This window comes from Streptomyces sp. NPDC024632, from assembly GCF_055559175.1.
Window position 1 is genome coordinate 260,232 of the sequence record NZ_JBVHLD010000012.1, and the last position, 50,503, is coordinate 310,734.

Here is a 50,503-nt window from a genome sequence, read left to right on the forward strand (position 1 = left end):
GGACCGGCGCCGCCGACCAGCCCGCCCCCTTTCCCCCCCCCCCCCCCCCCCTCCCCCCCCCCCCCCCCACGGCCCGGCCCCGCCCTCCCCCGGTTGTTCGGGGGTCGACGGGGCCGGGTTCTGTCGCGGCCGGGCCGCGATGGGCGAGCCCTCTTGCGGCCGGGCCCTGTTGGGCGCGGTCGCCGGGTGGGCGGCTCAGCCCACGGCGGTGACCGTGCCCGCGCCGACCGTGCGCCCGCCCTCGCGGATCGCGAAGCCGAGACCCGGCTCCAGCGGGAGCGGGCGGCCCAGCTCGACGCTGATGTCGGCGGTGTCGCCGGGCAGCGCCATGCCGCCCGGCCCGCCGAAGTCGACGTCGCCGACCACGTCCGCGGTGCGGATGTAGAACTGCGGCCGGTAGCCGGTGGAGACCGGCGTGTGCCGGCCGCCCTCGGCCGCGGGCACCATGAAGACCGTCGCCGTGAACCGCGTGTGGGTGGCCACGCTGTCCGGCGCCGCGACGATGTCGCCGCGCCGCACCTGGGCGCGCTGCACACCGCGCAGCAGCAGCGCCACGTTGTCACCCGCCTGCGCGGACTCCATCGGCTTGCCGAAGGTCTCCAGACCGGTCACCACACTCACCAGCGGCCCGTCGCCGTGCCCCTCGCCGTACACCTCGACGCGGTCGCCCGGCCGTACGGTCCCTCGCTCGACCGCGCCCGTCACGACGGTGCCGCGCCCGGTGATGGTGAGCACGTTCTCCACCGACAGCAGGAACGGCGCCTCGGTGTAGCGCACCGGGACCGGCACGTGCGTGTCGACCGCGTCGAGCAGCGCCTCGATCGCGGCGGTCCACCGCGGGTCGCCGTCGAGCGCGCGCAGCCCGGAGACGCGCACGACGGGCAGCGTGTCGCCCGGGTACCCGTGGGCGGTGAGCAGTTCGCGCACCTCCAGTTCGACCAGGTCGGCCAGCTCCGGGTCCCCCGCGTCCGCCTTGTTCAGCGCGACGACGATGTGCCGGACACCGACCTGCTTGGCGAGCAGGACGTGCTCCGCGGTCTGCGGCATCACGCCGTCGAGCGCGGAGACGACCAGGATCGCGCCGTCGAGCTGCGCGGCGCCGGTGATCATGTTCTTCACGTAGTCGGCGTGCCCCGGCATGTCCACGTGCGCGTAGTGCCGGGTGTCGGTCTCGTACTCGACGTGCGCGATGGTGATGGTGATCCCGCGGGCCGCCTCCTCCGGGGCCCGGTCGATCCGGTCGAACGGCACGAAGGTGCCGGTCCCGCGGTCGGCCAGGACCTTGGTGATGGCGGCGGTGAGGGTGGTCTTGCCGTGGTCGACGTGACCCATGGTGCCGATGTTGAGGTGGGGCTTGGTGCGCACGTAGCTCTGCTTGGACATGACGGACGTCGTCTCTTCTCTTCCTCTGACGGAGTTGTCTGACGCGGCCGGACCCCATGAGCCGGACCGACCCTCCCCCTGCGGGGTCCGCCGGATGACTGTCCGGGGAGGGTCAGCGTCGTGCGCCGTCGAAGAAGGTGTCCCGTGCGCTCCGGGCAGCCTTCGTCGGCGCGACCGCTGCTGCGGTGGCGTCTGCGAGGAAGGTGAGCCGGAACATGCGGTGATCATCCCTGCCGGGTCGGTGGTACGTCCAAAGGTTTTCCGTCGCCTTCCGGGGAGGCGTGGCGTGATGGTCGACACGACTTCACCCGGTGGTGACGTATGCGAAGCAACCGCGTGCGAGAATTTGTTCCGCGAAGGAACTTAGAAGGTGGCGGGCACCGCCGCGAGCCCGAGCGCGGCACTCACGATGTCCGCCCGCACGAACCCGGCTTGCACGAACCCGGCGTGCACGAACCCTCCCCGTACGAACCCGGCGCCTTCGGGCCCCGAACCCCGAAGCCCGAACACTTCAGAAGGATGCTGCTCCATGCCCCTGGCCATACTCGCTCTGGCGGTGAGCGCCTTCGGCATCGGCACGACCGAATTCGTGATGATGGGCCTGCTGCCCAACGTCGCTGACGACCTGGGCACATCGGTGCCCACCGCGGGCTATCTCGTCTCCGCCTACGCCCTCGGCGTCGTGCTCGGCGCGCCCCTGCTCACCGCGCTCGGCTCCCGCGTCCCGCGCAAGCGGATGCTCCTGCTGCTGATGGCGCTCTTCACGCTCGGCAACGCGGCCTCCGCCGTGGCCCCCGACTACAGCACCCTGCTCGTGGGCCGCTTCCTGGCGGGCCTGCCGCACGGTGCCTTCTTCGGTGTCGGCGCCGTCGTCGCGGCCCGGATGGTGAGCGAGGACCGCAGGGCGCGGGCGGTGGCCGCGATGTTCCTCGGCCTGACGATCGCCAACATCGTCGGCGTGCCGGCCGCGACCGCGCTCGGCCAGAGTCTCGGCTGGCGCGCGACCTTCCTCGTGGTGTCCGTGATCGGCCTGATCGCGCTGGGCTCGCTCGCGCTGCTGATCCCGCGTCTGCCCACCGACGAACACGTGGGAGTAGCCCAGGAGTTCCGCGCCCTGCGCGAGCCGCAGGTGCTGCTCGGCCTGCTCACCGCCGTGTTCGGCTTCGCCGGGATCTTCGCCGTCTACAGCTATCTCGCGTCGATGATGACCGAGGTCACCGGCTACGCCGACTCCTCCGTCACGTGGCTGCTCGCCCTCTTCGGCGTCGGCATGACGCTGGGCACGCTCGCCGCGGGCCCCCTCACCGACCGGGCCCTGCGGCCGACGCTGTACTTCTCGCTCGGCGCCCTGGCCGTCGTCCTCTTCGGCTTCCACTACGCCGCCGAGTCCAAGGTCGCCGCCCCGATCGGGGTGGTCGTGCTCGGCGCCGTCGGCTTCCTCACCACCACGCCGATCCAGATGCTGGTCATGAACAAGGCCCACCAGGCCCCGACCCTGGCCTCCGCCTCCAACCACTCCGCGTTCAACCTCGCCAACGCCGGCGGCGCCTGGCTCGGCGGCGTCGCCATCTCGGTCGGCTGGGGCTGGACCTCCCCCGCCCTGGTCGGCGCGGTCCTCGCCGCCGCCGGACTCGGCATCGCCGTGACCGCCGGCGTCCTCGACCGCCGCACGCCCCACGCCGCCTCCCCTGTCGTCACCGGCAGCGGCCCGCAGCTTCAGAAGGCGGAGGGCGACGGGGAGTTGACGGTGGCGGACACGGTGTGACGCGGGGGCCGCGCGGAGTTCGACGGTCTTCCGCCGGACTCCGCCCTCGGCCCGTACGGCGTGCGCCACGCACCCGTTCCCGGCCCGTACGGCGTGCGCCACGCACCCGTCCCCGGCCGTAGACGTGTCGCGGCGCCCCGCCCCCGCCGTGCGGCAACCCGACAGGCGCCATCTGCCGCCCGTCTCGATTACGCTGCCTGAATGCTCGACCGCTTCCCGCGAGTCCCGGTCTCCGCTCCGTACGGGGCGGCCGTCCGTCTTTCGCGCGTACTGCTCTCCCCGTGGGCGCGGTTCGCGCTGCTGATCCTGCTGTTGGCGGGCGCGGGGGCCGCCGTACTGGCGTGGCAGCCGCAGCATCTGCTGACGCACGGCCTGCCGCGTACGTCGGGCACGATGGCGGTCGTCCTCTTCGCGCTCGCGTACGGCGTGTGCACCGTCGCGTTCGTCCCGCGACCGCTGCTCAACGCCGCCGCCGGGGCCCTGTACGGCATCCACGCCGGGCTGCCCGCCGCCATAGCAGGGACGGTGCTGGGCGCGGGTCTCGCGTTTCTGCTCGGGCGGCTGCTCGGCCGTGACGCCGTACGGCCCTTCCTGCGCGGGCGGATCGCGCTCTCGCTCGACCGGCAGCTCAGCAGGCACGGCTTCCGCAGCACACTCGCGCTGCGGCTCTTCCCCGGTGTGCCCTTCGCCGCCGCCAACTACGCGGCGGCCGTCTCCCGTATCCGGCTGCTGCCCTTCCTCACCGCCACGGCGGCGGGCAGCGCGGCGAACACCGCCGCCTACGTGGTCGCGGGCAGCCGCGCCGCCTCACCGACCTCGCCGGTCTTCCTGCTGGCCCTCGGTTTCCTGGGCGTCACGGGTGTGGCGGCGGCCATGGTGGCCCGCCGCACCCGCTCGGCGCGCGCGGCCGACCCGGATTCCGCCGAGCCCTCGGACTCCTCCGAGACGGTCGCCGAAGCGGTCACATCCCCGGACCGGACCAGTCCGCCAGCGGAATCCGCTTGATCTCCAGGATCTCGCCGAGCGTCCCCCACTCGTCCTTGCCCAGCCGTGACAGCGGGCGCAGTTTCCGTACGTCCGGGTGCCCGTCGTCCATCACCGCCTCCGAGACGGCCGCGTGCACGACCCGCCCGAACACCACCGTCGAGTCCCCCAGCCGGACCGTGCTGTGCAGCTCGCACTCCAGCGCCACCGGCGAGGCCGCCACCCGCGGCGGCTTCACCCTCAGGCTCGGCTCCCGCGCGATCCCCACCGCGTCGAACTCACTCGTCCCCCGCGGGAAGTCCGTCGCCGTCGCGTTGATCTGCTCGAACAGATGCTCCGGCGCCAGGCTCACCACGAACTGCCCGGTCTCCTCGATGTTCCGCACCGAGTCCTTCCGCCCCACCGACGTGAACTGCACCACCGGCGGACTCACACACGCCACCGTGAAGAAGCTGTGCGGTGCCAGATTGTCCGTGCCCGCCGCCGACGTCGTCGACACCCAGGCGATCGGCCGAGGTACAACGACCGAGGTCAGAAGCTTGTAGAAGACGTTCCGTTCAACCTGGCCGGGATCAATGTCGATGCGCATGGTCCTCAGTATCCATGCGCCCCCCACCGATCCCCACGCCGGATCGCGGCTTCTTCTCAGATGGGAGGCCGATGACATCATCCACGTAGTTCTGAGCGTCACTGCAACCCGACAGCTTCTTCCTGGCCGAGCTCGATACCGGTGACGCCCCGTTCCTCGGATGCTGTTCCCGGTGATGCAAGCCGACATTCCAGTAGCCCGGCCCTGAGCGTCAAGGCCCGGCCTGATGGTGCCCTCTACCGAACAGATCGCCGACCCCGATCACCCGAATCTGCGACCGGTCTCCGACCGCAACGGTATTCGCGCCGTTCCGCGCGACCTCGGCCAGGGGCTCACCATCGCGACCTGTCCACGACAAAGAGGGCCAACACCGGCCAGACTTGCGCCGGGTGCCTGCAACACCTTGCCGACGTTGCAGACTTCCCGGCCGGGAGGCGAGCAGTCGCTCAACTGTCTCCCATCGCCGGAATCGAGTGACGTCCCCGTCGCACTCCTGCGCGAACCTTGTTGTTCCAGCCAGCCCGGGGAAGGGTCCCGACGTCAGAATGTTCATAATAAAATAGGTTCACTGAGGTGCGCTCGGTATTGATCCCAGACGGTGCCGAGGAAAATCGTGGCGATGACACTGGTCGATCATCTGGGAGGCGGGTTGACCTTTACTGGTCACTTTCGCCGCCGCCTAAGCGGCTTTCAACACGCGACCAACTTTCAACAGGCGGGTCACAAAAAAGCTGGTCGATTTCCTCGGTCCAGTGCCACCATCATCGTGTAAGGCTTCCCGGTGGACCGGCCGCCACTACTGAGAACAGAGCAGGCCGCAGGCTGGTGGCCGTGGGGTACCGGACGATTGCGAAAGGTCGTCCGTCGGCGTTCTCGGTTGCGCTGATCCGGGATTACCTCGCTGCCCGACAGCACGTCCGGTACTGCCACCCCGAGGGAGACACAACATGTCCCGCTCTGCCGTGACTTCTCAATGTTTTCGTACCGAGCCTGCCGTCCTGTTCCGCTACCGTCAGGTCTGCGCCGCGCACCTGCAAACGTGGCGGCTCTACACCATCTGGTATCCCGGACTGGTCGGGCTGTCCGGAGCCTGCTTAACCGGAGATGCCGCTCCTGCCGGCCTGGTGTGTGCCTGGCTGGGACCGACCGCCGCCTGGATCGCCGCTCACTACCTAGGCGATTTCCTCGACCGTGAACTGGACGCCCACGCCAAGCCAGGCCGCCCCATCCCATCCGGGCGCATCGCTGAGCAGGCCGCGCTCGCCAGCGCAGGACTGGGGCTATTGGCCTTCAGTGGCACCGCCGTGGTGCTGGGTGCGCGCGAACTCCTGCCCGCTGGTGCGATCGGTGCGGGGATTTTTCTGTACAGCGGTGCGTTGAAAGCGCGAGGGCTGGCCGGAAACCTGGTCCGCGGCTGCCTGACTGCGGCGGCATTCGTCTTTGGAGCGCTCGCCCCGCCAGGCCACCCGGACTGGCGGCTCGTCATCCCACTCGCTCTCGCGTTCCTGTCTCATGACACCGCCTCGAACCTGGTTGGCACTCTGCGCGACATTGACGGCGATCGGTCCGGCGGCTATCGCACCTTTCCCGTGCGCTATGGCGCTGGGCCCGCTCTCACTGTGGCCGCAGCCAGCTACTCGGTGGCGCCCTCCATCGGGTGGGCAGTGGAACTGCTTGCCAGGCCCAGGCACCACCTGCTGTTCGGCAGTCTCGTAGCTGCCGCGACCGTCATGGGCGCGCTCGGATTTTGGCGCTTGCACCGCCGCCGCGGAGCTCTGGACCAGGCGACTGCTCTGCGTGGCCATGAGGTGCTGGTACTGGAACGCCTGGTGCTCACTAGCGCCGTACTCGCCATCGGCATCGGCTGGTGGTGCCTGCCAGCGCTCGCGCTGCTGCTCACTCTGAGCGGGCTCACCCAGCAACGCATGCGCGCGGCCTACGAACAACCCCAGTCGGCTCGTCCGACGCAGGGACAGCACACCAGCCCGTAGGAGTGAACCGTGTTCGCAATCCTGGTCGTCGCCGCCGGAATCGGCTGGACCGCGACCTACGTCCAGATCATCCAGCACGGCGTCCGCGACCGCGTCTACGGCATGCCACTGGCAGCGCTGTGCGCGAACATCTCCTGGGAGTTCATCTTCGCGTTCGTCCACCCCTACCCGCACCTACTGCGCCCCGTCACCGTCGTCTGGTTCTGCGTCGACCTGATTCTGGTGTACCAGGCCCTCAAGTTCGGGCCTGGGCAGTTCCCCTCCCTGAAACGCGGAATCTTCTACGCCATATTCGCCCTGACCATGGCGTCCACCTATCTGAGTGTTCTGCTGCTGAGCAGCGAACTCGGCGACCGTTGGGGGGCCTACGCCGCCTTCGGCCAGAACCTGGCCATGTCCGTACTGTTCCTGACCATGCTCCACCACCGCGGCACCCTGGCCGGCCAGTCCCTGGGAATCGCGGTGACCAAACTGCTCGGTACGGTCCCCGCCTCGCTGGCGTTCTCCCTCTACCGGCGCCCCTACAGCGACTCCTCGCTGATCCACTTCCTGTGTGCCGCCATCTTCGTGTTCGACCTGCTCTACGTTCTCGCCGTGCGCGATGCCGTCCGCTCCCGCAGGACAGCGGGCGCCGGCGTACCAACGGCCCGTGCCGGTGCCGAGGCGCTACCCGGTCAGGAGGCCACCAGGTGGCTGTGATCCGCGACATCGTCCACCACATGCTCAGGGAATGGGGGATGACGACCATCTTCGGCAACCCCGGCTCCACCGAACTCGGATTCCTGCAGGACTTCCCCAGCGACCTCAACTACGTCCTGACCCTGCACGAAGCCGTCGCCGTCCATGCCGCCCACGGCCATGCCCTGGCCACCGGTCGGCCGGCACTGGTGAACCTCCACAGCGGCCCTGGCCTCGGCAACGCGATGGGTGCCATCCTCGCAGCCAAGGCTGGCCGAGCGCCCCTGGTCATCACCGCCGGCCAGCAGACCCGACGCCTCGTCACCATGGAAGCGCTGCTCACCAACGCCGATGCCACCACGCTGCCCCGGCCGGCGGTCAAGTGGGCCTTCGAACCGCCCCGCCCGCAGGACGTCCCGGCCGCCCTGGCCCGCGCCCGGCACCTGGCGATGCAACCTCCCCAAGGGCCGGTGTTCTTGTCCCTGCCCGCGGACGACTGGGACGTCGAGGGCGAAGACCCGGCCCCGCTCACCGGCCGCCGTACCAGTGCCCGGTCCGTTCCCGCCCCTGGCACCCTCGCCGCCCTGGCCGACCGCCTCGACCGGGCCAGACGACCCGTGCTCGTTCTGGGCTCCGGCCTGGACTCCGAGGCGGGGCGCGCCAGCGCCGTCCATCTTGCCGAACGCACCCGAACACCGGTGTGGACTGCGCCTTCCCAAGGGCGCAGTCCGTTCCCCGAAGACCACCCCCACTATCAGGGCGTCCTCCGCCCCGCCACGCCGCTCCTGTGCCAGGCACTCGCCGAACACGACCTGATCCTGGTCGTCGGAGCCCCGGTTTTCCGCCATTACTTGGACCTGCCCGGCCCCCTCATCCCCCCGGGCAGTGAACTGGTCCTGCTCACCGACGATCCAGACGAGGCCGCCCGCGCCCCGGTAGGTGACGCCGTACTGGCCGATCCGGCCCTCGCCCTCGCCGCCCTGGCCGATCTGGCCGCCCCGGGCGGCCACCGGCCCCTGGTCCCGAGACGCCCCGCCGCAGTTCCACCCACCGACCGGGCCGACCAGATCCTTGACTGCCTGGCCCACCTGTCCCCCGACACCGTCATCGTCAACGAGTCCCCCTCCACCCTGGACACCTTCTGGAACCGTGTCACCATCCGCCGCGCTGGCGGCTACTACACCAGCCCCGACGGCGGCCTCGGCTTCGGCCTCGCCGCAGCTGTCGGCATCCAACTCGCCGACCCCACCCGCCCGGTGGTCGCCGTGATCGGCGACGGATCGGCCCAGTACTCCATCACCGCCCTATGGACCGCCGCCGCTCTTCGGCTCCCGCTGACCGTCCTTGTGCTACGCAACGATCGCTACGCCGTCCTGGACTGGTACGCCCAGCTCACCGGCCGAAAAATGGTCCCTGGGCTGACCATCCCGGGCTTGGACCACCTGTCCTTGGCCCGTGGCTACGGAGCCACCGCGCATCAGGTCGTCGACCTCGCGGCCCTGCCCGCCCTACTGCACCATCCAGTGTCCGAAAAGCGTCCGAAGGTTCTCGTCGCCGACCTGTGACGACCCGGTCCTCCTCCAGCCGAGCGACCCCACCCCGCGAACGGCGGTGGGGAGGAGAGCCGTGGACGTTCAACGCCGCGGAACATTCAACGCCTCCGGTTCGGGCGACGCATGGCGCTCCCGTCCGAGGCTGTGCATTGATGGTCTTCTGAATCCTGGCTCCGAAGACCGCCGCGGCAGAAATAGAGCGCCGGGAGGGAGCTTCACGCGATACGACCGGCATCCCGAACTCCTTGGAGAGAGGATGGTTGAGCTGTGTTGTCGGACTCACCAGGGACAACGTCAGCAGAAGGCAGCACGACCGACAGCCCGGACGGACGTACCGACACGGAGGCCGGGCCTCTCGAACGCACCTCCTGGGATTCTCGGCTGACCTGCAATGTCGTCGATCCCTCCGTGCCGCTGCGGATGCACGGCTACGGCGTCTTCGGCGACCTCGCGCGGCACTATCGCTTCTCCGAACTGGCATTCCTCGCCTGGCGCGGAGAACTGCCTGCCGAGTCGGAGGCCGTCGCGATGGAGACCGCGTGGACGTTGCTGATGCCTGTCCCGCTGACCGACGCGGGCGCGCATGCGGCACTGCTGGCGCGCATTACGACGTGCCCACCGGCTCAGGTGCTGTCGGTCGCGGCGATCACGCTAGCCGAATCGGCCCAAGGGGTGCTCGACGAGCACACGGCGTGGCTGGAGTGGCTGAGGGGTCCCGAGGACACGCCGCCCGCGGCCTACGCCGCCAGCACACCGGACGACCAAGCCGCTTGGGAGGCCGTGCCCGCCGACGCGAAGACCCTCCTTCCCGGCCCGAGATCCTTCGTTCCGACCGTCACGGCGGGCGCGCTGGCCCTGCTGTTCTGCTGCGGACTGCGGGATCCGCAGGAATTGATCACCTCGATCGTCATGGCTCAACTGCCCGCGGTCACCGCTGAGGTACTACGCCACTCGGCGACCGAAATGCTGCGCTACCCCATCAACCTGCCACCCTTCCGCTATGTCCCGGAGTCCAAAGGCAATGGCTGAGACCTTTGATGAAGCCAGGAACGTTGATGAGATCAGAACAGCGATCGGGAGGTTCGGCTGGGGTGACAACCACTTGGCCGGTTACGCGGTCGCCGGTGACCTCGCCGGTTCCACGTCCGTCTGGAGTCTGATGTCGCTGGTGTTCGGGCACCGCAAGCTGACGGACGCGGAGAGCTCGATGCTCGACGACCTCGCCGCGTCGTCCGCTCTCGCGGATCCGCGGATCTGGCCGCTCAAGGCGGGCCGCATCGCGGCGTCCTGGGGCAATCCGACGGCAGGGTTCGCCGCGTCCGTCCTTGCCGCCACAGGTGTGGCCGGCCCGGGCACCTCCCGGCTCTGCGCACAGATGCTGCTCGATCTGCGCAGCCGGCTGAGTGGCGCGGAGGGAGTGAGCCTGCCCACCGCAGTGGGTGAACTGCTGGAGCGCAACCCCCGGCTGCCGGGTTTCGGAGTGCCGCTGCGACCCGCGGACGAACGTGTGCTGGCATTCCAGCAGTGCGTCCGAGTCCGCCAATGGCCGGTCGGCACCTACCAGTTGCTGGTCTACGACGTCGAGGCCGAGCTGTCCCGGAGGAGGAAGACGGCAGTGAACATCGGCGGCCTCGGCATCGCCGTCCTGCTCGACCTCGGCTTCGCGGCCGACACCGCTGCCGTGATGATGATGCTGATCATTCAGCCGTCCTTCATCGGCAACGCCGTCGAGGGCGCCGCACAGCAGGCCCCTGTCCTGCGTTCTCTGCCGCACTCCGCCCTGCGCTACCGGGGAGTCGCCCCCCGGACGAGTCCACGCCACCGCGACGCCGAACGCGACGATAGGACCTTCCGTGGCTGACGTGTCCGACCAGGCAGAAGCCTCCGCCCCCGCACGGCCGGCCGACGTTCGCCCAGCCTCCCCGGACGGCGCCGCCTCCACACTCGCGCAGGGCGTGGTGATGATGCTCCGGGCACTGGGTGTCAAAGAGACGTTCGGTGTCTCCGGAGGAGGCATCGTCTACATGTGGGATGCCCTCTCCGCCTCCGGCGTCCCCACCTATCACTGCCGACACGAGACAGGCGCCCTCTTCGCGGCATGTGAGGCGAGCATCGCCGCCGACCGTCCGGTCGCTGTGTTCGTCACCACGGGACCAGGTCTGACCAACAGTCTCACCGGCTTGATGGCGGCGCGTTACGAGGGCGCGAAGGTGCTGCTGATCAGCGGCTACACCGATCCTGCCTATGTCGGCCGATTCCCCATCCAGGAAACGAGCCCTCTGTCCCTGCCACCGCAGACGCTGCACACGCCCAACCAGACGGTCCAGGGAGTCACCATCCTCGACAGCCCGCAATCTCTGGCCGGCGTATGGGAGGCGTGCGCGGCAGGCTTCGCCCGGTCCACCGGCTATGTGCACCATCTCGCCCTGACCGTTCCGGCCCAGCGCGGTCACCTTCCCGTGCCGCTGTCCGCTCCTCCGCGTGCCACCGCTGCGGACACACCGGCTCTTGACCGGGCGCTCCTCTCCCGGCTGGCCGCCGGTCGGTGCGCGCTGTGGGTCGGCTGGGGCGCGCGCCGGGCAGCAGCGGCCGTCGCCGAACTCTCCGAACGTCTCGACGCGCCGGTGATGTCCACTCCGCGCGGCAAGGGCATCTTCCCCGAGGCAGGTCCCCGATACCTGGGCGTGACCGGACTGGGGGGCGATCCCGAGGTCGCCGACGCACTGCGGCGCCACGACCCGGATTTCGTGATCGCGCTGGGCAGCAGGCTTGGTGACGGGGCCTCCTGCTACGACGAGGCGTATCTCGCCCGAGCCCAGCTCATCCAGGTCGACCTCGCTCCCGACGACCTGCCTCACGTCTACCCGGCCGACCGGCTCATCCGTGTAGAGGCTGACGTCGCCGCCTTCGCGTACGCGCTCGTGGAAGCGGCGCCCGCCATGTGCGCGCCGCCCACCAATACGCATCACACCGGCGGCCCCGCACCGGGGCACACTCCCTCAGCCCCACCGCCGCGAACACAGCGCCTCGTGCACCCACGCCGACTCCTGCACGAGATCCAGAGCCGGTTCGTCGACCGGGGCGACCTCGTGATGGGGGACAACGGCAACGCGTTCGCCTGGGGGAACCGCTACCTGCGCTTCTCCCGCCCGGGGCAGTGGCGTGTGAGCAACCTCTACCTGGGCTCCATGGGGCACTTCGCCTGCGGAGCGGTCGGCGCGGCCCTTGCCACCGGCAGACGCGCCGTCGCCCTGGTGGGAGACGGGGCCATGCTGATGCAGAACGAGGTCAGCACCGCGGTCCAGTACAACGCGTCCGTCGTGTGGATCGTCCTCAACGACGCCAGTTACGGTATGTGCAGACAGGGAACGAGAGCTCTCGGCCTGCCTTACGCCGACTCCTCGCTCCCCATGACCGACTTCGCCCAGTACGCCGAAGCCCTCGGCGCCCGCGGCCTCCGCGTCACCGCCCCGGAGGCTCTGCACGACGCCCTGCGGGAAGCCGCAACGGTCCAGGGCCCGTGCGTTGTCGACGTATTGATCGACCCCGAAGCACTCGCTCCCACTCAGCGACGCTTCGCCGGGCTCAAACACGTCCCCTCCGCCAGCGTTCGTCACTGACTCTAGCGGCGCGCCCTCCGGGGCCCCTGGATCCGTTCGCCCGCCCCTTCCTGCCCTGCCGGCGTTCTCGGCCGGTGGGTCGGCGAGAACGGCCCGCCCGTATCGGCCGCACTGCCGGTGTGCGGATCCGACCCGCGTTTCCGGGAACCGGGCAGTGGCCGCAGGGCCATTCCGGCGAGCCGCCGACCGCGAAGTAGACCTGGGAGCGCCAGCTCCACATCGGACCCGTCCTCGCCGGATCCGCGATCTCCTCGCCGCCCTCAGCGCTTTCGCGCTCCCGCTGGACGTGGCCTTCCCGTTCCGGACGACCTGCTCGGCATTACGGTGAACCGGCCGGCGGGGCGCCGCTGGCAAACGCCGATGAGTGGCTCCGGTTGAGGACTTCTCGCGCTACGGGCTGCTGCCTGAAGGGCCGCAGTCGTGACCGCATCTCAGCCAGCGCGGAGGCGATCCGACCTGACCGCAAGTGGGCCTGGTCATCAAGGAAAAGGTGCCAGGCCGCGCATGCCTGTTCGAGGTGCCCTTGGTCGAGTTGCAGCCCGCCGAGCCGCGCATTGATCAGGGCACGTGCTCGGCGTTCGTCCGCAGGCCGTTGCCTCAGCGAGGAGGTAAGTTCCCGGATGGCCCGGGCGGGCTCGCCCGCGTAGGCGAATGTCTCCGCGCTCTGGTGTGCGAAGGCGGCGGCGTGGAAGTCATCGATCGTTCCCGTGCTCAATGGGCCTCGGGCAAAGATCTGTTCAGCCCGGCGCAGTTCCGCGAAGGCCTTGCGGCGCTGGCCGCTCGCCGCCAGGGTGAGTGCCCACTGGGAGGTAAGCAGTACGGCTTGCCCCGGCGGGAGGTCTGTGTTGTGCCGAGCTGCGGCCTCAGCGATGTCCAGGGCCAGAGACCGATGGCCCAAATGCAGAGCCTGGATGCTCATCGCCCGCAGGACGGTCGTATAAGTGCGCAGGTCCGCTGACGCGGCCGCCATGCGGACGGCAGTCTGGTAATACGACTGCCCAATTCCGTTCATGTGGTCGTCGAAGTGCATGTACCCGGCGAGATAGGTGAGTCGGGAGGCGGTGCGCAGAAAACGGTCGCGGCGTCCCGGAGGCATCTTCAGGACTAACCGCGGCGTGATGTCGACGGCCAAGTAGGAGGATAGGGCTTGGCGGGCCGCTCCCCCGCCGAAAGCCGTGTCGATCCGGGCGAAGACGGGAAGCATCAACTCCGTGGCTGACACCGAGGTGGGCTCGGCCTCCCGGGCGTGCGGTACCGATGGCGCCAGTGGTATGGCGAAGTTTCCCTCGGCCGCGTCCAGTTCAAGGAGGGTCGTGTAGACGCTGGAATCCGCGAGTTCTTTCGTGGGCGGGCGAGCCAGCCGCACCAAGGACAGGCCGAGGTCGTCCGACTGGCGGGTGGCGACCGGAGCGTTACCGTTCAGAAGGCCGGTGTCCGCAGCAGTGACCTGCCGTCCCAGCGCGCGAGAGAGGACCTCGGCCACCAGGGAAGGCACCGGTTCCGGAGGACGAGTTCCGGAAAGCCAGTGCGAGACGGACGTACGGTCGTAATGCAGGGCCAAGTCGACTTCACCGCCTGCCTGGTTGACGGCCCTGGACAAATGTCCGGCTGTCATGTTCGCCTCGCGTAAGAGAGCTCGCAGCCGCATGTTGGGCAATCGACCCACAGAGATGCATCCCCTCTCTTTTCCGACTTTAGGGGGAACAGAACACATACCCGCCAGAACCTCCGTCAGCACCTCGGGATGTCCCGGTCCGCCCCGGCTACACCACGTGATGAACACATTGCGCGGGCAGCCGCACGCCCCACCCATGCGGTACACACCGGCACGCCGGGGCCCAGAGGGCCAGCTGACGGTCAGCCGCTCTCCGTGTCGCCCCGGTCCACGAGGGTGGTCGTAACCTGTCGGGTCACGGCCGACGGCCCCAGACCCGTCAATGCCCGCAACGTGTCGGCCATGAGAGCGGGGCTGGCTCCAGGGGCCGCGACGATGCCGACCGCGGCGGCTCCCGCCAGCCACGCGGGCCTCACCTCTGCACTGCGAGCTGCCCCGTACGCCCGCACACCGGAATTCCTCAGGCTGGCCAGAGTGGGGGAGTTTTGGCGTCCCAGGACCAGGACGGCATCGCTGGATGCGGCCAGTCTGAGCAGGGCGTGCTCCCGATCGCTGGCGGCGTGGCAGTACGTGGTCGGGTCCTGGGGCAGCACATGACCCAGTGCGCCCCGCACCGCCTCGGCGACCATCCGGTTCCGCTCGCCTGGGGTCCCCGGCGCGGTCACCACCGCCACACGGCCGGGGGCCTCCACCCGGATGTCTCCTGCTTCGGCGACATCGTGCACCGTCCGGACCGCGTCGGGAGCCTGCCCGACCATGCCGGGCAGCACGGCACTGTCCCGAGGTCCGATGAGAAGGACGCTTTCGCCGTGCGCGGCGAATCTGCCGACCTCGGCCTGGGCGGCCGTCACCAGCGGACAGGTCGCATCAACAACACGCAGCCCCTGGCGGACCAGGGAGGCTCGCACAGTTGGGGCCACGCCAGCCGGCCCGATCACTACACGGGTGCCCGCCGCCACTCGGTCGAGTTCGTCCGTCGACAACGCGGAGTGGCCTTCATCACCGGCACCGGCTGAATAGTGCGGCATCGTGCCGGCCAGAATTCGCACCTGGCCGCCACCGGCCGACAAGGCCCCGTCCAGCAGAGCCTGGGCGCGCACGGCACCCCAGCACAAAGGATCACCTTCCGCGACCACGAACTGGCGAGTCCGCATCACAGCCCGCCAGGAAGCCAGCGCCCTCTGCAACGCGATCGAGGCCCCACCAGAAGGAGCCGCCCCTGCCAACCCTGCCGCCTGCCGGTCACGTTGCAAGTAGGACAGCACCTGGACTCCTGCCGCAGCATGACCGGCCCCGTCCGGGAAGCTCGAGAGAAGCGGAGGAGATTCGTCCTCATAACGCACAGACCAGCCTTCCCGCTGGAGAGCCCCTCCCAGGAACTCCGCCGCCCGACAATGGACGAGCCCCCGGACGGGGTGACGGACCGTCGCGAAGACGGTGATCTCCTCCCGACTTTCCAGGCCAGCCGCTACCTGCCAGTGCTCCGTCCTGCACGACCTCTGCATGTCTCGGCAGCCCTTTCCATCGGCACACTCCCGTCGCACCGGACCACGCCTCCGCCGGGAACCACACAACGGCGACAAACATAACGAACGGCGCGTTTCCTACTGCGTACTCGTGCCCTGCCCGAGGCACAAATATTGCCCGCCTCCGCATATGCCAATTGGATTCACCCATTCGTGTCACGCCCGACCCGCCGCCTCCTCAGCTGCGATCTCTGAGCCCGCCCCGGACAGCGGCGACGCCCAGCCGGGGAACGGCTCCAGCGGCTCCAACGCCACGAAGAAGGTCACCGCCGCAAGCGGCACTTCATGGTGGACACGCTCGGGCTGCTGCTGACCGTGATGGTCACGGCGGCATCGGTCACCGACCGCGAGGCCGGGCGCGCAGGCCGCTGGCTCGGACGTTCGCGGGCCTGATGCGCTCGCGCTGCCTGGCCCGAGACTACGAACGGCGCACCGACAACGCCCAGGCGATGACCACGGTCATGCCGCCGCCTCGGGCTGGCAGGGACACTGAACGTCTCCGGCCTGTCCTCGGCCAGCCAACCATATGCGGCCAGACGCACGGCGTTCGAACGCAAGCCCTCGACCTTCACCGGAACCGGTTCAAGCCTGCGGCGGGACTGCGCCCCAACCTACGACCACGACATCTACAGCGACCAGGTCAGCGCACGTGGCATCGTGCCCGCGATCGCCCGCCGCGGCACCCTGCACGGCACCGGACTGGGCGCCTACCGCTGGGTGGTCGAGCGGAGTTTTGCGTGGCTGCACGGCTTCCGACGTCTGCGCATCCGAGGGGAACGGCGAGCCGACATCCGCGAAGCGTTCCTCAAACTCGCCTACTGCCTCATCACCCACCGATAACTCGGCTCGTTGTGTTAGCCGTTGTTAGCCGATGTAAGTGACGCCCCATACAGGACGTCGCCCGTCTCGCCGATAGATGTGCGCCATACTCGACCTGCAGAGCCGCGAAGAGGTCATCACGCAAGTGCATTCTGGATACATCTTGATCCATTGGTGCAGCCAGCCCGACAACCGATGATCATTGAGTTCCGTTCACATGCAGCACACCCAGAGGAGGGACGTCCGAAACCGAACCACAGGTCGGAAACGTTGAATCACCCACACCGTTAATGAATTGACTCGACCTCGACTGCCTTCATAGATTTCTCACAACAAAGACAAAGAGAAATCACGGAGGCCCCATGAAGCTGACCATGCGCACAACGACAAAAATCGCCGCCGCATTGGGCGCACTTATCATTTCCGGAGGTGTATCCACCGCCGCGCAAGCGGCGCCGGTCCAGCCAGCAGTGCTCAGCCCGACCGCGTGCAACGGCCAGACAGCGGGGCACATCGTTAAGTGGTACGCGCCTCACGTGCCGTACGCACTTGTACCGCTTCGGTGTGGAAGCAGCACCTGGGGTTTCAACCACATTCATTCCAAGCACTGGTCCGCCCACGTCGACGAGGATATTGCCAACACGTTGACATACTTCACCTCTACTGTCCCGCAAGGGGGGAATTCCATAGCGTTCATCCTCCGTGACCTGGCCCCCTGCGAAGGTCAGTTCCGGGTTGTGGTCCAGTTCAACAGCTACGGGTCCACCGGCATCAAGGGGATCATCACCGCCTACCACGAGAACTCGATAACGCTCCATCGCGGTGAAGTCCAGCCGGCGTGCTGACAACTCGGCATCTGCGGAAAACTGCCGGACCGCAGTTCGAAGAAGGTACAGTGGCGGCATGGTAGGCGAAGAATTCCCACCCGCCGAGACAACGCGGCTCGTCGCGGAGAAGATGAAAGGTCTAACCGGCCATTCCCCACAGGCAGGCGCCCTCCGCATCATCGACGCGCAGGGTACGGGGACGAGGTGGCCGATCCGCGTCCGGGGGACGGTCGAATCAGACCAATGGCAGTCGGCCCGGACCTGGGAGACGGAGTTCGTCCCGGAGGACACGCTCGCCGGGGAGTCTGCGGAGGGGAACGCCTCCGCCCTCGCGGACTGTTTCCTCATCCTCGTCATCGAAGACCTGGCAGTGGGACCTGTTCCCGGCATCCAGGAGATCCTTCAGCCCTGATCCGCAACCCTCCGCCACAGGCGCGTGGAGGGGACGGCCCACGCGCCAAGTCCGCGGCTGCGAGTTCCTGCTCCCCCGATTCGTTCGGTGTGGACGACCTGGGTGACCGCCTGCACCGTGCATGGCCCGATTTCAGGCAGTGATGTTGCGGTCGGAGACGATGCCTGCGATGGCTCGATAGGTGTCGGAGAGGCGGTCACGGCGATGGGTCCAGCTATGGAGCTGCTTCCAGCGTTTGTGATCGGCGAGGGCGCGTCCGACGGTGATTCGGTCGGACGCGTGGCCGTGGCGGTCTCGTTCCCACTGTTCCACTCTGCCGGGTAGTGCCCCCGGGCGGGGTTTTCTCGGAGGGGTGATCGCTTGCCCACGGTGGTCGCGGCTCAGGCCCAGGCAAACTGCTTCTTCTTGCCCGAGACGAACGCGCGCCGTCCGCCGCAGCCGGCCGGTGGCCGGCGGACCTGAACCTCGGTGGCGTCCAAACGCAGCTCGACGCCTTCGGCCCGGGCGTAGGCAAACACATCCGTCAGCGTCCGAAGCCGCAGGCCGGGGCGGTCGGGAACTGCGCACCCCCGCTCCGCCAGGAGCGTGCGCATCTCTCCGATCGCCCGGGTAACGGTGGACCGGTCGACGCCGAACAGCAGCCCCAGCGCCGAGTGCTGCAGGTTGTGCCGCGGATGGATCAGCGTCGCCACCAGCCGGCCGTGTTCATGCCCGAGGAATCCCCGTACGAGTGATCACGTTCGGAGCGTCGTTCGGCGTCGGTAAGAGGAGTGACCACCCGGCCGGTCAGGAGAAGGAAGACCAGCGGATGTCAGGCGGCTCCGTTCCAAAGCCTGCCGCTCAGCCGAGTTGGTAGTCGAACCAGATACGGTGCGTGCCGTCAGCCTCCACAGCCATCCCGCCAGCGCCAGCGATCCCCGCCAACTCGCCGGTGCCGCTTGAGGGCACGATGGTGAAGAACTCCGCAGTGCGGTCGTTGCCAGACGTTGTCGCCGAGTGCGCGAAGTTGAAGGAACCCTGCCGACCGTGCAGCGATCCGTCGAACGACTCCATGGCAATGTACGTGCCCACGCCGGTCGTCTGGTCGAACGCGGAAGTGAACAAGGTCGCCGAGCGGCCGGTTGCCTCCCCCTCGTAGTGCTTCTCCATGGTCGCGACACCGACCGGCAGCGCCGTGGATACGGCTGGCCCGGGCTTCAGCTCGGTAGGGACGAACGCTTTGACGGTGAAGGTTGCCGTAGCTCTCATGCGTCGACCGTACCGAGGGGGTCTGACAATCAAGCAGCACCTGAGGCAACCCCAGCCCCCAAGGAGACTTTAAAGAACAAGCTAAATGCCTGTTTCGGAACCTCAATCATCAAGGGGAGGCCATGGCAGTTCATCGGCTACCGATACTCGAAGGTGGCTTGACCCTGTCGGTTACTGGCCCGGGTGGCTGTCGCATGCCTGCCTGTCCCTTTACTGTGTCCGTGCCGTAAGTCCCCGAGACAAGGAGACAACCCCATGGTCGCGTCAGCGTTACGTCAGCAGTTCGAACCGACCCTGCGCAAGGACCGTCGTCCCCGGCGGTTGGCGCGGCGTGCCATCCTCGGAAGCTCTCTCACCGCCGTATTCACGGCGGTAATGCTCACCGTCACCCAGTCCGCCGCCTATGCCGGCGGCCCCTACCTCTGGGCGAACGACGGCAACATAGGTCAGCGCATGACCGTGTGCGCTCAGACCCTCGATGTCCGTAGCTCCTACGGCGGCACGCCGTTCAACCATCTCACTTACGGACAAACGTTCACCGTGCACCAGAACTATGCGGAGTTCGGCAGCGAGTACGTGCGGGGCTTCGCCTGGGGCAACGTGAACGCGGAGGGTTTCGTGCAGAACGGCTGGTTCTGCTTTTAGAGGTGAGCCCTCGGTTCCTCCGAATCAGGCAAGACCCTGGGCCAAGGTGCCCCTGGAGAACATGAGAACGATCAAGGTCCCGAGCGTTTTCGGTGGGTCCGGGGCGGAGAGGCTGATCAGCGTCGCGGCTCCGCTCCCTCCCATCACACCAGCCTCAGAGGTTCCGTTCGGGGAACGGCCGCCGTGACCGTTCCCCGCGGGGGCCCGCACCCAGGTGGCATGTCGACCAACCTGTGGGTGCGGGCCCGTATCAGTTCAAGACGTTGGCGGCCATCGGGCGTGTCCGTCAGTGCCAAGCCGAGCATTTCTGACCGGATGCGGGACCATTCTCCGTGCATGCCCTGATCCACACGGGATGGCTGTAGTGGAATTCGCCGGTGACGAAGTGCACCGATGTCCCCGCGCCCTTGCGAGCACAGTAGTTGTAGGCCGAGTTGGAGGCCTTGATGATCTCTCCGCAGCCGCTGTGCCTGTCGGCCTTGGTGTCGTAGACCTGGCCAGCCACCTTGGCCGTACTCCCGCTCCAGCAGATGGATGCAGCGATCTTCGCCCCGGTGGTCGAGGCGGTGGCGTCACGACACTTCCAGGACTGCGGGGCCGACTGTGCCGGCGCCGCCAGACCTAAGCCGACCAACCCCGCAAGCGCGACGGTGGCCGTGATCGTGGTGATGTGCCTGCGTACCTTCACGTAACCCGTTCCTCTCAAAACGTGGGGCTCAACGTCCGCCCGTAGCCCCTTCAAACACCGTTGCCCAACCCGAAGAGAAGGAGCGAGAAGAATCCCGGCCAACCTGGGTGCAATGGGATGTGGGATGTTCACGGCGCGAGGGAGGGGCGGTCATGCAGTAACGCAGTTGGCCTGAGACATAGCACCGTCAAGATCACATCGGCGGTGTGGCTGGCCCACGCCTGCCATGCCCATGGGCTCGGTGTCTGCCTCGCCGCTGTCCGCCCGGGCGGCGCGGTTCCCCGCTCTGGCTTGGTCATCGTGAAAGGGATGAGACCACAGCCCCCATGTGGTCATGTGCGTTGTCGAGACGCTGTTGATCATGCAAGGCCGCGGGGGTGAGTCTGCTGAACGGTGCTGTCCGCGTCGAGTCCCTGACCATGTTGTCGCGGTTCCGGGCCGACTTCTACGATCGCTTGACCGCCCGTGCGGACGCGCTGTTCGAGCTGGCCGACGCCGTGCTCTGCACGGACGGACCGGTGTGGTCGCTGGTCGACCTGGCGCTGGCGCCCGAGCATCGCCGTGGGCACGGTTCCCTGTACGCCGGCCTGAACCGCGGCGGGTTGAACAAGCCGGTCTGGCTGTGGTGGTCACGCACCGGCGCCACCGACGCCGACGTCGCACGCCCGCCCGGGTCCCGCGCGGGTTCCGGCACCTCCGCACGACGACTGGTCCTCCAGCCGGTGTACCGAAACCCACCACGCCCGGCCCCGGCCGCCCACCCGGCTCAAAGAACCGCCTCGCCGTTCTCGTCCGGGCCACCGCTGCCGCCCGCGCATGGTCGGTCTGTTGTTGACAGCGCCGACTTTTTAACAGTCCCGATCTGGCAGACCCCGTATTCGGCAAGGTCGCCGCACCAAGCTGGGAGGAGTCCGCAGCACGTACCGGCCGGGACGCGCCGGTACGGTCCGAGCCGGCATCGTCACTTTCCTTGACGGGCCCGCGGAGCTGCCGAGCCTGCGGATTCCGTCCCTGGCAGCCGTCATCGGATCAGCACGGATCCCAGCCAGGAGACCGCAGCCATCTGTCAGGACACAACGCCAAGGACGTGAGTGTGACGAGTGCGCAGAAACCGGCCGATGCCACCATGGCAGCTGAACCGGCCCTCACCGTACCGACGGCTTTCGAGCGGCAGGCGCGGGTGGCGCCGGACGCTGTCGCGGTGGCCGGGGACGACGGCGAGCTAACCTACGCACAACTGGACGCGCGCGCCGACCGCCTCGCCGCGCTACTTGCCGCGCACGGCGTCCGGGCCGGCGACATCGTCGCCTTCGCCCTCCCACGCTCGGCCGACTACGCCGTCACCGTGCTGGCGATCCTCAAGGCCGGAGCTGCGTACCTCCCGCTCGACGCAGCCTATCCGGAGGACCGGATCGCCCTGATGCTCAACGACGCGAAACCCGCCGCGCTGGTCACCCGACGGGGGATCGCCGCTCGCCTCGGTACCGACACGACGGCCGGCCGGCCCGCATGGATCATCCTGGACGACCCGGCGTTCCTGCGCTCCCTCACCGGGACGCGCCGGGGCCGTACGGAGGATGGGCGCGGGCCTATGAGCGGCAGCGGTGACGACTCGGCATATGTGATGTACACCTCCGGCTCCACCGGGCGCCCCAAGGGGGTGATCACCACACACGCCAACATCCTCGCGCTCGCCTCCGACCGCCTTTTCAGCACTCCCGCGCACCGCGCGGTGCTCGTGCACTCCCCGCAAACCTTCGACGCCGCGACTTACGAACTGTGGGTGCCGCTGCTGAACGGCGGCCGGGCCATAATGATGGCGGACGCCCTCGACTCCGACCGGCTGGGCGCCGTCGTCACCGCGAGCGGCGCTTCGGCCGTCTTCCTCACCACGGCGCTGTTCAACGTCATCACCGGCGGACCTCGCAGGTCTGGACGAGGTACTGACGGGCGGCGAGACCTGTTCACCGCAGGCCATGCGGGCTTTCCTTCGCGCCGCTCCGCGCACCGTGCTGCGTCATGTGTACGGCCCGACCGAGACCACCACCTTCGCCACCCAGCAGCGAGTTACCACAGCGGACGCGGCCGGTCCGTCCATCCCGATCGGCGGCCCGCTCGACACGGAGCGGCTCTTCGTACTTGACACCCGGTTACGGCCGGTGGCGGCCGGAGAGGTCGGCGAGCTCTTCATCGCCGGGGCGGGAGTCGCCCGCGGGTACCTGCGCCGACCGGAGACCACGGCCGAGCGCTTCGTGGCCTGTCCCTTCGGCGCGCCGGGCGAGCGGATGTACCGCACCGGCGACCTCGTACGCTCGCTGCCGGAGAGCGTCGTGGACTTCATAGGCCGCGCCGACGCCCAAGTCAAAGTGCGCGGGCACCGCATCGAGCCCGGCGAGGTCGAGGCCGCCCTGCTGGGCAGGCCGGAGGTGGCGCAGGCGGCCGTGGTCGTCCATCAGACAGGCCCCGACGACAAACGGCTGGTGGCGTACGTACGTCCGCGCGGCGCCCTGGAGAGCGCCGGGATCCGGGCCTCCCTGCGCCGTACACTGCCGCCCCACCTGGTGCCGGACGCCGTCATCCCGTTGGACGCGCTGCCCCTCAACGCCCACGGCAAGGTGGACCGCGCCCTCCTCGCGGACCGCCCGCTGCCGGACGGGCCGACGAACGCCGCAGCCGGGGACGACGAGCCACGGAACCGGGTCGCCGCGTTGTGGAGCGCGCTGGGGCTGCCCCCGGTGGAGCAGGGCGCCGCCTTCCTCGACTCGGGCGCCAACTCTCTCCAGATCACCCGGTTCACCTACTTGCTGCGCCGCGAGTTCGGCGTCGGCCTCCCGATCCGCACCGTCTTTGACGCCGGCTCGCTCGGCGCGGTCGCCGACCTGGTCAGCGCGGCCCGCCGCGGGGATCCCGGAAGCGGACCGAGGCCGCCGGAAGCGGGCCCGCGCCGCATGGAGCGGCGCCCTGACCCGCTTCCGCTGTCCCCCGGCCAGGCCCGGCTCTGGCACCTCAACCAGCTCGACCCCGGCCCCGCCTACCACGTGCCGCTGCTCATTCCGGTGGACGGCCCGGTGGACCCGGACGGCCTGCGGGCGGCGCTGAGCGCCTTGGTCGAGCGACATGAGAGCCTGCGCACTATCTTCCCGGTGCTGGACGGGGAGCCCGTCCAGCACGTCCTGGCGCCCGGCGACTGCCCGTTGGCGCTACGGACGCAGCGCGTCGAGCCGGACGGGATCGACGTCGCGGTGCGGGAGGCAGTGGCCGAGCCGTTCGACCTCACCAGTCAAGCGCCTCTACGGGCGTGGCTGTTGCGCGGCCGGTCCGACCTCGCCGGGTCGGTCCTGGTGCTGGTCGTGCATCACATCGCGTGCGACGGTTGGTCCGTGGGGCCGCTGGCCAGGGATCTGGCGGCCGCCTACCGGGCCGTTCTTGCCGGGCGGGCCGAGGCACCGCGCGAAGCACCCGCGCAGTACGCCGACTTCACCGTCTGGCAGGATCGGGCCTTCGGGGCCGGCGCCGACCCCGCCGGGCCCGCCGCCGACCAGCTCGCCTTCTGGGAGCAGACGCTGGCGGATCTGCCCGCCGAACTCCCGGGGCTGTACGGCCGCCCCGGGACGCCGGGCGCGCGAATGGGCGGCGGCAGCGGCTCGGTAGGCGCCTTCTGGCCCGCCGCCCTGCACCGAGAGCTGGTCGCGCTGGCACGCGGCAACGGGGCGACGCTGTTCATGGTGCTCCAGGCCGGGGTGGCCGCAGTGCTGGCCGAGTCGGCCGCAGCCACAGACCTCCCGCTGGGCACGGTGACGGCCGGCCGGAGCGACCCTCGGTGGGAGGAGGCGATCGGCTTCTTCGTCAACTCCCTCACATTACGCACCGACACATCCGGCGACCCCTCCTTCGCCGGACTCCTGGACCGCGTCCGGAGCACGGTGCTGGCTGCGTTCGAGCACCAGGACGTCCCCTTTGAACGGGTCGTGGAACGGCTCAACCCGCCGCGGAGTCTCGGCCGCAACCCGTTGTTCCAGACAGTCGTCGTGCTCCAGAACATCCCCTGGCCGACCGTCGATCTGGGCGTCCGTCCGGCCCACGTCATTGTGCCCCACAACGGTGCCGTGAAGTTCGACCTGCTGCTGGAGTTCTGGGAGCGGCGCGACCCCGCCGGCGAACTGTTCGGCCTCACCTGCGACGCCGAGTACGACCCGAGGCTGTACGACAGGGGCACGGTCGTCGCGGTCCTCGGCCGGCTCAGGCGCTTCCTCACCGCCGCCGTGGGTGACCCGGGACTATCGCTCAGCCGGCTCCTGGCCGCGTCCTTCGCGACGCCCACCGCCCACCCGGCCCGCACGGAAAGGAACCCCGCTCCATGACCACCACCCCGCCGTTGTCACACCTCTTCGAACGCCAGGCCGCCGCGCACCACAATGAGGCCGCGATCGGCGGCGCCCACGGCGCGCTGACGTACGGGCAGTTGAACGCCCGCGCAAACCGACTGGCCCGCCTTCTGGTGGACCGGCACGTCGGTCCCGGTACGACCGCCGCCCTGCTGCTGCCGCGCTCGACGGACCAGATCGTCGCCGTCCTGGCAGTGGTGAAGGCCGACGGGGCCTATCTGCCGCTCGATCCGGGCCATCCGCCAGCGCGACTGGCGCAGATGGCGGCGGACACGGCCCCGGCGCTCACCCTTACCCAGAGCCGCCTGCTCGACCGGCTGCCTGACGGCCTCGCCGCAAACGTGCTGCTCTTGGACGCCCCGCAGACGGCGAGGGAACTGGCTGCGGCCGCCCCCGACGACCTGGGCGACGCCGAGCGCACCCGCCCGCCGGCCGCGAGTGACCTGGCATATGTGATGTTCACCTCGGGTTCCAGCGGCGCCCCAAGGGCGTGATGGTCACCCAGGCCAACGTCGCTGCGCTGGTCCTGGACCCCCGCTTGCGCAGTGCCGCGCACAGCCGGGTGCTGGTCCACTCATCGTACGGGTTCGACGCCTCGACGTACGAGCTGTGGGCGCCGCTGCTCAGCGGCCACCAGGCGGTGCTGGCACCGGACGGACCACTCGACATCGCCGGGCTGGCCCACTGCATCGCGAAGTACCGCATCACCTCGCTGCTGCTCACCGCAAGCCTGCTGCAACTGGTTGCCCAAGAGGATCCGGGCTGCCTGGCAGGCGTCCGGGAGCTGTGGACCGGCGGGGAGGCGGTACCGGCCGCCGCGGTGCGCGAGGTGCTGGCGCACTGCCCCGATCTCACCGTCGTGGACGCCTATGGCCCCACCGAGACCACCGTAGCGGCCACCAGCCACCGGCTCCGGCTCCAGGGCGATGTGCGGGACCCGGTGCCGATCGGCCGCCCGCTCGGAGGCAGCCGGGTGTCCGTGCTCGACGCGCGTCTGCGCGAAGTGCCGGACGAAACCGTCGGCGAGCTGTACATCTCAGGGGAGGGCGTCGGGGACGGATACGTCGCCAGACCGGTGCTGACGGCCGCCCGCTTCGTCGCCTGCCCATTCGGGCTCCCCGGCGAGCGGATGTACCGCACCGGCGACCTCGGCTTCCGGTCGGCGGACGGCAACCTGGTCTTCGCCGGGCGCAACGACGATCAGGTGAAAGTTCGCGGGCGCCGCATCGAACCGGGCGAGGTGGAGGCCGCGCTGACCCGCCATCCCCAGGTGGGCCGGACCGCCGTCGTCGTCCACGGGGACTCACCCGCCGACAAGCGCCTCGTCGGCTACTTCACCGTCGACGGCGCTGGCCCCTCCGCCGAGTCCGTCCGCGGATACCTGGCCGCCGAGCTGCCCCCGCACCTCGTGCCCGACGTACTGGTCCGGCTGGACCGGCTTCCGCTCACCACCAGCGGGAAGACCGACCGGGCCGCTCTCGCCGCCAGGCCCCTCACTCCTGCCGCGGCCTCGCCCGCTGCGGCGCCGCAGGACGACACCGGCGAACAGGTGCTCGCTCTGTGGGCGCACTCCTTGGGCGGCCGCCGAGCCGGACCGCGTGACGACTTCTTCGCGCACGGCGGCACTTCGCTCCAGGCCACCCGGCTGGTCGCCCGCACGGTCAAGGCCTTCGGACTGCGCCCCGAGGACAGCCGCGCCGTACTCCAGGCGCTGCTGGCCAACCCAACCCCTGACGCACTGACCGCGGCCGTGCGCACCGCCCGCGCCGCGCCCTCCGTACCGGCCCGGCGGCGCATCCTCCCCGACTTCGCCGCCGAGTCGGACCCGGGCACCGCTCTCGACTTCGCCGCGACGCTGGCGTCCCGCGCGAGCGGCCCCCGCCAGGCACTGCTGACCGGGGCGACCGGCTTCCTCGGCGCCCACCTGATCGCCGCCCTCCTGGCGGACACGGATCTGACGGTGCACTGCCTGGTGCGGGCCGCGGACGACGCACAGGCACTGCTGCGGGTCAGGTCGGCCCTGCGGGGCAACGGCCTGGAAGTCGCGGACCGGGACGCCTCGCGGATCGTCGCCGTCGCCGGGGATCTGGCCGCCGACCGCCTGGGTCTCACCCCGGAGCGCTACCGGTGGCTCGCCGAGGAGACGGACCTCGTCTACCACAACGGCGCACAAGTGAACTTCCTCTACCCTTACTCCGCCCTCTCCCCGGTGAACGTCGGCGGCACGAGGGAGGTCGTCCGGTTCGCCGCCGTCGGCCGGACGAAGTCCGTCCACTACGTCTCCACCCAGGCGGTCTTCTCGGCCGCCGGCCTGTCCGGTGTCCGGGGCGTCCACGAGGGCAGCATCCCTGTCCACCCCGAGCACCTCTTCATGGGGTACCCCGAGACCAAGTGGGTGGCCGAGGAGCTGATCCGAAAGGCCGGAGCCCTCGGGTTGCCCTTCGCCATCTACCGGCCGCACGACGTCACCGGCCACTCCCGAACGGGGGCGTGGAAGACCGACGGCTTCCTGTGCAGCCTCATTAAGTCTTTCACCGATGTCGGAGCCGCCCCCGACATCCGGCTGCCGATGGACTTCACCCCGGTGGACACTGTTGCCCGCGCCATCGTCCGGCTCTCGCTGGACCGTCCGGCCAACGGCTCTGCGTACCACCTCAACAGCCCGCGCTACGCCCTGCTGGAAGACCTCGTCGAGCACCTCAACCAAGCCGGCCACACCGTCGACACCGTCCCGTGGAAGATATGGGTGGACCGTCTGGCCGCGCACGCCGCGCGGGACGCCGAGTCCCAGATAGCGCCGTTCCTGCCGCTGTTCACCGAACGCCTGGAGCAGTCCGGCACCAGCGTCCTCGAACTCTACCTTGAGGACCGGATGCCAGCGCTGTCCTGCACGCGGACCTGGGACACCGTCAGGGCGCTGACCGGCCAGGCGTGCCCCACCACCGACGAACTGCTCCCGAAATACGTCCGGGAGCTCACCCGCAGCGGATTCCTCGCCCCCATCGCACCTAAGGACGACTGATCAGGAGACAGCGATGACCGACAGCCCCTTTGACGACGAGGACGGCACGTTCCACGTGCTGCTCAACGAACAGGGCCGGTACTCCCTGTGGCCGGCCTTCGCCGAGATCCCGGACGGCTGGTCCGCGGTGGTCCGCTCCGCGCGCCGCCAGGAGTGCACGGCCTACATTGCCGCGCACTGGACCGACATGGGCCACCTCCCGGCCGGCTGACCCCGGCGCGCAGGGCCGGGTCAGCCGCGGGCCGCCCTCCCCGGGGGCTCCGCGCTGCGGCACGGAACCCCGGCCACCTCCGCCGTCCTCCAGCAAGGAAAAGACGTGACGACATGATGTCAAGTCAGTTCGATGCCCTGGCCCAGCTCTACGAGGACTTCTCGGCCCTACCCTTCCGCCAGCACCTGGAGTTCCCCACAGTCCTGGGGGCAGTCGGCACGGTGAACGCCGAGCGGAAGGTCCTGGACCTCGGCTGCGGCAGCGGGGTGTACAGCCGCATGCTGGCCGTACGCGGCGCGTTCGCGGTGACCGGGCTGGACGAGTCGGCAGGGATGATCGGCTACGCCCGGCGCCGCGAGGAGGCCGAGCGGCTCGGTATCCGCTACGTCGCCGGTCCGCTGCCCGCCGAACTGCACGGCACGTTCGACCTGGTGCTGGCCGTCTACGTGCTGCCGTACGCGAGCAGTTATCCGGAACTGGTGGACCTGTTCCGGACCGCGGCCGGAGCGCTGCGCACGGGAGGGGAGTTAGTGACGCTCCCGATCCATCCGGACGTTCCCGCCGACCCCGACTACTACTCCCGCTACGGCTTCCGGCTGAACCCCCTCCACGGGCGCGAGGACGGCGGCGAGGTCGACCTGCACATACTCTTCGGCTCCTACGACACCCATGTCACCGCGCACTACTGGAGCGCACCAACCCTGGAAAAGGCTCTCGCCGAGACCGGATTCGGTCCCTCCCAGTGGCACAGGCACCGGCTGTCGGACGCGGCCGCGGCTGGCTCCGACACGTTCTGGCGCCCCTATCTGGACGCCCCGCACGCGGGGCTGCTCACCGCCAAGCAACTGACGGGAAGGAGTTGACGACCGGCGAGGCCAGCCGGGAACGCTGCTGATCTCCTCGGCCGACAACGACGCCAGGAGTTTGACAGCCTGCTTCGGGCGAGAGCACGCTCCCAGAGCGAGCGCCATAGCGACGGGTTCCCTCCACCCGCGGTCGCAGGGCGTTCCCGCCGTTCGCCGAGGAGCCGTCATGGCAAAACTGAACGTGCCGAATTCGCAGTTACGGGCGCTGCTGGCCGAGGCCGGGTGGACGGGTGAGCAACTCGCCCAAGCCGTCAACCGGGCCGGCCGATCATCCGGGCTGGCGCTGTCTTACCAGCGGGCGTCGGTATCCCAGTGGTTGGCGGGCACCACGCCCCGTCCGCCCGTCTCCGACCTGGTCGCGGAGGTTCTGACGCTCCGCCTGGGCCGCAGGGTTACGCCGCTCGACGCAGGATTTGCGAAGAAACAGGCCCCGGCGTCGACCGCTGAGCAGGAGAACAGCGTCCACTGGAGGAGTGTCCTGCTGACGAGTCTCGACAAGCCGTCCACCGCGGCCGGGGCCACGCGCATTTATCGGGCAGCGAGCCTGCCCGGCACCGAGGAGATCCCGATGGCCTGGCCGGACGGTGCGGCTGTTGAGGGTTTGGCCCCGTCCGCCGCCGAACTGCGCTGGGCCGGCTCGATGGTCACTTTGTTCTCCGTTGCGGACCGCACCTTCGGGGGCGGACACGCCAGGCCCGCGCTCCAGGGGTTCCTGGCCCACACCGTCGCGCCTTGGCTGTCGGCCCCGGCCTCGCCCGGTGTCCGCCGTGAACTGCTCACGACCGCTGCCCGGTTGACCTACCTGTGCGGTTTCATGAACTTCGACGACGAGCGCCAGGGCACCGCTCAGTCCCTCTACCGGCTGAGCCTCAGCCTGTGCGAGGGCGCCGACGACCAAACAGGCGCAGCGCTGGCCCTGCGTGCGCTGAGCGTCCAGTCCCGCGCCCTCGGATACTTCGCCAACGCTCGTGTCTTGGCCGAGGCGGCAGTAGCGCGAGGCGCCCGGCAGGCCCCGCGCCACGTCCGGGCCAGCCTCATCGGACAGCTGGGCGTGGCCGAGGCGGCGTCCGGCAACAAGAAGGAGGCGTTGCGCCTGCTGGGCCGGGCCGAAAGCAACCTCGGCCGGACATCGGACGCGCCCCATGACGTCGGAGCGTTCGACACCGCCGCCTTCGCCCATCAGGAAGCTGTGGTGATGCATTACCTGGGGCAGAAGAAGGACGCGCTCCTCGCGCTGGAACGGTCCGTACGCCTACGCCGACCTGGCGAGGCCCGCTCGCAGGCCATCCTGCTCGCGCGCCTGGCCGAGCGCCAACTCGCCCAGGGCCACGTGGAAGCGGCATGCCAGACCTGGCACGGCTTCCTGGATATCATCCCCGGCCTCACCTCCCGGCGCATAGACCGGGCCCGCAACGAGTTGGCCGCACGCTTGCGCCCCTACCGTACGCTTCCGGCAGTCGCGGCCCTACTGCGCCGGAACAGCGCGCTGATCCCGGACCGGGACGGCGCGACGTCCGGCATGCGCTGAGGAAGGCACCGGTCGAGAACGGCTCGACAAGGGTCGGGTCGGTGAACTATCAGTGCGGCACTGGGCTGCGCCGGCTCTCAAGCCGCGCATGCCGGGGCCGCCGCCCGGCCAGCCCTCTGCCGACCCGGCCGCAGGACAGCGCCGGAGGCAGAAATCGGTCGAATTGCCCGCGTCAGCGCCCGCGCCGCCGGGCTACGCGGGCGCCCGGCGTCCACCACGGCCGTTCTGACCGCCGCCCGCGCAAGCCAGGGCAAACGTCCCCCTCCGAACTAGCCCAGGTCACGGCGGAGTACGGCCCCGTGCGCTGCTGACCGCAGCCCGTCAAAGGTGGCTGGGAATCTCCGGAAAGATATTCGAAAGCGGGCCTTTTCCTTTATGCGCAGACCTGTCTGTGCTCTGCTGATTTGAGCCAGTCCTATGACTCGGACATAGGACAGATCGGGTAAGGCAGGGCTGGGCATGAACAGGACACGTAAGACCGAGCGCTTCAATGTCACAGCAGACCGCTCCACTGCGGACTTCCGTATCGCCACGACTTTCCTCCATCCCACCAGGGGCGAGGTGCGGTGTCCGGCGTCCGGCGTGGTGACGGAGTGGCTTGGACGCGCGGGAGCCGAGGTGCGGGAAGAGCCGTTCGGAGCCCTCGACGCTCACGGTCCGACGCGGCGGAACACGGAAGCCGTCTTCGGGACTACGTACCTCGAACCCGACGGTACGGCAGTGGGCATCGCCGTCGCGTCTGCCGGGCACTGGCGGGAGGCCGAGGACGCGGTGCACCAGTGGACGCAGGCGATGAGGACCCGGCGCGTGCTTCTGGTTTCCGCCGACGAGCGGTGCGCCGGGCTGTTCCGCGGGCCGGCCGCTTCTGCCGGATCCGGTCAGGACGCCCGCCCGCTCCGCAGCCTGCCGAGCGGGCGGGCGTCCCGGCAATGCCCGCACCGCCTCGCAAGCCAGATGCTGACGGCCGACTTCCTCGCCCGGGGCGAGACGGTGGTGGTGCTCGGGCGGTCCGGAGTGCCCCAGGTGCCCGGTGCCGCAGGGGAAAGTGGGACCGCCGTCACCGTCATCGCCACCGTGGAGCACGCCCGTCACTTCCGGCCGGCGGACCCCGACCGGCTGTCGTTCGTCCTCTCTCCGTGCACCCCTGTCGAGCCGGCCGCAGAGATCCTCGGCGTCTTGCGGACCCGCTTCCCCAGGCTGCGCGGGCAGCATCCCGACCAGTGGTGCTACGCGGAATCGGACTTCCGTGCCGCGTCCGCCTCGGTCACGGACGCGAGCGACCTGCTCATCACCGTCGGGCACGGCCCCTTCCCCGCTGCCGGGGCCATCGTGCCTCCCAAGCGGTACCGGCACATCGACGGACTCGGCGACCTGCATCCCGGCGATCTGGCGCGGGCACCGACCCTGGGGCTCGTCGAACGTGGCCCCGACTCCGCCCACCTCACCCGGCAGATCCTCACCGCCCTTTCCGGGCTGGGTCCGCTCAGCGTCGTCCAACGGCAGTATCGGACACGGAAGTACGACATCCAGCACGTCCTCCGGTCGGCCAGGACCTCCCCGACTGAAACTACCGGCCTCCGGCCGGCAGACGGACGCATGGACGAGATCGGAGCGCACCTGTAGTACCGCGCCCGTATGCGGAGACTGAACACCTGGACGGGAGGGGCCTTGCGGAAGTTGACATATAGGCAAATCGCCCGTGACTGGCCACGGCATATGCTGGAGGCACAGAAGGCGGAGCCCCTCCATCCAGACCTCCCCCGGCCTACGCAGTGGGCGCGCCGGCCCAGGCCCGGCGTCGTTCCGCGGAGGGCTTGGACAGGCTGCCCCTCCCGACGGTGGCGCTACCGGCAGATACCGACGCCCGATGCCAGGGCGGCTTGGTACCGAGCCGAGAGACGGGGCGACTGAACGGATACCGCCTCGCGGTGTGCCCCCCTGGGGGTACAGGTGGGCATCGTCCTTACCCGCCGGGTTCAGGCGCGGATTTCGTAGACGGCACTGCGCGGTGTTTCGGCGGCACGGCGCCAGTGGGCGAAGCCGGCTTCTCGGGCCAGCGAACGCAGCGCGTCTTCGCCTGCGTGGTTGCCCAGGGCCTGGGGGCCGTGCTGGGCGACCGCTGCGGGCAAGCACAACCCTACGGACAGTGCCATGAAGAGTTTGCTGACGGGGTGCGTGTTCATCGTCGGATCCGCCTCTCCGTTGGGCTCGACGAGCATGACCGTGCCTGCCGGCTTGAGGATGCGGCGTGCACCTTTCAGGGCCGCGAGAGGGTCACCCATATCGTGGAGGCAGTTGAAGAAGGTCACCAGATCGTAAGCCGGGCGGTCGGCGTCAAGGTCGGCGGCGGCGACAGTGTGGAAGTGAACGCGGTCGTCGAGGTCGCGCTCTTCGGCGATGATCGCAGCCCGGTCGATGGACTCGGCGTGGTAGTCGTATCCGTCGAACGCAGATCGAGGGAAGGCCGCTGCCATCAGCATGGTGGAGTAGCCGACCCCGCAGCCGATGTCGGCGACCTGGGCGCCGCTGTCGAGGCGCTCGCGCACTCCCTGGAGGGCGGGCAGCCACCGAGTGACGATGTTCGCGTTGTAGGCCGGCCGGAAGAACCGCGCCACGGCTCGGAACATCTGTGGCGGGTATTCACTCCAGTCCACGCCCTCGCCGGTGCGGAAGCACTGGGCGAGCCGGTCTTCGACCCGGTAGAGGGTTTGCAGTGCGGTGAAGATGCCGACGCCCGCTGTTGGGGCGTCGGGGTGGGCGAGGACCTGGGCATGGGCGTCGGGGAGCTCGTAGGTGCGCTGACCGTCCGCTTCGGTGCCGGGTGATACCACGTATCCGGCGCCGTACTGGGTGTGCAGCCACTCGCGTACGTAGATCTCCTGAGTACCGGTCCGTTCGGCGAGTTGGACCGGTGTCAGCGGTCCCGCGCCGGCCATCGCCCGGTACAGACCCAGGCGGTCGCCGAGTGAGACGGCCAGTCCCCCCACCGCGGTCGCCGCGTCGGTGAACACCCGGTCGGAAAAGGCCGTCACCAGCTCAGACGGGGCCGAAGCCGCCGCGGGCTCGGGAGAGGCGACCGCACGCGCCTCCGCCTTCTCGCGCGTGGGTGAACCGCCCGCCTGATGCCCGGTGTGTTCGGCGAGTTCGGCGACCGCCTCGAGGAACACGTCGATCTCGTCCTCGGTGTTGTAGGCGTAGAAGGAAGCGCGAGTGGTGGCGGGCAGTCCGAAGCGCACACACGCCGGACGGGCACACAGGTGACCGACGCGGATGGCGATCCCGCGCTCGTCCAGGTGTTCTCCGATCTCGTCGGGAAAGCGTCCCTTGAGCGCAAAAGAAATCGCTGGCCCGCGATCACGGCTGTCAGCGGGGCCGACGATCCGTGCGCCCGGGATGTTCGCCAGCCCTTCGAGCGCGCGGGCGGTCAGTCGGGCGCAGTGCTCGGCGATCCGGTCGCGGCCCAGCGTGTCGAGGTAGGCGCAGGCGGCGGCGAGTCCGATGGCTTGGGCGATCATGGGAGTGCCGGCCTCGAATCGCTGCGGCGGGTCGGCGTAGGTGGAGTGCCCCATGGCGACGGTGTCATTCATCTCCCCGCCCGTCAGGAACGGTGGAAGCGCCCGCAGGAGCTCCCCTCTCCCCCACAACACCCCGATCCCGGTGGGGCCGCACATCTTGTGCCCGGAGAACGCCAGGAAGTCCACCCCGAGTTCGGTGACGTCGACGGGGAAGTGCGGCACCGACTGACACGCGTCCAGGACCGTCAGCGCCCCCACCTCCTTGGCGCGTTTCACCAGCACCGACAAGGGGTTCACCGTGCCGTACACGTTCGACTGGTGAGTGAAGGCCACAACCTTGGTGCGCTCGTTGACCACCTCGTCGAGGTTGTCCAGATCCAGTCGCCCTTCTTGAGTGATCGTCAGCCACGCCAGCTCCGCACCGGTCTGGCGGCACAACTGCTGCCAGGGCATCAGGTTCGAGTGGTGTTCCATCTCGGTGATGACCACGCGGTCACCCGGCCCCAGCGCCATGGACCGCAACTCACGCTCCGCACGGGAGGCGTTCGCCAACGCGTATGCGACGAGATTGAGTCCTTCGGAGGCATTCTTCACCAAGACCATGTCCTGCGGCCGGGCACCGATGAAGCCGGCGATCCTGGCCCGCCCCCGCTCCAGCAGATCCGTCGCCTCACGCGCCACCTGGTGGGAACTTCGGTGCACATTGGCGTTGTGAAGACGGTAGAAGTCGGCCTCGGCCGCCAGGACCATCTCCGGCTTCTGTGCGGTGGCCGCGCTGTCCAGATACACCAGCGGAACACCGCCTCCGACCCGGCGCGAAAGGATGGGAAAGTCCGCCCGGATCTCGTCAAGGTCAAACACCCGCTGGCTCGCGCCCGGCACAGAGTCCCGCAGGGCCGAGTGCGCACCGCACGGACAGTCAGAATCAGCATTCATATGCACCCTCCAGTTCATTCGATGAGTTCGAGGACGGCCGCAACACGCCCATTAACCAACTCTCCGCAGGGGACGTGTAGAGAAGCCGGTGACGGAGGTGTTAAATGCGCCGGGACGTTTACAATTGCTTACGCCACGCGGGACGCGCCTGGTGCGGCGGCGGAGAACTTCAGTTGCCGCGACGTGCTGCTACGGCATCGCGGTGATCCCCATCAACCCGCTGCGGGCCGAGGGCGATCTCGTCAAAGTTGGCGGCGCCATGGCAGGCCGGCCTTGAAGGCCGCCGTCATGCTGCGCGGGGCGGAATCCGCGAGCGGGCCGAGGGTGCCGGAGTTCGCCACTAGCTGATGCTCGTCGATCGGCTGGTGGCCACGCTGATCCATCTGCGCCACAACCTGTCGCACGCGGTGCTGGGACTGCTGGCAGTCGAGCTTAGGGCTGTCCTCACCCTCCCTGGCCTTGTCCTCGCGGTACTGCCGCAGCAGATGGAGTGCGATCGCGATGTCGATTCGCCCTTCCGTCGCTGTATTGGAGGGTGCTTACTAACCCACGGGGGACCAGGCCCACGGCCGTAACCCCTGGAGCCCGCGTAGGCACGCGACGCGGTGCCGCGCCTCGCGTTCCGAGACTGGATCCTGACCGGTGATCTGCAGGGCGAAGGTGACGAGGCGCAGTTCTCGGACGCTCCGCATGACGTCGTATCCGTCCCACGAGCGGACGTCGGCTCCGTACGCGCTACAGAACTCGTCGTACTCCGCAGACGAGACCGTGCCCAGCGTGTCGACAGCGACCTCTGTGGATCTCAGGTCCCATTCGGCTGGCCCGAGTGATGTTCGTTCGAAGTCGAGAAGGTATCGACCCCCATTGCCGGTCACCACGCAGTTGCCTCGCCGGGCATCACCGTGAATCACGCGGTCCGGGCGACCTGCGGGCAGCCTCGGCTATTCCTCGCGGAGTTCGGTCAGCGTTTCGAGAAGGATGTGCCGTGATGCTTCGCCCGCTACCTCGACGTGACTCCCCACCGCGACAGCGACCCCGACGGCCTGACCGTCATCCAGAACACGCACCAGCACGCGGGCCGTCCCGGCTTCGCCGGACTTGGCAGCGGCTCCCTGGCACCGCACACCGAGCGGTCCGGGACGCTTTCCCCGCCCCGCGCGATGCTCGTCGCCTGCCCGGTCACCATCCGAAGCGCCGGGCCCCACCGATCCCCACGCCGGATCGCGACACCACCCGGCCCCAGCTCCTCCGCCGACCGCCTCGGCGACGTTGGGAATGCGTTGGCGGGCGGGGACGCTGCCGCGCGGTCAGGCGAGGGTGATCCGGATGCCGACGGTGCCGTCCAGGCCGCGGCGCAGGCGGCTGCCCAGGAGGGTGAGTCTTCCGGTCAACCCGTACTTGCGGGCCAGGAGACGGCGGTAGTGCTGGGTCTGCTCGCCGGTGAGGATCTCCGCCCGTCCTGGGACGGGCTCGCCCGAGGGGTTGCCGCGAATGTCGCAGGCGGACACCAGGACGTCGGCGCGGTTGCGGATCCTCTTGACCTTGCCGGAGTCGGCGACCGTCCAGATACCGAGGGCATCACCGTCCTGGATCACCCACACCGGGGTCGGAACCTCTGTGCCGTCCCGACGGAAGGTAGTGACCCGGACGTACTTGCCCGATGTCAGCCGCTCAAGGTCCGTTTGACCATCTGTCATGGCGGAAGGGTACGTCACGGCTTGATGGAGCCTCCCTCTGCGTGCCCGGGATGCGCTTGCCCAGAAGGCCAGGTCGTGGGTGCGAGACCGGAGTGGGGTGATCGTCGGCCGTGCGGTGGTGACGTGCTGCCTCCGTCCAACGGCGGAGGGATCTCTTGGTGTCTTCGTAGCGAATCCGAGCTGCGGTGATGTCCTGCAAACCGGAGCCGCCGGAGCCGGTGGCGATCTACCGGCCTGGTTCGCGGCCCGGAAGGGCGGTTGCCGGCCGGATCACTCCGTTACGGGCAGGCACTCGGTGAGCAGGTCGATGACGTCGCGCCAGGCGCGTTGTGCGTGCTGTGGGTGGTGGCCGACGCCGGGGACCATGGGGTGGTCGACCGGCGGGTGGTGGAAGGCGTGGAGGGCGCCGCCGTAGACCACGAGGCGCCAGTCGACGCCCGCGGCCTGCATCTCGGCGGTGAACGCGTTGCGTTGCGCGGGAGGCATGATCGGGTCTTCCGACCCGACGCCCGCCCACACCGGGCAGCGGATGCGCGCTGCCTCGCCCGGCCGGCCGGTGGTCGTTGCGTTGACGGTGCCGATCGCGCGCAGGTGGGCGCCGTCGCGCCCCAGTTCCAGCCCGATGGCGCCGCCGGTGCCGTAGCCGATGGCGGCGATCCGGTCGGGGTCGGTGCGCGGTTCGGCGCGCAGCACGTCCAGCGCCGCGTGGCCGATCCCCCGCATCCGGTCCGGGTCGGCGAGCAGCGGCAGGCAACGGGCCAGCATCTCCTCGGGGTCCCCCAGATAGCGCCCACCGTGCAGGTCGAAGGCCAGCGCTACGTATCCCAGCTCGGCGAGAGCATCCGCCCGGCGGCGCTCGACGTCGCTGAGCCCCATGCCCTCAGGCCCGAGCAGCACCGCGGGCCGGCGGTCGGTACCGGCCGGGAGCGCGAGGTGCCCGACCATCGTCAAACCGTCAGCCGGGTACTCGACCGTACGCGTGGTAACCGTCGTCATACGGTTGGACCGTAGTGGCCGTCGAGCCCGGTCGGGCCGCTGTTCTCCGCCGGCGGAACAGAAACATCCGCGCACACCTCGCGCCCGCCCGGCCCGAGTTCCCAAGTCATCGGCCGACCTGGCAGGTCCTGGTAGATGACGGACAAGCCGAGCGGGTCGTTTGGCGTCGCCCGGTGAGGGGGCGGCGAGGCGGACGATGGCGGGGCTGCCGCAGCCGTGGAGGGGCGCCGGGCGCCGGTGGCGGATGCCGCCAGTCCACCGGCCGTCGTATCCCGGTCGGCCACCACATGGGCGGGGTCACGGTTGACGGCCGGGTGGCGCGATCCGCCTGTCACGATGCCGACGGCTGGTCCGGGCTAGAGTCCGTCGGTGAACAGAAGTGCGTTGGGGGACGTCGGGTTGAGCTTGGTCAGGACGTTCCGGGTGGCCGTGGTCTCCAGGAATTCGGCGGTCTCGGCGGGGTCGGCCGCGGGATGTTCCTGCTTGTAGAGGACGGCGACTCCGGTGGCGTGCGGTGCGGCCATCGAGGTGCCGTTCCGGGAGGCGGAGCCGCCGCCGAGTTTGGCTGAGAGGATGCCTTCTCCGGGGGCGTAGAGATTGACGCATGGGCCCCAGTTGGAGAACGTGCTCTGTTCGTCGGACCTGTTGCTCGCCGCGACCGTGACCACCCGCTGCGCGGAGGCGGGGGATTGCTCGCAGGCGTCCTTCGCGTCGTTGCCCGCCGCGAGGACCGGCAGGACGCCCGCGTCGGAGAGGGCGGTTGTGGCGGTGTTGAGCGCCGGGGACTTCTCGCCGCCGATGGAGGCGTTGAGGACGGCGGGCTGCACGGCGTGCTTGGCGACCCAGTCCAGGCCCGCGATCACCGCGGAGTCGTCGCCGTTGCCCCGGCAGTCCAGGACTCGGACACTGACCAGGCTCGCCTTGGTGGCGACGCCGTAGGTGTTGCCGCCGACCGTTCCTGCGACGTGCGTGCCGTGGCCGTTGCAGTCGGCTCCGTCCCTGCCGTCTGCGACCGCGTCGAAGCCGAACGTGGCGCGCCCGCCGAACTCGGAGTGGCCGTAGTCGATGCCGGTGTCGAGGATGTAGGCGGTCACTCCGGCGCCGTTGCCGGTGGTGATGAACTTCCCGTCGAGCGGCAGATCGCGCTGGTCGATCCGGTCCAGGCCCCAGGACGAGGCCGCCGGGCCCAGGCGTACCGCCGGGGTGGACGCGGTCGCCGGGTCGGGAACAGCGACCTTCCCGTCCTCCTCCACCGCCTCCACTCCGAGGCTGCCGCGGACGAGCGTCAACTGCTGGGGAGTGAGGCGGACAGCGAAGCCGTTGAGGACCGTGTTGTAGAAGAAGGCCGGTTTCAGACCCAGCTTCGCCGCCGTTCCGGCGGGGTCGATTCTCTTGTCGAGGGTGACGATGTACTCGCCCGGCACCCGGTCCGCCGCGTGTACCAGCGGTGCGGGCCCCGCGGCCGAAGCGGAGGGGGAGGCGGAAGCAGAGGGCATACCGGCGACGAGAGGCCCGCCGAGGGCGAGCACGACGGCACCGGCGAGAGCGATCTTGCTACGAGTGTTCACTCGGCTCAGGTGATCACGCGGAAACGATCCCTCCCAAGGACACCTCCCGGCGATTCGCGCGACTTGCTCCTGAGACTTCTGACCCGATACCTCGGGGTCAGCGCGCAGACGCTCGCTCCGCAGCCGGACCGCCCGGCGGACTACCTTCGATTGCCGGAGCAGCTCCGAGCGGACGTCTTGGCGAGGTTCAAACCCTCGGCCGGGCCCGTCGGCGAGGTTCACGCCGCCGTCGGGTCCGTGATCACTGCCTGGTCATCGATGGTTCCGCCGTGTGCCTCGGCTTGATAGGCAAGTGGGGGCTTGCCTATCATGGGGGCGTGGCCGATGACCTGTTCAAAGCCTTGGCCGACCCCACCCGCCGGACGATCCTCGACGAGCTCGCGGAGAAGTCAGGACAGACGCTGTTCGAGATCTGCTCGCGGCTGGCGATGAAGCATCGGCTCGGGCTCTCGCGTCAGGGGGTCTCGCAGCACCTCGCCGTGCTGGAGGCGGCCGGGCTCGTCGAAACCCGGCGGGAGGGGCGCTACAAGTTCCACGACCTGAACACCGACCCGCTGCGGCAGATCACCGAGCGCTGGCCTGTCCGCGGCACGTCCGAACCAAGGGAGAGCACCCCATGAGGATCCATCTGACCAGTGTGTTCGTCGACGACCAGGCCAAGGCCCTGGCCTTCTACACGGACGTCCTCGGCTTCGTGAAGAAGTACGACGTGCCGGTGGGCGAGAAGGACCGGTGGCTGACCGTCGTCTCACCCGACGAGCCCGGCGGGACCGAACTCCTCCTGGAGCCCGCCGGCCACCCGGCCGTCACGCCCTACCGCGACGCGCTCTTCGAGGACGGCATCCCCCTCGCCCAGTTCGCCGTCGGCGACGTGAAGGCGGAGTACGAGCGCCTGTCCGGGCTCGGCGTCCGTTTCACTCAGGAGCCCCTGGAAATGGGCCCCGTGACCACCGCCGTCTTCGACGACACCTGCGGCAACCTCATCCAGATCGCGACCCAGCCCCAGTAGCCGTCCGCCCCGCGCACCCGCCTGCGTCGCGTATCCGGCGTCGTCGGGGTAGTTCATGGACAGGCAGAGCAGTACGTCGAGTCCTGAGTCGCCCGCGACGCCGAAGCGTTTCCATTCGTTGCAGTGCGGCCAGGAGCGGGACAGGTCGGTGGTGCCGTCGTAGACGCTCACGTCCTTGAACGTCCCGGTCGCCACCTGGCCTGCTACTCATCCGATCAGCCGAAGGTGCATCCGGCGGCCCGTCATGACGTATCCACGCTGGGCGACGCCTACTCGGGGCTTCCGCCCATGGCCAGAGTGCGCTTGATACCACGCCGCACGAAGGCGCGGGCCCGCATCGCTCGGCGGATTCGCCGCAAAGGGCTGATCGGCTTGGGATCTGCGTACCGGCGCTCATGGATGTCTCGAACCACATCTGCCGGCGCACCCAGTTCCAGCAGTTCCGCGAGGGCCTCACCCTTCGTGATCAGCCGTCCGTCGCGTAGCGTGACGGTGGCTCGGGCCAGGACCAGCAGGCCCAGATCCACCCAGATGTCCCGGAGCCAAAGTAGGGGCTTGCCTGTGGCCGGAAGCCAGAACTGTCCCAGGTCGCGCCGGATGAAGTCCTCCAACTGCCCGCACGTGAGCGGCGGGAGCAGTTCCGTCGGCGACGGACCATGGAGGGTGAGCCCGCCGTCGAGCAGTTCTCGGCGGGTGACCGGTGTCACTGGGCGTTCCAGGATCATGCTGTGTGCCCAGGTGACATGGTGCGTCTCAACCTCGGAGAGCGATGTTGTGACCATGTATGAGCAGTGCAACTTGGCCGCGGCTGGCTCTTCGTCCAGCAGGCGCTGGTGAATGCTCGCCAGCCGGTCCCTGTGCTCGCCGTCCAGAGGGCGTTCGACGATCGCGATGAGATCAAGATCGCTGCGTCCCGGCTGGAAGTCGCCAAGCGCGAGTGAACCGTGTGCCCAGACGGCCACCATCGGCACCGCCAGCTGTATCTCGGAGACGAACCGGTTGAGAACGAGATCCGTTTCAGTCGCCGCCATAGCCGAGATCCTCGCACACGGGCACGCACTGCGCCGCAGGTTCCGCATGCTCACGAGCTACGGGGCTGGAGTACTAGTGGTCAGACGGGATCGGTGAACGAGATCGGTTTGCCGGTGGCTTGGGCGTAGGCGATCTCCCGGGTCGTGGACTCGCCGACGTAGCCGCCGGGGTTGACGATCAGAACGCGGTCGGCCAGGTCGATCTTGCGCAGGTGGAGGGCGTCCAGTGCGGTCTTCTGCTCGGTGCTGATCGGCGCGTCCGCTTCGCCCGGCGCGACGACGATGGCACCGGCGAAGGTCAGGTCACGGTTCGCCGCGCGCATCTCGGCCACGAACCGGGTGGAGCCGCAGATGCAGACGATCTCGGGCCGGTCGGCCACGGCTGAGTCCTTCGGGTCGAACGGGAAACCGTCGGAGCCGACAGTTTACGCGGCGAGATGGACACCACGCGGTCGGCGGGAGGCGGCGTGCTCGACGTCGTGAGGTCCGGGGGCGCCCGGCTCACCGGCTTCCGCTGGCGACACAGCCTAGAGCGCGGGTTGGGCGGGGATGGGGGGCGCGTCGGTGGGGTCCGGTGGCTCGGTGGGGCGGCGGAATCGGCGGAGGTGGGCGGAGAGGGAGAGGTAGAGGCGGTCGGGGAGGAAGGCGGTGTCGGCGATGATCATCGCCGCGGAGAAGAGCGGCAGACCGAGGAAGAGGGCGATGCCGGTGTGCATGCCGATCAGGACGACGAGGACGGGGTACTTGAGGCGGCCGAACAGGACGAAGGGGAAGGCGACTTGGACGAGCACGGTCACGTAACCGGCGATGACGAGCACCGTCGGAAAGCTGTCGGCGAGATGGGACAGCGCGGGCCAGGGCTGGAAGAGGGGGAGGTTGAGTACGTCGTGCAGGGCGGTGCCGTTGCCCCAGGAGGCACCCTGGACCTTGTAGAGGCCGGCGGATCCGTAGAGGAAGCAGACCTGGGCCGCGATGACGAACATGCCGCAGTTGTGCAGCACCGTGGTCAACGTGCGCCGGATATAACGGAGTTGCACGAAGGCGCGCGTGTCCGGGCGGGCGGGGCGAAGCCGAGTGCGGCGTGCGTCCAGGGACCAGCGTCGTCCGCAGGCGGTGAACATCAGGTAGACGGACATCAGCAGGGTGAGGTTGTCGCCGCCGTCCGTCATGAAGAGCGCCCTGGCGTGGAATGAGGCGACGACGACGGCGAAGAGCACGGAGACCGCCCGCGTCCGCCAACCCAGCGCGAAGAGCGCGCAGATGATCACGGCGAAGGCGTAACAGATCTCGAAGTAGACCTTGTTGTCGGACAGCGTGAGGATGCTGGCCCAGCCGCTCTGGGCGAAGAGCTGCCGGGCGAGGTCGGGAGTCCACGGCGAGCCGGGTCCCCAGATCTCGTCGCGATGCGAGAACTCCCGCAGCAGGAAGACGAGGTAGAGCAGTCCGTATCCGATCCGCAGCACGGCCGCCGCGTACAGGGACACCGGTCGCTCCGTGAGCAGGGCGTACGCCCTGCCGGTCCCGTTCGGGGTGGGCCGCGGCACACGGGGCGCCGACCGCACCGCGTCGTCAGTGGACGTCACCTGGTCAGTGGTCATTCGAGGGCACCTTCCACCAGGGCAGCAAACGGGTGTCGGCGGCCGTGGCCGCGGTGGCGACCGGACGCGCGTGCTGGACGGCGACGGGCACGGTGACCACTCGGAGTTGGACGGACTGGACGGGACCGTCGCCGACGGGTCGGCGGGCCCCCACGCGCTGCACCGCGATGTTGCGCAGGTACCGCTGGGTCATGACCGCGCGGTCCGAGTGGGGCTCGTCGTCGCTCCCGTGCGTGTCGACGTAGGAGGACCAGGCCCGGCGCAGCATGTTCTGGTGGGTGTGGCTGGGGAACGGGTCGTGCTCGACCGCCGCCGTGTCGGCTGCGGTCAGGTCGACCCACGCGGTGACGTGCATGGTCCCGTCGGGGCCGGTGCTCGCGACACGGGCGTAGACCGTCCGGTCCACCGACTCGGGATCCGGCGCGAACAACTGCCAATTCTGCTCGAAGACCGGGTAGATCCAGGCGTTGATCTGGCGGCCGAACCGCTGCGAGATCGGATTGGCCGGTGCCACGTGCAGGAACACCATGGCCACATGGGTCAACGCCGTGGCCACGATCAGCGCGATTGCGATCCCCATGCCCGCTCTCAGCGGGACGGGCAGTCGGTGTTGTCCGGAGAACTCCGGTGATTCGTCCGGAAATTCCCGTACGTGCGTGTCGGAATCGACCCGCACCGCTGTCCCTGCTGCCCGCATCTGCGCCTGCCCTCTACTTTCCGCTGCTGCCTTTTGTGCGGCCCGGTGCCGCGGCGCGCGGCGGATTCGGTGTCAATTCCGCCGCGCACCGCTTGGTCGCTCACCGAGCGGGGTCGTGCTCCGGGCGCGTCAGCGCTGGTGACCCGCCTGGGAAGCGGGTTGTGCGCCGTAGCCCTGGTTGTCGGACCAACCGCCGGGCTTGCCCGGCTTCTTCTTCGGCGGGCAGTGCTTCACGGGCTTCTTGGGCGGGCAGTGCTTCACCGGCTTCTTCGGCTTGCAGTGCTTGCCCGGGTAGTGACCCGTGCCGCCGGTCGAACCGCCGGTGGTGGCCCCGCCGGTCGTCGTACCACCCGTCGTGGTGCCGCCGGTCGTGGTGCCGCCCGTGGTCCCGCCCGTGGTCGTGCCACCGGTCGTCGTACCACCGGTGGTCGTCCCACCGGTCGTGGTGCCACCGGTCGTCGTCCCACCCGTGGTCGTCCCGGCCGTCGTCCCACCCGTGGTCGTCCCGCCCGTGGTGGTTCCCGCCGTCGTACCGCCCGTGGTCGTGCCGCCGGTGGTCGTGCCACCCGTCGTCGTGCCACCGGTCGTGGTCCCGCCGGTGGTCGTGCCACCGGTCGTCGTACCGCCCGTGGTGGTGCCACCGGTCGTCGTGCCCGTGCCGCACGCCGGCCGCGTGATGCGGTTGGTGTCCAGCGTCACCGAGCCGTTACGGGCCAGGGCGCGGCCGTCGATGCTCGCGCCCGTGGTCACGTTGATCGAGGTCAGGGCGAGGATGTTGCCCACGAAGGTGGAGTTGGTGCCGATCGTGGCCGAACTGCCGATCTCCCAGAAGACGTTGCACGGCGAGGCGCCGTTGACCAGGAGAACGCGGCTCGCGGACGCGGTGGTCAGGCCGGAGCCCACCTGGAACACCCACACGGCGTTGGGATCGCCCTGGGCGTCGAGGGTCAGCGTGCCGGTAAGGCCGAGCGTGGACGAGGAGGTGTAGACGCCGGGGACCAGGGACAAACCCCCGGCGTCCGGGGGCAGCGCCGAGTCCGTGGCCTGTCCTGCGGCGTCGTTGAACGCGGTGACCAGGTCGGACTTCGCCTGGAGGGCGACCGCGTCCGCCGAGTGCTGGGCCCCGTTGACCAGGCCGGGCGGGAACCCGGTGATGGCGGTGCCGGGGCTCACCCCGAGGTCTCCGGTGATCACCGAAGGACCCGTGTTGGTGACCGTCTGACCGGCCAGTACGGCGAAACTGTCCGCCGTTCCCAGCGGGACGGCCGTGGCGGTGGCATCCGCCTGGGTCGATACCGCGGCGACGAGAGACGCGGCGATCAGCGGCGCGACCACCGCCGCGACCCACGTGGGAATGGTGCGACCTTTCGGCGCGGGCAGGATCTGTGACGTCATAGAGGCGTGACTCCTGACAGGAACGGCAGCGAAGCCCGAAAGGCGGGTTCTGAGGACGGCCGACTCCGTGCCAGGCACACTAAAGAAAGAGATGCGGAAGCGATGCACGCATACGAGTGAAGGATTGATTTATCAACCGGCATGGTCGAATATCGCAGAATCGCGAGGCCGGAAAAACGTTCCCGCTATTGCACGTCACGCCGGAATGCGCCGCGAAGAAATCATCGCCATGAGCGGCCGATCAAGAGCACGGGTGCCCGCCGGTCGCCCCCAGGCGGACCGATCCGGCCCATCTGCGGTCGCCCGAAACGGAGTTCGGCCCCGCGCGGACGCGCTCCGGGGTTCAGTCCTGGAGCGCGGACGGCAAGGACGCCGCCAACTCGTCCAGCCTCCGCGCGGAGCGCGCCAGGATCGCGTACCGCCAACTCACGCCGTCCGCAGGGGCGTCGGCGTAGAGGACGACCCCGTCGCCGCGTTCGGGGTCGTAGTCCAGCGCGCGGTCACGGAGGCGGTCGAGTGCGGCGGTGAAGGAGTACGGACCGGACGCGTGGACCGTGCCAGTCGTCCAGGTGACGGGGGTGCCGCGGGCGAGGCGGACGACCAGGTCGTACGGGGTGGTCGTCGCGGTGCGGCGGACGTTGGACTCGGTGGCGTACAGGGTGCCGTCGGTGGCCACGAGGGCGTCGATGTCGTAGGGACCGCGGTAGCCGTGCGCGATCAGGTGGCGGCCGAGGGCCATGCCCCAGTCGCGCAGTTCGTCGCACACCGTCGGGTGCACGATGCCGCGCAGCGGAGCCCGGTAGCCGGTGAAGGAGCCGTCCTCGGTGCGCATGGCACCGTCGAAGAGCGGTCGCGGCGCGTCGGCCGCGGCCACGAACTGGGCGCTGATCGAGACGGTGTGGGGGACGTACTCCTCCACGGTCCAGCGGCTGTCCGACCCGAATCCTTCCGACCCGAATCCTTCTGACGCGAAACCGTCCGGCCCGAAACCGTCGACACCACGTCCGTCCACGCCCAGACCGTCCGACCCGACGACACCACGCCCGTCCACACCCAAGCGATCCGCCGCGACCAGCGGATCCTCGGCGCCGACGAACCGCAGCCCGTGCCCGCCCGCCGACCGGTCGGGTTTCACGACACCGCGCCCGGAAACGGCCGCGCGGAGCACCGCGCGTACGGTCTCGCGCAGGTCCGGCCCCGAGCAGGTGCGCCCGTACGGCACGCGCATCCCGGTCCGCTCGGCCACGGCGCGGAAACCGGCCTTGGTGTTGCACAGCTCCGTGACCGCCAGCGCTTCGGCGCCGACCGCCGGCCCGCCGCGACCGCAGGGCGACACCGGCACTCCCAGCGCGGCGGCGAGCGCGAACGTCGACGCGTCCAGGGCGATGGGCAGCAGCCGGGTGCCGGGGCGGGCCGCCGCGAGCGCGCGCAGCTCGTCGGTCAGGCCGGGCGTGTCGGCCACGGAGTCGGCCATCGCGACACCGGGTCGGTCACGGACGGTGACGATCCGTACGGAGTCCCTCGGGACGCCGGTCAGGGCGCACGCGTATCGCGCGAACGGCTCCGACAGCGGGACCGGGGTCAGCAGTACGTCACCGGGCCGGGTCAGCCAGATCTTCCGCGGGGCCTGCTCGGCCCACCGGGCGACCACGGCGTGTTCCCGCAGGTCGACAGCGAGTGCGGAGGCGAAGTTGGCAAGAACGATCAATGATGGAGTGCCACTGTCCTTCGGCGCCATAGAGGGTGTGTGCCCGCGATCGCGGCGGGAAACCCGGTTCCGGAATTTCCGGAACCGTCCGAATCCCTATCGGGTCGCCGTCCGTCGATTGGTACCCCGCATCCGGGGCAGTCGGCCCTGGACCACACAAATAGGTGACTCAAAGTCATCGCATCATGCGTCGGAGGTGGACCGTGCTGTGTATGCCAGGTGTCTATCAACCCCAGCAGGACACCCACCTCCTGATGCGGGCCATGTGCCGCGAGGCCGTGGCGCCCGGGATGCACGTACTGGATCTGTGCACCGGCAGCGGCGCGCTGGCCATCTGCGCCGCGCGGCTGGGCGCCCGGGTGACCGCCGTGGACATCGCGTGGCAGGCCGTGCTCTCGGCCCGCGCGAACGCCCTCAGGGCCGGGCGACGGGTACGGGTGCTGCACGGCGACCTCGCGGGGCAGCGGGGACGGCACGACCGCCCGTACGACCTGGTGGTCAGCAATCCGCCCTACGTCCCCTCCCCCGCGGCCGAGCCGCCGGTACGGGGCGCGGCCCGCTCCTGGGACGCGGGGCACGACGGGCGGGCGGTCGTGGACCGGATCTGCGCGACCGCGCCGCGCGTCCTGGCGCCGCACGGCGTCCTGCTGATGGTGCACTCGGCACTGTGCGGGGTCGAGGCGACGCTGGCCTCCCTGGCGGAGGCCGGGCTGCGCGCGGCGGTGACCGACCGGGAGCTGATCCCCTTCGGGCCCGTACTGCGCGGACGAACGGCGTGGCTGCGGCAGGCGGGACTGATCGACGGGGAGCAGGACAAGGAGGAGCTGGTGGTGATCCGTGCCGAACACGCCTGAGCGCCCGCGCCGCGTCCTGGTCGAACGGGACGGGCCCGTCCTGGTCGAGGGGCCGGTGACCGTCGTCGGCGACGACGGTGTCGCCGTGACCTCGCACCGCTTCATGGTCGCGGTGTGCACCTGCCGCCGCAGCCGGACGCACCCGTGGTGCGACACCAGCCACCGCCGCCGGTCCAAGGGCGGCGGGGACGGAGAGCCGCCGGCGTGCGGCGCGCAGCGGACGGCTCCGGCCGGGCCGGAGGGAGAGTCCTGATGACGACCGCGTACCCGACCGCGAACCCGACCGCGAACCCGCCGACCGCGAACCCGACCTCCTACCGCGAGTCGCGTGCCACCACTCCCCCGCTTCCGACGCCCCGCGGGCCGCTGTCGGCCGCCGTGGTGGCGTCGCTGCGCGACGGCGCGGGAGAGCTGCCCGGCGCCGGTGCCGTGGCCGCCGCCGATCCGTACGGCGACGACCTGCAACTCTCCCTGTATTCGCTGTACGAATTGCACTACCAGGGCTTCGCGGGTGTGGCCGACGACCGTGAGTGGGACGTGGAGCTGCTGCGGACGCGCGGCTTCCTGGAGGACCGTTTCCTGCGCCAGGTGCGCGCGGACGCGCCGACCCGCCCGCACGCGGCGGACTCCGTCGCCGCCCTGCTGGTCGAACCGGTGGGAGACGACGGCACCGGTGTCAGTCATTACCTCCAGCCCGAGGGCCATCTCGAGCACTTGCGGGAGTACGCGGCCCTGCGGTCCCTGTACCACCTCAAGGAGGCCGATCCCCACGCCTGGGTGATCCCGCGCCTCCACGGCCGGGCGAAGGCGGCGATGGTCGCCGTCGAATTCGACGAGTTCGGCGGCGGGCACGCGGAGGACATCCACGCGCGGCTCTTCGCCGACCTGATGACGGACCTCGGCCTGGACACCGCGTACGGCCGCTATCTGGACGCGGCGCCCGCCGAGGCGCTGGCGGTGGTCAACCTGATGTCGCTCTTCGGCCTGCACCGCGCGCTCCGCGGCGCGCTCGTCGGGCACTTCGCCGCCGTCGAGATCACCTCGTCGCCGGGTTCCCGGCGGCTGGCGCAGGCGATGCGCGCCAACGGCGCGGGCCCTGCCGCGGAGCGCTTCTACGACGAGCACGTCGAAGCGGACGCCGTCCACGAACAGGTCGTACGCCACGAGGTGATCGCTCCTCTGCTGGCCGCGGAGCCGCAGTTGGACGCCGACGTAGTCCTCGGCATCGAGGCGACCGGGCTGCTGGAGGACCGTCTCGGCGCGGCGCTGCTCGACGCCTGGCGGAACGGACGCAGCGCGCTGCGCACGCCGTTGGAACCGCTACGGGACCGGCCGTCGCCGCGCACCGGAGGCTGACGGTTCCCCTGCCCGACGCGGGTCCGAGGAATCGACCCACCGGCCCGGCCCGATGGCGGCGCCATGGGCTCGGGGGCGCGCCGCCGGGCCGGTGGCCTCATCCGGGCGGGCGGGATACGGGTCAGGCCGGACGCGGGGGCCGGGCCGTGTGGTCGGGGTGGCCGTGCGTGCGGCGCGCCTCCTTCATCTCGGCCTCGTGGATGTGGCGCGCGCCGCCCGCCAGGTCGGTGCGGATCTGCTCCTCCATGCGCCGGAAGGGTTCGACGTACGTGTCGTCGTACGCCTCGACCATCTGGAAGGTCCAGTAGCCCGGCAGGACGTTGCGGCCGACGATCTCGCGTTCGAGCCGCTCCGCGTGTTCCGCGTGGCCCGCGGCCCTGAGGTGCTCGACCGCCTCGCCGAGTCGCAGGTCGGCTCCCCCGGTGAGCTGGTGGAAGTCGTACAGCCGCCCGCGCGCCCGCTCCACCGTCTCGAGGGCTTCGGAGAGGATGCCGAGCGCCTCCACCGAGGCGTCGCTCAGCCCTGCGGGACGTCGGGCCGGTGCCGCGGGGCCGCGCTCTTGTTCATGGTTGGTCATGTGCAAGACCTTCCCCGGCCGGCCGTGTCCATCACGGCGATCGGAGCGCCCGGCGCGACCGGCCCGCGGCGGGAGGCCGGGGGCGGGCGCACCGGGGACGGCCGGCGGCCACGGCGTCGCGGGGAAAACCCGTTGGCGAAGCGTGCCCGGCCCTTGCTACCCTCCCCGAGGCCGTGCGAGAGAACGAGGAGGTGGTACCCGTGAACGCAGTATCCACATGGGTGCTCCCCTCTGGGGCCACGGTCGGGCGATAGGTCGTCCGGGAGCGCCGTCAACGAGCACTCCCGAAAGGCACGACCATGCGATTCACTTCTGAGCAGCGCCTCGACGAAGGCGTCCTCGAACGCGAATTCACCCTCGGCGAGATCCCCGGCATTTTGTGGACGCCCGATACGGCGTCCGCGGCAGCAGCGGCGCCGCTGGTTCTGCTCGGCCACCCTCCCCTCGGGCTGCGTAAGATGTACCCCCGGCTGCTGGGCCGGGCCCTGGGCTGCGCGGCGGAGGGTTTCGCCACGGCCACCATCGAGCTTCCCGGAAGCGGCGACCGACCTCGCCTGCCCGCCCTCGACGAGGCCCGCGCCGACCTGCGCCGGGCGATGGAGACCGGCGAGCCGGTCGGCGACGAGATCGTCCACGCCCTGGTCCTCCCTCTGGTGGAGGCGGCCGTCCCGGAATGGCGGGCCGCCCTGGACGCCCTTCTCGCACTGCCCGAGGTCGACGGCCCGGTCGGGTACTCGGGAGGGGTGATCTCCGTCGGCGTCCGGCTGGCGGTGGTCGAGCCTCGCGTCTCGGCCGCCGTTCTGTTCGCCGGGAGCCTCGTGCCCCGCGCCATCTTCGAGGAGGCCAGGCAGGTCACCATTCCCCTGCACGTGCTCCTTCAGTGGGACGACGAAGGCAACGACCGGCAGGCGTCCCTGGATCTCTTCGACACCTTCGGCTCCAAGGAGAAGTCCCTCCACGCCCACCTCGGCGGACACGCCGGAGTCCCGGAGTCCGCGGGTGCCGCCGCGGCCCAGTTCTTCACCCGCCACCTGAAGTAGCAGCGCGCCGTCAGACCGGTCCCGGACGGTAGCCCGCTCCGACCGGGACGGCCCCGGGGGGGGGGGGGGGGCGGGGGGGGGGGGGGGCGGCCCCCCCCCCCCCCCCCAGAGGCGACAGGGGGAGGCGGGGATCCGTTGCCCCCCTGTCTCTTGGGCTTCTCTTCCTCTAGC

General features: G+C 69.7%; 43 protein-coding genes and 6 pseudogenes. 28 read left to right on the top strand and 21 right to left on the bottom strand.

From position 1 onward, the window contains the following. Positions 1-195: 195 nt before the first annotated feature. Both tuf and ACZ37P_RS25450 read right to left on the bottom strand, forming a co-directional pair. Positions 196-1,383: an elongation factor Tu gene (gene tuf, locus ACZ37P_RS25445; protein WP_391045240.1), complete on the bottom strand. Its 1,188-nt coding sequence runs from the start codon at positions 1,381-1,383 to the stop codon at positions 196-198. Positions 1,384-1,746: 363 nt separating this feature from the next. Continuing rightward, on the bottom strand, positions 1,747-1,914 hold the full coding sequence (locus tag ACZ37P_RS25450) for a hypothetical protein (protein ID WP_467348747.1): 168 nt from the start codon (positions 1,912-1,914) through the stop codon (positions 1,747-1,749). Between ACZ37P_RS25450 and ACZ37P_RS25455 the strand changes: the two genes are divergently transcribed. Beyond that, positions 1,913-3,148, top strand: a complete 1,236-nt coding sequence (locus tag ACZ37P_RS25455; protein ID WP_467348749.1) for an MFS transporter — start codon at positions 1,913-1,915, stop codon at positions 3,146-3,148. The two genes, ACZ37P_RS25450 and ACZ37P_RS25455, sit on opposite strands and share 2 nt — an antisense overlap. 201 nt (positions 3,149-3,349) lie before the next feature. Continuing rightward, positions 3,350-4,153, top strand: a complete 804-nt coding sequence (locus ACZ37P_RS25460; protein WP_355350249.1) for a TVP38/TMEM64 family protein — start codon at positions 3,350-3,352, stop codon at positions 4,151-4,153. Here ACZ37P_RS25460 and ACZ37P_RS25465 read toward each other — a convergent pair. Beyond that, positions 4,110-4,721, bottom strand: coding sequence for a flavin reductase family protein (locus ACZ37P_RS25465; protein WP_355350251.1), 612 nt, complete (start codon positions 4,719-4,721; stop codon positions 4,110-4,112). The two genes, ACZ37P_RS25460 and ACZ37P_RS25465, sit on opposite strands and share 44 nt — an antisense overlap. 947 nt (positions 4,722-5,668) lie before the next feature. Between ACZ37P_RS25465 and ACZ37P_RS25470 the strand changes: the two genes are divergently transcribed. The 6 genes from ACZ37P_RS25470 (at position 5,669) to ACZ37P_RS25495 (ending at position 12,563) form a co-directional block, all read left to right on the top strand. Next, on the top strand, positions 5,669-6,712 hold the full coding sequence (locus ACZ37P_RS25470) for a UbiA family prenyltransferase (protein WP_467348751.1): 1,044 nt from the start codon (positions 5,669-5,671) through the stop codon (positions 6,710-6,712). A gap of 9 nt (positions 6,713-6,721) precedes the next feature. Continuing rightward, complete coding sequence (locus ACZ37P_RS25475) at positions 6,722-7,411, top strand: transmembrane-type terpene cyclase (protein ID WP_467348753.1); 690 nt, start codon at positions 6,722-6,724, stop codon at positions 7,409-7,411. Next, positions 7,402-8,955: a benzoylformate decarboxylase gene (gene mdlC, locus ACZ37P_RS25480; protein ID WP_467348755.1), complete on the top strand. Its 1,554-nt coding sequence runs from the start codon at positions 7,402-7,404 to the stop codon at positions 8,953-8,955. Before ACZ37P_RS25475 ends, mdlC begins: the two co-directional genes overlap by 10 nt. A gap of 396 nt (positions 8,956-9,351) precedes the next feature. Further along, positions 9,352-9,972 carry a hypothetical protein gene (locus ACZ37P_RS25485; protein WP_467348756.1) on the top strand — a complete coding sequence of 207 codons (621 nt, stop codon included), beginning with the start codon at positions 9,352-9,354 and terminating at the stop codon, positions 9,970-9,972. After that, positions 9,965-10,804, top strand: coding sequence for a citrate synthase family protein (locus ACZ37P_RS25490; protein ID WP_401853941.1), 840 nt, complete (start codon positions 9,965-9,967; stop codon positions 10,802-10,804). Before ACZ37P_RS25485 ends, ACZ37P_RS25490 begins: the two co-directional genes overlap by 8 nt. 1 nt (position 10,805) lies before the next feature. Beyond that, a complete protein-coding gene (locus ACZ37P_RS25495; RefSeq protein WP_467348808.1) occupies positions 10,806-12,563 on the top strand; it encodes a thiamine pyrophosphate-binding protein in 1,758 nt (585 codons plus the stop codon). Positions 12,564-12,882: 319 nt separating this feature from the next. Here ACZ37P_RS25495 and ACZ37P_RS25500 read toward each other — a convergent pair whose 3' ends face one another. Both ACZ37P_RS25500 and ACZ37P_RS25505 read right to left on the bottom strand, forming a co-directional pair. Next, a complete protein-coding gene (locus tag ACZ37P_RS25500) occupies positions 12,883-14,046 on the bottom strand; it encodes a hypothetical protein (RefSeq protein ID WP_467348757.1) in 1,164 nt (387 codons plus the stop codon). A 374-nt stretch (positions 14,047-14,420) separates the two neighbouring features. Next, entirely contained in the window at positions 14,421-15,443 is a 1,023-nt protein-coding gene (locus tag ACZ37P_RS25505; protein WP_467348759.1) for a hypothetical protein, read from the bottom strand. A gap of 531 nt (positions 15,444-15,974) precedes the next feature. On the opposite strand from ACZ37P_RS25505, the pseudogene ACZ37P_RS25510 reads away from it, so the two are divergent. The 4 genes and pseudogenes from ACZ37P_RS25510 to ACZ37P_RS25525 all read left to right on the top strand — a co-directional run. Further along, a pseudogene (locus ACZ37P_RS25510) lies at positions 15,975-16,064 on the top strand (IS5 family transposase); the annotation flags it as partial. A 285-nt stretch (positions 16,065-16,349) separates the two neighbouring features. Further along, positions 16,350-16,544 (top strand): annotated as a pseudogene (locus ACZ37P_RS25515) (transposase); the annotation flags it as partial. A 341-nt stretch (positions 16,545-16,885) separates the two neighbouring features. Beyond that, positions 16,886-17,368, top strand: a complete 483-nt coding sequence (locus tag ACZ37P_RS25520) for a hypothetical protein (RefSeq protein ID WP_467348760.1) — start codon at positions 16,886-16,888, stop codon at positions 17,366-17,368. 58 nt (positions 17,369-17,426) lie between these two features. Continuing rightward, a complete protein-coding gene (locus tag ACZ37P_RS25525; protein ID WP_401722310.1) occupies positions 17,427-17,762 on the top strand; it encodes a hypothetical protein in 336 nt (111 codons plus the stop codon). Positions 17,763-17,894: 132 nt separating this feature from the next. Here ACZ37P_RS25525 and ACZ37P_RS25530 read toward each other — a convergent pair. Beyond that, positions 17,895-18,460 (bottom strand): annotated as a pseudogene (locus tag ACZ37P_RS25530) (helix-turn-helix domain-containing protein); the annotation flags it as partial. Between the two features lie 142 nt (positions 18,461-18,602). After that, the gene (locus ACZ37P_RS25535; RefSeq protein ID WP_402711984.1) at positions 18,603-19,010 is read right to left on the bottom strand and encodes a DUF3224 domain-containing protein; all 408 of its coding nucleotides are present in this window, start codon (positions 19,008-19,010) and stop codon (positions 18,603-18,605) included. A gap of 255 nt (positions 19,011-19,265) precedes the next feature. Between ACZ37P_RS25535 and ACZ37P_RS25540 the strand changes: the two genes are divergently transcribed. After that, on the top strand, positions 19,266-19,655 hold the full coding sequence (locus ACZ37P_RS25540) for a hypothetical protein (protein WP_355345467.1): 390 nt from the start codon (positions 19,266-19,268) through the stop codon (positions 19,653-19,655). 286 nt (positions 19,656-19,941) lie between these two features. Here ACZ37P_RS25540 and ACZ37P_RS25545 read toward each other — a convergent pair whose 3' ends face one another. Further along, complete coding sequence (locus ACZ37P_RS25545; RefSeq protein ID WP_355345470.1) at positions 19,942-20,343, bottom strand: hypothetical protein; 402 nt, start codon at positions 20,341-20,343, stop codon at positions 19,942-19,944. Positions 20,344-20,762: 419 nt separating this feature from the next. Here ACZ37P_RS25545 and ACZ37P_RS25550 point away from each other — a divergent pair. From ACZ37P_RS25550 to ACZ37P_RS25590, 9 genes and pseudogenes are all read left to right on the top strand, one after another. Beyond that, positions 20,763-20,942 (top strand): annotated as a pseudogene (locus tag ACZ37P_RS25550) (transposase); the annotation flags it as partial. 527 nt (positions 20,943-21,469) lie between these two features. Continuing rightward, a pseudogene (locus ACZ37P_RS25555) lies at positions 21,470-23,216 on the top strand (non-ribosomal peptide synthetase); the annotation flags it as partial. 75 nt (positions 23,217-23,291) lie between these two features. Next, complete coding sequence (locus ACZ37P_RS25560) at positions 23,292-24,704, top strand: condensation domain-containing protein (RefSeq protein WP_467348809.1); 1,413 nt, start codon at positions 23,292-23,294, stop codon at positions 24,702-24,704. Further along, a pseudogene (locus ACZ37P_RS25565) lies at positions 24,701-25,731 on the top strand (AMP-binding protein); the annotation flags it as partial. The gene ACZ37P_RS25560 and the pseudogene ACZ37P_RS25565, both read left to right, overlap by 4 nt. A 126-nt stretch (positions 25,732-25,857) precedes the next feature. Further along, entirely contained in the window at positions 25,858-27,750 is a 1,893-nt protein-coding gene (locus ACZ37P_RS25570) for a thioester reductase domain-containing protein (protein ID WP_467348811.1), read from the top strand. 13 nt (positions 27,751-27,763) lie between these two features. Further along, positions 27,764-27,961: an MbtH family protein gene (locus ACZ37P_RS25575; protein WP_467348763.1), complete on the top strand. Its 198-nt coding sequence runs from the start codon at positions 27,764-27,766 to the stop codon at positions 27,959-27,961. A gap of 113 nt (positions 27,962-28,074) precedes the next feature. Continuing rightward, complete coding sequence (locus ACZ37P_RS25580) at positions 28,075-28,824, top strand: class I SAM-dependent methyltransferase (protein WP_467348765.1); 750 nt, start codon at positions 28,075-28,077, stop codon at positions 28,822-28,824. A gap of 169 nt (positions 28,825-28,993) precedes the next feature. Then, positions 28,994-30,355: a hypothetical protein gene (locus ACZ37P_RS25585; RefSeq protein ID WP_401853960.1), complete on the top strand. Its 1,362-nt coding sequence runs from the start codon at positions 28,994-28,996 to the stop codon at positions 30,353-30,355. Positions 30,356-31,075: 720 nt separating this feature from the next. After that, positions 31,076-31,978, top strand: a complete 903-nt coding sequence (locus ACZ37P_RS25590) for a hypothetical protein (protein WP_467348767.1) — start codon at positions 31,076-31,078, stop codon at positions 31,976-31,978. Positions 31,979-32,331: 353 nt separating this feature from the next. On the opposite strand, the gene ACZ37P_RS25595 is transcribed toward ACZ37P_RS25590, so the two are convergent. The 6 genes from ACZ37P_RS25595 to ACZ37P_RS25620 form a co-directional block, all read right to left on the bottom strand. Further along, positions 32,332-34,806, bottom strand: a complete 2,475-nt coding sequence (locus tag ACZ37P_RS25595; protein WP_467348768.1) for a SufS family cysteine desulfurase — start codon at positions 34,804-34,806, stop codon at positions 32,332-32,334. A 242-nt stretch (positions 34,807-35,048) separates the two neighbouring features. After that, positions 35,049-35,189, bottom strand: a complete 141-nt coding sequence (locus tag ACZ37P_RS25600) for a hypothetical protein (RefSeq protein WP_467348770.1) — start codon at positions 35,187-35,189, stop codon at positions 35,049-35,051. Between the two features lie 159 nt (positions 35,190-35,348). After that, positions 35,349-35,741 (bottom strand): phosphotransferase family protein, encoded by a 393-nt coding sequence (locus ACZ37P_RS25605; RefSeq protein ID WP_467348812.1) that lies wholly within the window; start codon positions 35,739-35,741, stop codon positions 35,349-35,351. Positions 35,742-36,113: 372 nt separating this feature from the next. Continuing rightward, the gene (locus ACZ37P_RS25610; protein WP_391117868.1) at positions 36,114-36,503 is read right to left on the bottom strand and encodes a PPOX class F420-dependent oxidoreductase; all 390 of its coding nucleotides are present in this window, start codon (positions 36,501-36,503) and stop codon (positions 36,114-36,116) included. A gap of 270 nt (positions 36,504-36,773) precedes the next feature. Beyond that, a complete protein-coding gene (locus ACZ37P_RS25615) occupies positions 36,774-37,499 on the bottom strand; it encodes a dienelactone hydrolase family protein (RefSeq protein ID WP_401311008.1) in 726 nt (241 codons plus the stop codon). Positions 37,500-37,855: 356 nt separating this feature from the next. Next, positions 37,856-39,067 carry a S8 family peptidase gene (locus ACZ37P_RS25620; protein ID WP_467348772.1) on the bottom strand — a complete coding sequence of 404 codons (1,212 nt, stop codon included), beginning with the start codon at positions 39,065-39,067 and terminating at the stop codon, positions 37,856-37,858. Positions 39,068-39,384: 317 nt separating this feature from the next. Between ACZ37P_RS25620 and ACZ37P_RS25625 the strand changes: the two genes are divergently transcribed. Next, the gene (locus ACZ37P_RS25625; RefSeq protein ID WP_401722329.1) at positions 39,385-39,687 is read left to right on the top strand and encodes an ArsR/SmtB family transcription factor; all 303 of its coding nucleotides are present in this window, start codon (positions 39,385-39,387) and stop codon (positions 39,685-39,687) included. Next, positions 39,684-40,076 (top strand): VOC family protein, encoded by a 393-nt coding sequence (locus ACZ37P_RS25630; protein ID WP_467348775.1) that lies wholly within the window; start codon positions 39,684-39,686, stop codon positions 40,074-40,076. Before ACZ37P_RS25625 ends, ACZ37P_RS25630 begins: the two co-directional genes overlap by 4 nt. A gap of 269 nt (positions 40,077-40,345) precedes the next feature. Here ACZ37P_RS25630 and ACZ37P_RS25635 read toward each other — a convergent pair whose 3' ends face one another. The 6 genes from ACZ37P_RS25635 to ACZ37P_RS25660 form a co-directional block, all read right to left on the bottom strand. Beyond that, positions 40,346-41,107 carry a nucleotidyltransferase domain-containing protein gene (locus ACZ37P_RS25635; protein ID WP_467348776.1) on the bottom strand — a complete coding sequence of 254 codons (762 nt, stop codon included), beginning with the start codon at positions 41,105-41,107 and terminating at the stop codon, positions 40,346-40,348. Positions 41,108-41,187: 80 nt separating this feature from the next. Further along, positions 41,188-41,487, bottom strand: a complete 300-nt coding sequence (locus ACZ37P_RS25640; RefSeq protein ID WP_467348778.1) for a hypothetical protein — start codon at positions 41,485-41,487, stop codon at positions 41,188-41,190. Between the two features lie 147 nt (positions 41,488-41,634). After that, on the bottom strand, positions 41,635-42,705 hold the full coding sequence (locus ACZ37P_RS25645) for an HTTM domain-containing protein (protein ID WP_467348779.1): 1,071 nt from the start codon (positions 42,703-42,705) through the stop codon (positions 41,635-41,637). Then, positions 42,695-43,285 carry a DUF5819 family protein gene (locus ACZ37P_RS25650; protein ID WP_355345550.1) on the bottom strand — a complete coding sequence of 197 codons (591 nt, stop codon included), beginning with the start codon at positions 43,283-43,285 and terminating at the stop codon, positions 42,695-42,697. Before ACZ37P_RS25650 ends, ACZ37P_RS25645 begins: the two co-directional genes overlap by 11 nt. 246 nt (positions 43,286-43,531) lie before the next feature. After that, positions 43,532-44,797: an ice-binding family protein gene (locus ACZ37P_RS25655; RefSeq protein ID WP_467348780.1), complete on the bottom strand. Its 1,266-nt coding sequence runs from the start codon at positions 44,795-44,797 to the stop codon at positions 43,532-43,534. Positions 44,798-45,140: 343 nt separating this feature from the next. Beyond that, positions 45,141-46,505 carry a preATP grasp domain-containing protein gene (locus tag ACZ37P_RS25660; protein ID WP_467348781.1) on the bottom strand — a complete coding sequence of 455 codons (1,365 nt, stop codon included), beginning with the start codon at positions 46,503-46,505 and terminating at the stop codon, positions 45,141-45,143. Positions 46,506-46,717: 212 nt separating this feature from the next. Between ACZ37P_RS25660 and ACZ37P_RS25665 the strand changes: the two genes are divergently transcribed. From ACZ37P_RS25665 to ACZ37P_RS25675, 3 genes are read left to right on the top strand one after another with little or no spacing between them, the layout of a single operon-like run. Continuing rightward, positions 46,718-47,359 carry a HemK2/MTQ2 family protein methyltransferase gene (locus ACZ37P_RS25665; protein ID WP_355345559.1) on the top strand — a complete coding sequence of 214 codons (642 nt, stop codon included), beginning with the start codon at positions 46,718-46,720 and terminating at the stop codon, positions 47,357-47,359. Next, the gene (locus ACZ37P_RS25670) at positions 47,343-47,612 is read left to right on the top strand and encodes a CDGSH iron-sulfur domain-containing protein (RefSeq protein ID WP_355345562.1); all 270 of its coding nucleotides are present in this window, start codon (positions 47,343-47,345) and stop codon (positions 47,610-47,612) included. The genes ACZ37P_RS25665 and ACZ37P_RS25670 overlap by 17 nt, the downstream gene beginning before the upstream one ends. After that, positions 47,612-48,715 (top strand): iron-containing redox enzyme family protein, encoded by a 1,104-nt coding sequence (locus ACZ37P_RS25675; RefSeq protein ID WP_467348784.1) that lies wholly within the window; start codon positions 47,612-47,614, stop codon positions 48,713-48,715. The genes ACZ37P_RS25670 and ACZ37P_RS25675 overlap by 1 nt, the downstream gene beginning before the upstream one ends. A gap of 121 nt (positions 48,716-48,836) precedes the next feature. Here the strand turns inward: ACZ37P_RS25675 and ACZ37P_RS25680 are convergent, their stop codons facing one another. Beyond that, positions 48,837-49,292, bottom strand: a complete 456-nt coding sequence (locus tag ACZ37P_RS25680; protein ID WP_401310978.1) for a hypothetical protein — start codon at positions 49,290-49,292, stop codon at positions 48,837-48,839. 299 nt (positions 49,293-49,591) lie between these two features. Between ACZ37P_RS25680 and ACZ37P_RS25685 the strand changes: the two genes are divergently transcribed. Next, positions 49,592-50,332, top strand: a complete 741-nt coding sequence (locus tag ACZ37P_RS25685; protein WP_467348786.1) for a dienelactone hydrolase family protein — start codon at positions 49,592-49,594, stop codon at positions 50,330-50,332. Positions 50,333-50,503 lie beyond the last annotated feature (171 nt).

Coding starts and splice junctions, on each gene's coding strand:
- ACZ37P_RS25525 (WP_401722310.1), top strand. CDS start 17,427: ATGGTAGGCGAAGAATTCCCACCCGCCGAGACAACGCGGCTCGTCGCG.
- ACZ37P_RS25585 (WP_401853960.1), top strand. CDS start 28,994: ATGGCAAAACTGAACGTGCCGAATTCGCAGTTACGGGCGCTGCTGGCC.
- ACZ37P_RS25675 (WP_467348784.1), top strand. CDS start 47,612: ATGACGACCGCGTACCCGACCGCGAACCCGACCGCGAACCCGCCGACC.
- ACZ37P_RS25680 (WP_401310978.1), bottom strand. CDS start 49,292: ATGACCAACCATGAACAAGAGCGCGGCCCCGCGGCACCGGCCCGACGT.
- ACZ37P_RS25645 (WP_467348779.1), bottom strand. CDS start 42,705: ATGACCACTGACCAGGTGACGTCCACTGACGACGCGGTGCGGTCGGCG.
- ACZ37P_RS25455 (WP_467348749.1), top strand. CDS start 1,913: ATGCCCCTGGCCATACTCGCTCTGGCGGTGAGCGCCTTCGGCATCGGC.
- ACZ37P_RS25520 (WP_467348760.1), top strand. CDS start 16,886: ATGAAGCTGACCATGCGCACAACGACAAAAATCGCCGCCGCATTGGGC.
- ACZ37P_RS25450 (WP_467348747.1), bottom strand. CDS start 1,914: ATGGAGCAGCATCCTTCTGAAGTGTTCGGGCTTCGGGGTTCGGGGCCC.
- ACZ37P_RS25540 (WP_355345467.1), top strand. CDS start 19,266: ATGGTCGCGTCAGCGTTACGTCAGCAGTTCGAACCGACCCTGCGCAAG.
- ACZ37P_RS25580 (WP_467348765.1), top strand. CDS start 28,075: ATGATGTCAAGTCAGTTCGATGCCCTGGCCCAGCTCTACGAGGACTTC.
- ACZ37P_RS25685 (WP_467348786.1), top strand. CDS start 49,592: ATGCGATTCACTTCTGAGCAGCGCCTCGACGAAGGCGTCCTCGAACGC.
- ACZ37P_RS25665 (WP_355345559.1), top strand. CDS start 46,718: ATGCCAGGTGTCTATCAACCCCAGCAGGACACCCACCTCCTGATGCGG.
- ACZ37P_RS25610 (WP_391117868.1), bottom strand. CDS start 36,503: ATGACAGATGGTCAAACGGACCTTGAGCGGCTGACATCGGGCAAGTAC.
- ACZ37P_RS25575 (WP_467348763.1), top strand. CDS start 27,764: ATGACCGACAGCCCCTTTGACGACGAGGACGGCACGTTCCACGTGCTG.
- ACZ37P_RS25615 (WP_401311008.1), bottom strand. CDS start 37,499: ATGACGACGGTTACCACGCGTACGGTCGAGTACCCGGCTGACGGTTTG.
- ACZ37P_RS25465 (WP_355350251.1), bottom strand. CDS start 4,721: ATGCGCATCGACATTGATCCCGGCCAGGTTGAACGGAACGTCTTCTAC.
- ACZ37P_RS25600 (WP_467348770.1), bottom strand. CDS start 35,189: ATGGATCAGCGTGGCCACCAGCCGATCGACGAGCATCAGCTAGTGGCG.
- tuf (WP_391045240.1), bottom strand. CDS start 1,383: ATGTCCAAGCAGAGCTACGTGCGCACCAAGCCCCACCTCAACATCGGC.
- ACZ37P_RS25490 (WP_401853941.1), top strand. CDS start 9,965: ATGGCTGAGACCTTTGATGAAGCCAGGAACGTTGATGAGATCAGAACA.
- ACZ37P_RS25535 (WP_402711984.1), bottom strand. CDS start 19,010: ATGAGAGCTACGGCAACCTTCACCGTCAAAGCGTTCGTCCCTACCGAG.
- ACZ37P_RS25650 (WP_355345550.1), bottom strand. CDS start 43,285: ATGGGGATCGCAATCGCGCTGATCGTGGCCACGGCGTTGACCCATGTG.
- ACZ37P_RS25560 (WP_467348809.1), top strand. CDS start 23,292: ATGGAGCGGCGCCCTGACCCGCTTCCGCTGTCCCCCGGCCAGGCCCGG.
- ACZ37P_RS25460 (WP_355350249.1), top strand. CDS start 3,350: ATGCTCGACCGCTTCCCGCGAGTCCCGGTCTCCGCTCCGTACGGGGCG.
- ACZ37P_RS25630 (WP_467348775.1), top strand. CDS start 39,684: ATGAGGATCCATCTGACCAGTGTGTTCGTCGACGACCAGGCCAAGGCC.
- ACZ37P_RS25470 (WP_467348751.1), top strand. CDS start 5,669: ATGTCCCGCTCTGCCGTGACTTCTCAATGTTTTCGTACCGAGCCTGCC.
- ACZ37P_RS25570 (WP_467348811.1), top strand. CDS start 25,858: ATGTACCGCACCGGCGACCTCGGCTTCCGGTCGGCGGACGGCAACCTG.
- ACZ37P_RS25635 (WP_467348776.1), bottom strand. CDS start 41,107: ATGGCGGCGACTGAAACGGATCTCGTTCTCAACCGGTTCGTCTCCGAG.
- ACZ37P_RS25595 (WP_467348768.1), bottom strand. CDS start 34,806: ATGAATGCTGATTCTGACTGTCCGTGCGGTGCGCACTCGGCCCTGCGG.
- ACZ37P_RS25655 (WP_467348780.1), bottom strand. CDS start 44,797: ATGACGTCACAGATCCTGCCCGCGCCGAAAGGTCGCACCATTCCCACG.